We start from the raw sequence: 57,671 nt of genomic DNA, 5'->3' as shown, positions 1-57,671 counted from the left end.
CCCAAAAATCAATATATTCATGGTGCTGCTCATGTTTTATTAAGGCAATTAAATAATGATAAATTGATTAAGCAATGCAAACAAATAACCAATCGTTTTAAAGAGTTAAAAATCGGTAAATCTAACTATTACAACCCTGTTATCGATCAGTTCAATCGATCAAATCCTCATGATAATCTATTAGTTTCGGTGGCTAAATTGGTTCATAGTTTATCTATTCCAACAGAATTATTCGGTAAAGAAACACTTAATACGTTGGAGAAAACTGATCAGTGGTTAAGAGCATTATTTGAGAAAGCGGTAATTGGTTTTTATCGGGTTAATCTCGATCCAAATGAATGGCAAATCGAGTCGGGAAAAAGGTTTAAATGGCAATGTACCCAATCGACGGACAACATTGGACAGTTTATGCCAGAAATGATCACCGATTTAATTATAGAAAATAACAAAACTCATTCTCGCTTAATTGTGGATACTAAATGTACCTCAATTTTTAATCATAACAAATTTTCTTTTAAGACAGATCATTTGTACCAACTTTATGCTTATGTAAGAAGTCAAGAAAGAAGTGATGACCGATTATCCTATTCTGCATCAGGTATGCTGTTATATCCAACAACAAATCAATCGATTAATGAATATACTACCATTCAAAATCATCAGCTATTTTTTTGTACGATTGATTTAAGTCAAGCAAACATGAGAATTAAAGAGTGTTTGCTATCTTTATTGGCTCAAAGTACATAAGCAATCTGCATCAAGATTCGACACCATTAGAATGAATTGATGCATTCAATCGAAAAGTTTATAACCAAGTACCACCTAATATGAAATTCACACATTACCAATGTTGCTCAGTGTTTAAGACAAGTGCATAACATAATATAAATAAATTAATAGGATAATATTCATTAAGCAAAAAATTAAGGCTCATTAGCCTCAACTTTAGAACAAATAAAATAAAAATCATTCGGTTTTGAGTCATTATCCTGACCAATAATTATAGTATCAGGGTAAAGTTTATTGTCCGTAATAGGGGTAATATCTTTTCGGTATATGTCTGTATCATTCAAAGGAATGGGTTCTTCACAGCTACGCAATATAGTGTTAGCACCAATCAATTTAGCGAACTTGTGCATATCCCCTTTGGCTTTAGCATAAAAAGATGTGACAAAATTATCGCTTTCATAACGAATCATATTCACCCATACATTCTTGATTTTGATAGGTTGCTTAAAATGGTATTCGATTCCAGTGATATTATCTTGTTGTTTGTTTTTTATGGTAATTTTTTGTTTTTCAAGTTCAGCAATGATTTTTTTATCTTCGATGGCAAAAGGCTTTGATTGACATAATAGAGCAGTTTTAAATTGTTCTTTAACGGTAGCTATTTTGGTGACATTACTTGATGCGTGTCCGGATAAACTGACAAAAAATAAGATATAACCTAACAGTAAATATAATTTTTTCATGTTTAATCGCTTGTCGTAAAGTGAGATATTGAGTTAAACAGTACTACTAATGACCTGTTAAATTTTAACCTGATTCTACCATTAGACATTAATTTAGGTATACCAATATTTCATGATTTTTAATATCATCCAAACAGCTACCGTATCGCAATTTTGTTGAAACTATATTACTATAATTTTATTGATCTTTATTCAGCAAAATTATTATGAGCAAGTCATCGAGCCACTTAACCATTAAGGATATTGCCAAACTTAGCGGAGTAAGCAAATCAACGGTTTCAAGAGTAATTAACCATGACCCAATGGTGAAAGAAGCAACACGTAATAAAGTCAATGCCATTATTGAACAATATCAATTTACGCCGTCTAAATCTGCAAGAGCAATGCGAGGTTATGGTAATAAAGTGATTGGTATTATTGTTACTCGTCTTGAGTCGATGTCTGAAAATCAAGCTGTCAGTAGTATGCTGCCAATATTTTATCAACATGGCTATGATCCGATTATTATGGAAAGCCAATTTAATGTTGAAAAGGTTGAAGAACATTTAGCCATGTTGAAAGATAAGCAGGCTGACGGTGTCGTGGTTTTTGCCTTTACAGGATTGGATAAGGGAGTATTGTCTTTCTGGCAAAATAAGAGTGTGGTTATTGCTCGTTCATTCCCTAATCATATGTGTGTTTGTTACGATGATATCGGTGCAGTAACTCACTTACTTGAGCATTTATATCATCAACAAAAACAGCGTAATATTGCTTTTATTGGTATTGAACAACAAGACCAAACTACCGGTGCGCTACGTTATCAAGCTTATCTGGATTTTTGTCAGCTTCATCAAATCACCCCTAATGCTTGTTTAGGAAACTTAAGTTACCTGTCAGGCTATCATCTTGCTCAAACAGTCATTAAATCATCACCTTCTGCTATTGTTTGTGCGACTGAAACGCTTGCGTTAGGTTTGCATAAATATCTTCATGAAAAGCAACTTAATAATACCATTGTTGCGAGTATCGGACAGAGTGAATTGCTCCGTTTTCTTTTTCCACAAACGTTATCTGTGGAGTTAGGTTTTGATAAAGCTGGAACTTATACCGCTCATGAATTACTCCGAATGTTAACCGATGAAGTTGAACTCAAAACGGTGACTATCCCTTGCCAACTGGCTGTTAATAAATAGCGATAACAATTTAAAATTATTATAGTTTTTATTATTTATGTGAGATCAATCACAAATAGGGAACGTTCCCATTTATTGTTTGTCTTTTTCAATCTATGCTAAATCCTAATTCAAACATAGCCAATGTATTAATAGCTAATTCAGCTAAATATCTATGATAGGGAGACTTGGAGATGGCTAAAGATCCTAATATCGCCTCAGAATCGATAACCGCATTAATTGATTGTGTGGGTGGAAAAGAAAATATTGCGAGTGTTACTCACTGTTTAACACGATTAAGATTTGCACTGTCTGATCCCAAATTAGCCAATATAAAAGCCATAGAGGGATTACCTTTTGTAAAAGGGTGTTTTAATAATGCTGGGCAGTTTCAAGTTATTATTGGAACGGATGTTGATAGTTATTACAAATTATTGATTGATCGATTAAATATTGATGAAGCGACTAAAGAGCAAACAAAAGCCTCAGCTAAAAAAAATATGTCATGGTTTGAACGCTTAATTTCAAATTTAGCTGAAATTTTTGTGCCATTATTACCCGCACTGATTGCGGGGGGATTATTACTCGGCTTACGTAACGTGATTGGTGACATGCCAACTATAAATGATAAACCACTTACTGACACTTATACTTGGTTGGTACCTATTCATAGTTTTCTTTGGTTACCTTGTGAAGCGATTTTCAACTTTCTACCAGTAGCCATATGCTGGTCTACAGTCAAAAAAATGGGCGGTTCCCCTGTGTTAGGGATTGTTTTAGGGATAACATTGGTTTCCCCACAACTGATGACTGCTTATGATCTAGGGAAAAAGATTCCCGAAGTGTGGGATTTTGGTTGGTTTACGATTCAAAAAGTCGGCTATCAAGCACAAGTGATTCCATCTATTTTTGCCGGTTTAGCGTTAGGATGGATTGAAACTCGATTACGTAGAATTGTCCCTAATTACCTAACTTTAGTGATTGTACCAATTGTATCAATACTATTAGCCGTCGTCCTTGCACATTTTCTTTTAGGACCAATCGGACGAATGTTGGGCAATGGTATTGCTTATGTGGTTAAATACCTAATGACGGGTGATTATGCCTTCATTGGTTCGGCTATTTTTGGATTCTTCTATGCACCTTTGGTTATTACAGGAATTCATCATACTACATTAGCTATCGATATGCAGATGACACATAGTATGGGTGGTACACCGATTTGGCCAATTATTGCCTTATCCAATATTGCTCAAGCTTCAGCCGTTGTTGGCATCATTCTAATCAGTAAAAAACATAATGAGCGTGAAGTTTCCATACCGGCTGCGATATCAGGTTACCTAGGTGTAACTGAGCCAGCTATGTACGGTATCAACTTACGCTATAAATTCCCAATGTTCTGCGCCATGATTGGAGCGGCGAGTGCTGGGTTAATCTGTGGTTTACATGGTGTATTATCTAATGGTATAGGTGTGGGTGGATTACCTGGTATTTTATCCATTAAACCGATTTATTGGGGAATTTATGCATTAGCTATGATTGTGGCAATTGTCGTACCTATTGTTTTAACATCAGTTGTTTATAAAATAAAATTGAAAAAAGGTACGTTAGATATTCGCTAAACACGATTCAATAACCGTTAACCGTTCAATTATGGAACGGTTAATTTATGACAGATGAATAATTAAGAGCAAACAATGAATACGAACGAAATCCCTTGGTGGCAAAATGGTACTATTTATCAAATCTATCCCAAAAGTTTTCAAGCCAGTGGTACTGGTTCAACGGGAGATTTATTAGGCATTATAAGCCGATTGGATTATCTTAAAAATCTGGGCATTAGTGCGATTTGGTTAACGCCAATTTATCCCTCTCCGCAAGTTGATAATGGTTATGATGTATCGGATTATTATGATATTGATCCGGCTTATGGCACGATGGACGACTTTGAATTATTGGTTAAGCAAGCGCATGAACGTGATATCCGTATTATGATGGATATGGTATTTAACCATACTTCAACAGAGCATCCATGGTTTAAATCTGCCTTAGATAAAACCAGTCCTTTTCGATCGTTTTATATTTGGAAAGATGCCAAAGCTGACGGCTCAGAACCCAACAATTGGCGGTCAAAATTTGGCGGTAACGCTTGGCAGTGGCATGAGCAATCAGGACAATACTATTTACACCTGTTCGCAAAACAGCAAGCCGATCTCAATTGGGAAAATCCAACCGTACGCCAAGAGATTAAAAATGTGTGTCAATTTTGGGCGGATAAAGGCGTCGATGCATTAAGGCTGGATGTGATTAATTTGGTCTCTAAACAGCAAGACTTTCCGGATGATGTCCAAGGGGACGGTCGAAAATATTATACAGACGGCCCCAAAATACACGAATTTTTGCAAGAGATAAGCCGAGATGTTTTCCTACCTAATGGTTTAAAAACAGTGGGCGAAATGTCATCCACTACATTAGAAAACTGTCAAAAATATGCCGCATTGGATGGTAAAGAGTTGACAATGACGTTTAATTTTCATCATTTAAAAATTGATTATCCAAATGGGGAAAAATGGACGCTGGCTAAGCCCGATTTACTTGAACTCAAAAAAATACTTGGCTATTGGCAAAAGGGTATGCACGGTAAGGCGTGGAATGCAATTTTCTGGTGTAATCACGATCAACCTCGTATTGTGTCACGTTTAGGTAATGAAGATCAATATCACAGCGAATCAGCTAAAATGCTGGCGATGATTCTTTATGGACTACAAGGCACACCGTACCTTTATCAAGGTGAAGAGATCGGGATGACAAATCCCCATTTTACTCATATTTCGCAATATAAAGATGTGGAAAGTCTTAACATCTACCAAGAAAAAATTGCCGAAGGTATGTCAGAGTCTGACATGTTAGCGATTCTTGCCAGTAAGTCACGCGACAATAGCCGAACGCCAATGCAATGGGATCATACTGCCAATGCCGGATTTAGCCAAGGTAAACCTTGGATTGAGGTGGCAAATAATTATTCAAAAATCAATGTTAAGGCAGCGCTTGACGATCCCAATTCAATCTTCTATTGCTATCAAACCTTAATCAAATTACGCAAAATGTATCCGATCTTTATTTTCGGTGACTATCAAGATCTAACGCCTGATGTTGCTAATTGTTGGTGCTATGCCAGACATTGGAATAATCAAACGTTACTCGTGATAGCCAATCTGACCGAAAATACGGTTAAATGGCAATTACCTAATGGGTTTGAAAATCGTCATTGGCAAAGATTGCTAGGTAATTATGAAAACCAAACTATATTAAAGCCAGAAATGGTGTTACAACCTTATGAGGCTATGTATTGGTTGCATATAAATAGTTAAACGGTTGTATCAGGTTACAAGGATATACACTAAATCATTTTGTTCTATTGAATTAAAAAATTGTTGAGCGAATAAGGTAGTAAGAAAATGCCAACACTTGTGTTGGTTTTTTGATTGAAACGCCATAATAAGTTGTTCATCGAAAGTTGTGGATAGTTCATATGGGTCATCAATTCCTTTATGTTAGTTAATCAATAGACATTCTAAATCACGTTAAATAATTGGTAATATGTGTAAATCTAACTTTCCTGTTATAAAAAACGGGTTATCAGAACGTCAACTATACTCACTTGAACAGTAATTAATTAGCATTAGTGATGAATATCAATATTGGGTTATCTTAAGATAAAGTATTATAGAAATTATGATAAATGACCTAATTAGTAAAGCTGTCTAGAAATAGAGTAATAATACATTCGTTTTATACTAAAAAAATATTTTTCAATCATATTCATTGGGATAATTTTGATTTTTAGAATTTGGTATTTAAAAATAATTATTATAAAATAATAAATTATAATTCCATTGAAAATAATAGATTTATCATCGTTAAAAAACATAGTAAAAATGAATACAAAAAGAAAACAAAATAAACCATTAAAAAAATCTTTTATGGATATTATATCAACAGCACTGACTTTTGGTGTTTTATTTTGGTCTCTTTTGTTATTAGTTTTTATTTTTCTAGCTGTTATAAATTTATTTATAGGTGTTGATGAATTATTATTTTCAATTCACGGTGTGTGGTTTTTTCCTGCTACTATTTTAGCATGGCTATGCATGACTCCAACTTTCCATATCACAAAGAAAAGCATTATTATTTTACGAAAAATTAGACCAAAAATTTATATTCCAATTTGCCAAGATCTTGAAGTTAAAATCATTAAGGTCGAATATTTCAAGTATCCACCTAAAGGGATACTATGGAAAAGGATAAGATGGATAGGGAAATGGCATCCTATATATATATTATTTATAACTTTTAAAAATAAAAAAGTAAAACTAAAAAAAAGCGTGATAAGTGGGGTATACACACATGACCAAATTGATTACTTTTTTAGTAATTTAAATTTGTCAGGTGTTCGCTATGAAGTCAAAAATTTACATATTCCTGTTTAGTAAAAATTTAGGGATTTATTTCTATATAACCTTAATGATTTGGATATTTCATTTTTATAATTTGAAACATTTTGGTAATTGATTTCTCTTTCCTCAATTGTATATATTCCATAATTTTTTATAGTGGTATCTATTATTATTTCTGTATCAAAAAAGAGTGAATGATTCAAAATAAACCTCTCGGATTGAATGGCTTGGGTGATAAATATGCTGTTTGAAAGAGTCGTGTTTGTTAAAAATAAACATCTATAATTTTATTGTTTAGAGATTAAGAAGAATTATCGTAATTTACTCGTTAGCTGATTGTTTTTTTTATTACTTACTATCGATTATATAACCACTCCCGCATTTTAACTAACCGAGCAATAATTTCATCTGAATCGGGCATTTCAGGTAAGGTTGTGGTTAGTGTTGCGGTTTCAATGTCATCAAATAATGATTTGGCCATATTCATAATTTCGTCATAGCTTAATTGACCATTTTTAATTGCGAGCAGTTCGTTTCGATTAGTGCGTTTATTGGTAATGGTGCCTTTGGTCATAATTTCATGAGCAACTTGTAATAAGCGAATGGTATGCATCATATTTTTAGCATCAAAATCATTACCATTTTCAATATTACTGCGATAACGCTGTTCATTACGTTTAGCAACCCATTGCCAGTAAGCCTTATAATCACGACAATGCGATGAAAAACCATCACGATTAAAACTTAAGTAAGCAATTACTGGGGTGTCGACTTTTATTGAAGACAAGCACAGCTCGGTCGAATCATCCTGTTGAATAATACCATGATAACCACAATCCCCTGATGCATCATAAAAAAGGGCATATAAATCTCGACTATGTGGAACATTCACCAAACCACATAAGTGTTGATCAAAACGCTTTTCATTTAACCAATTGGTGAGGGGATAAGCATGCTGACCTTGAATAATATAACAAAAATCAAGGACCGTTTTACGCTTCACCTCGACTGGATTATTAATCTTTTTATTCAATCCCTTGGCTTTTTTAATTTGTGACATGGCATAGTGAGCAAAGGTTTGTTTAGTTTGTTGGGATAAAAATAGATCAAGGGTTAACTGCTGCATAATTGGATGCTGATATAAAATACAGTCGGGTGCAGAAGCCAATACTTCTAAAATATTCGGGTTATTTTTAAGTAAAAGCTCTACAAAACGACCTAATTCATAATAGACGATATCATTGGTTTCATTACTAATTTGCGGAATATACTCGAGTCCATAAAATTTATCTTTAGGTAAATAAAACACCCCTTTGATATCTGTATCCGATGTTTCGGTAGCTAATCCGAACGAACGACTACCACTAATCACTTCAAACAAAATGAGATTTTGTGCTTTTAAATCATCAATTGTCATGTCGTGTTCCTTTCCTTATTTTAAGCTCATTAACGTTTGTATAAAAAAGCGATCTAATTTATCTGCCTTAAAATGCTGTTCAGTGATAGACTCAACTTCTGCACTGATATCAATCATGGATTGTTCAATGAACGATAAGATTTCTGGCGCAATAGTTATCGATGCTGATTCCACCATAGTTGCTTTTAATCTAATAATATCATTTATTTGCTGTCTTAAATTATCCGGTAATAGTGTTAATAATGGCATTATTGCCATAGGAGCGATTTGCCGTTTTTCTAAACACCATTTAGCACACAATAAAGGTCTTAACACATAAAACAATTTTTTAACACCAATCTCTTTGCCATCGATAGTTTGCAGCGAGCTTTTAGCAATACCTAAATAGTGATAGATGTTACCACGTGTATTAAAAAAGTCTGCACACAATTGCCATAATTGCTGAGCAATTGATTGATTTTGCTGATAAATAATTGGAGATTGCAACCACTCAAACGGCGTAGTATTGGATTTTCGGATTAACTGTAGGGTCTTTTTCAAATCCCAACCTTGTAAATCCAGTTCGTCGTCTATGGGAAAAGTAAAATGTGATTCAGGATTATCAATGGCTAAATATCTATCTAATGGATGAACATAAATAAAACGTACATCATAATCGCTATTTGGCGAAGGAAACCCCCACGCTCGACTGCCCGATTCGCAGGCATAAAGAATATGGATACGGTATTGTTGTTCTAATTCGGTAAGTTTTTGTTTTATTCGCTGTTCCATTTTTATTATTCCTTAACTTTTGACACAATTTAAGCATTTTACTCATTATCATTGATAACAAATTATTTAGAAATGAAAATTTATGATTAGAACCTTCAAATCTGAAAAAATTAACAAAAAATAAGCTTTAGCATTTTTTTATTAAATTTGTACATTTAATATAAAATCCCTACTAGCTATCAATGCATGATTTTTGATCCTAATGGCGATTACATGCGACAATATCGAGGACAAGCAGAAGCTTTTTATGATGATGGAGACATCCCTTTTTCAATAGAACAATTTATCAAATACCATGCGAAAGATGGTGATTATGTTTCTCAACGTGAAATCACATTAACACGAGAGCAAGCGCTGAATATTGAAAAAAGAATTATTAATGGTAATTATGCGACTTTTATTGGTTTTTATTGTGCGCGTGCCGTTTCATCTGTTTTAGATGAATATGGTCTACAAGAACTTTATTTGTTACCTGCCTCTTTGGAAAAAGCGGTAAAAAAGATTGAAGATAAAAAAGGACAAGCTAGTGAAAATAATTAATTTAGTCATTATCGTTTTATTTAATTTTATCGGTGCCTATCTAAGTTACCAATGGTGTTATTCAATAATTATAAGAAAACATCATCGTTTACCACCAGAATTATATTATTTGATATGTTATGGTTTGTGTTATTTCTGTTTTATTCTGATTTCAATCTTTCTTTTAAATAAAATAAAACGACCGATGGTTTTAGTGATTTTCGGCGTGCTAATTGGTATTATAATTCCCGCAATGCCGCCTATTGTCCAAATGTTAGTAATGGAAGATACTAATAAATTTGCTTTTAATCTAGATTTTATTATGGGGATGTTAGGTATCACATCAATGATAACCCTCAATTTTATAATATATCCGGCAATATTATTATGCTGTCATTATTTTATTGGTGGGATACAAAAAATATCAAGTAAGCTTGCTTTGAAGCAATAATTAATTGTCCGAACTAGTCAAAAAAACGCCCAACTATTTTAAACTGTTGGACTTATTAGATTGGATTGTTGATATTGAATTATCTGCTGTTATTTTAGGCGTTTTATAATAAAAATTAGTAAAATTAGAATCCAAACTAAAATGCTAAATGATTTTTATTGCAGTTTATGATGAACCTATCAGGCAAGCATAAAATAATCATCACAGGTATGACCAAGATTAATTAACTACTGCTAAGTCTAAGAAAAATATGCTATATTATTTTTTAATTGATTTTACAAGGTGATAAAATGGATACAAAACTAACCAAGCATGACAAACGATATATTGAAGGCACAGACGATGTCTACAGCATTATGCAACGTGTGTTATTGCGTGATAACCAAATCGACCAAGAAAAAGAACATCTTTGGATGATTGGCATGAATCAAGCTGGTTATATCCTGTATATCGAACTGATTGCGCTTGGCAGTTATAAATCGGTCGATGTTGAACCGATGAATGTATTTCGTGTTGCGGTAATGAAAAACGCCTCACGCGTGATATTAGTTCATAATCACCCGTCAGGATCGCTGACGCCGTCGGATGCCGATAAAGATATCACTGATCGCCTAATCCAAGTCGGCCGTATTTTGAATATCGACCTAATCGACCACCTAATTATCACCCCTAAATCCTATATCAGCTTCCGCAGTACTAAACTTATGGACGAGTTAGAACAAAGCCTAAAATACGTCCCGACTTATCAAGTGGTTGAACGCATCCGTAAGGAAGAAAAATTGATTGCTAAAGAGAAGTTGGCGGTAGCAAATGACAAAGTTAAAGTGGCTGAAGAAAAGGCGAAAATAGCAAAATTGGCGGAGAAAAAAGAAAGAGAACAAAAAGAACGATTGGTTCAAGCTTTAGCTCGAAAAGAAGTATCGGTTGAACAAATTGCAATCATCATGGAAATTGATACTAAAGAAGTTCAGAAGATTCTTAGAAAGAAAACGGTAAAAGCTCAAAAGTAATAAGTATCAAAAATGCGAACTTGCTCGTAAAATAATAAACTTATTATTGTTATGTATATAAACACAGTTATAATGTTTGGCACTTTTAGTAGTAAGGAATACATATATCATGAAATATGCTTATGAAGATATGAGTGATGAACAATTTGAAAGATTAGTTGTTATTATTTGCCAGCATATAATGGGTATTTCTACACAAGGATTTGCTAAGGGTCCTGATGGTGGGAGAGACGCTAAATTTATTGGTACTGCCGAATTATTTCCCAGTAGAAGTTCACCTTGGGTTGGAACAACAATTATTCAAGCCAAACATACTAATGGCTATAATCGTAATTGCTCTGAATCTGATTTTTATAATAAAGAAAAGAAAACTAACCCCAATACCGTAATTGGTGCTGAACTGCTTCGTATCAAAAAGTTAAAAGATAAAGGTGAGCTGGATAATTATGTCTTGTTTACTAATCGTCGTTTAACTGGTAATGCAGAGAGTGAAATATGTAAAACGATTTCAGACTATATTGAAGTCGATATAGCATCAGTAAAGATCATAGATATTAATCAGATAGAACTTTATCTTAAACGATATCCTGAAATAATGAGAATCGCTGATCTAGATCCTATCGATAGTCCGTTAATTGTTAGTCCTGACGATTTAGCAGAAGTTATCCAGGCATTTGCAAATCAAGCGCGAACTCTTGATAGAAGTTTGACCAATATCAATATTGAGCGAACCACTTACGCTAGAAAAAATCAGCTAAATAATATGACTGAGGCTTATGCTAATGAGCTTAAGCGGCGTTACTTAAAAGACGTTAATGAAATTGAATCTTTTCTATCTTTAGCTGAAAATACTGCACTACGTGAACGTTATGAGCTTGCAGCAGAAGAGTTTTGTTTAAATATTATTGCAAAAAGAAAAGATTATCAGACTTTTGATCACATAATGAATTACTTATCAAAGTTATTAGTTGATAGAGAGCCAATTTTGAGGCAAGCTAAACATAAACGATTAGTGAATGTCATGTTGTTTTTTATGTATTGGAGTTGTGATATAGGTGAGAATGAAGATGCTAAGACCCAATAAACATACTCACCCGGATAAGACCATTATTAACATGTCTTTTTTATTACTTTATTATATTAAGAAAAAGAGACTAGAAAAATATGATGGTTTATTAGAATATGCTAAAAAGTCGGTTGAAGGTGGTCAATTTTTATTTCTACCTGCACTTAATCTTCTTTTTTTATTAGGGTTAGTTGAGTATCATGCAAAAACTGACTCAATCGAATATGTGGGGATAAATGAAACTATCTAAATTATATTCAAATAAACCAGATTTATTTGAAACTATTATTTTTTCATCAGGTTTGAACGTAATTCAAGCTGAAATTCGCTTGCCTGAAAATAAGAAAAAAGATACCCATAATTTAGGTAAATCGACGTTAGGCAAATTACTTGATTTTTGTTTTTTATCTAAAAAAAAATCAGAATTTTTTTTATTTAAGCATAAACAAATATTTAAGCAATTTGTGTTTTTTTTAGAGTTGGAACTAGAAGATGGTTCTTACCTCACTATTCGTCGCTGTGTTACAGATGCAACACGTATCAGTATAAAGAAACACACCGATTCACACCAAGATTTTACGCAATTAGCACATTGGGATCATGAAAATGTGTCATTTGATAAAGCGAAAGAGATTTTAGACAGTATATTAAATTTTTATTTGATTAAACCATGGCAATATCGCAAAATTTTAGGTTATTTATTACGTTCTCAAGATGATTACCGTGATGTTTTTCAATTAAGAAAGTTTGCCTCTAAACATAAAGATTGGAAACCTTTTCTTGCTCATATTCTTGGTTTTAATTCTGATTTAATTGTAAAGCATTATGAACTGGAAGCTAAACTTAAAGATGCACAAGATAGAGAAACGATAGTAAAACAAGAGTTAGGTGGTTCAATTGAAGATATTAGTCGGATTGATGGGCTTTTATTATTAAAACAGCAGGATGTTAATGAGCGACAAAGACTGTTGGATAAGTTCGATTTTCACTCAGTGGATCAAGCAAAAACCAAAAAACTCATTGATGAATTAGATTTGCAAATAGCTACATTGAATAAAAATCGCTACTCATTGGATTTTAATCGAAAAAAGATAGAATTATCTTTACAAAAACAACAAATATTATTTGATCCTGATGAGGCTGAAAGCTTGTACAAAGAAGCCGGTATTCTTTTCCCAGAACAATTAAAAAAAGATTTTAATCAACTTATTCAGTTTAACCGCGCTATTACAGAAGAACGACATACATATTTAAAAGAAGAACTATCATCAATAAAAAAAGAGCTAACAAATATTAATCAAACTTTATTGCAATTAGGTGAAGAAAGAACACAGACTTTATCTTTTTTAGGTGAAACAGATATTTTTAATAAATATAAACAAATATCTAATGATTTAATTACCTTAAAAACTGATATTGCTTTTTTAGAAAGACAAAAAGAATTTATTCACAAATTGCAGGAGCTTAGGACTGAAATTAGATTATTAGATGAGCAATCTCAAAAAGTCAGAATTGATATGGAAAATGATTTAGAGATACAAAATACACAAGAAACAAGTTTATTTTCAGAAATTAGGTTGTATTTTAGTCGCATTGTTGAAGATGTTATTTCAAGAATGGCATTACTTAATGTCAAAATTAATCGAAAAGGCCATTTTGACTTTAGTGCTGATATTTTAGATGAAGCGGGTCGTTCAACAAGTGCTGATGATGGTCATACTTATAAAAAATTACTATGTGTAGCTTTTGATTTAGCTATATTACGTGCTCATCTTAAAGATAACTTTCCTCGTTTTGTTTATCACGATGGAATATTTGAATCGTTAGACGACAGAAAAAAGATAAATCTTCTTAACGTTATAAGACAATATTCTAATTTAGGTATTCAACAAATTATTACTGTAATTGATTCAGATATTCCTCTTGATACCGATATTTTCTTCGATAAAAATGAAATTGCATTGGTATTACATGATGAAGGGATAAAAGGACGATTATTTAAATTACCATCTTGGTAATTAAATTAATAAAAAAATAAAATCATGGATATGTGACTATCATTTAAAAGATAAAACTATTTTTTACACATAGGGGATACTGCCGATAAATTACAATCATAAATACTGAAAATTAATTATTAATATTTCAGTATTTATGATCAATATATTATTTATGAATGTCTACGTTAGTATAATCTGAGCCATTACAAAGATAAGTTGTCATTCGAATATCACTTTTATCTTTTTCAAAATAAAACGCCCGAAATTCTAGTTCATCAACCTTCAAATAACGAGCAGTATCATTAGGCACGTTTTTTATAATCTTATTATTGCATTTAAAATAATTTATTGTATCTGCTTTATATGTTTCAGAAATTAAGGTATTAGTAATATTATTTATATTGAAAATAATTAATAAGCAGGGTAATACAGCGCTTATTAAAACAACAAAGTAAGTTATACTTGGTAATCTATTTGAAAGCTTTTGGTTCTTTGCTAACTCAAACCCAATTATAGCAAAAATCTGTAATAAACTACTTCCGATTAAAATAAAGTTAAGCCAATATAATCCTTTTGTTATAGTTGATAGTTGTTCTGGATAAACAGATATCATATCAGTGACAAATGTTCTCCCTTGATTTTCCCCCATGAAATCAAGCACTATATAGATAAGAGCTAATAAAGCAGCACCTATAATTTTTTCTAACTCATTAAATTCTCTTTTAATTATATAAGTTATCATTATCGTTATAGCTGAAAGAAATTGTAATATAAAAAGAAGAAAACTAATTAACCAGTAACATTTAAACAAGAATGTAAGAAAAGCTAAACAACCAAATATAGCTCCCCAGCCAGATAAAAATAATATTAGATGTAATACTTTTTCGGAGTGTTTTTTTTGTTTTTTTTTGTTGATTTTCTTTTTTGGTAATGTAAATACAATTTTAAGCCAATCCTTTGTAAATTTCTTCTGCTCTTTACTGGTATAAAATTTATAATAAATTGTATACCCCACCCCCAAAACAACATAAGAAATAATAAAATAGAAAGTAACTGCTTCTCTTTTATTCATAGTAAGAATAATTACGCTCACAATGTAAGTTAGAGCTACTACCCAAAATAGAACGGGATATTTTAAAATATAATTCTTTAATTTATATAATGGTTTTTTCATTACCACTCCTTTTTTGTTATCTTTTATCTATATGCAAAACTGAATAATGAAATTATCTTGATAAACACTAAAAATAATTTTTAATGAAAGTGAAAAGCATAGATTTTTTCCATAATAAATTACACATTTCAATCACCAAAAATTAATCATCTAAACAAAAATATATTAAATAATAGTTATTTTGATAAACCAACAGTAAATCACACCATTGTATCGCATACCACATTGGTGGCATTGTTTCAATTTCATATAGATAACATTTATTTAATTCTAGGTGGGACAATATATCGATAAAACCTGAAACTCCCCTCATTCCGTTTTCTCTATGCAAGGTTGGTGAATAGCTTTGCTTAAAAAACCATTTATTAATTTGCTGTATAAATTCATCAACGGTGATCTGTTTTGGTTTTATATGCCATAACTGAGCATCTAAAAATTTTCCGTGCTCATCGGCAATTGATTGAAAATGATGGGCCAATGTATCCGTAAAATGGCCTTTATGATCAAGTAACTTAACTGTATAATCACAATAGTGATTAGGTTCCGCATTTAAACAAGCCATTGCTTTTAGATAACCATTAATATAATCAAGATTCACCATATTTTATATCTCCGTTAACATCGAAGAGCGCTCCTCGATAATTTTTACCCCTTCACACACACCACTTGCCTTAATTGATGCACTATCTCAACCAATTCATTTTGCGCGGTCATCACTGCATCAATATCTTTGTATGCCATTGGGATTTCATCAATCACGTTGGCATCTTTACGACATTCGACATGGGCCGTGGCCTTGATTTGATCCTCAATGGTAAATTGCTTTTTGGCCGCTGTTCGGCTCATCACGCGGCCGGCACCATGCGAACACGAGCAAAAACTTTCTTTATTTCCCAGTCCTCGCACAATATAGCTTTTAGCCCCCATTGAGCCGGGAATAATGCCTAATTCTCCTTTACGTGCGGATACTGCGCCTTTACGTGTGATAAAAATTTCTTCACCAAAATGTTGTTCTTTTTGAACATAGTTATGGTGACAATTTACTGCCGACATATGGGTAGTAAATGGTTTAGTGATAATTTTCCGCATTGCCAAAATCACATTATGCATCATTGCCTCTCGATTTAGCCTTGCAAACTCTTGCGCCCAATGCACAGCCTCGACATAATCGTGAAAGTGCTCTGTACCTTCTTCCAAATAGGCTAAATCTTTATCCGGTAAGTTTTGGATATGCACTTCCATGTCTTTTTTAGCCATTTCAATAAAAAAACTGCCAATGGCATTACCCACGCCACGTGAACCACTGTGCAACATAATCCAAACACGATCGGCCTCATCTAAACAGATTTCGATAAAGTGGTTGCCGGTACCTAATGTGCCTAAATGACGGTAGTTATTGGTTTTTAAAAAGCGCGGGTATTTTTCCGTCAGCTTATTAAAACCTGGCGCTAGCTGTTGCCAGTACTGTTCGACAATAGCAGGGGCGTCATGCCAGCTACCATAATCCCGTCCTCGGTGTTTTGGGGTAATTCCATGCGGCACCGCTTTTTCAATTTCAGTACGTAATGGTAATAAATTATCTGGCAAATCAGCCGCCATCAACGAGGTTTGTACCGCAATCATACCGCAGCCAATATCTACCCCAACTGCGGCAGGAATAATCGCGCCGAATGTTGGAATTACACTGCCAATGGTTGAGCCTTTGCCTACATGCACATCGGGCATCACGGCGATATGTTTAAAAATAAATGGTAGTTTTGCCGTTTTAGTTAGTTGTTCTTTAGCCTCGGGTTCTACCGGTACCCCTTTAGTCCACATTTTGATTGGCTTGGCGTTTTCTGTCTGTAATAGATTATATTGTGTCATTTTTTTATTCCTTACACCGCCCTGCGATTGTACATGGCGGCTTAATATTTTCTTTTTATCACGCACTTTTAGGTTGGATATTTACCAAGCCATGTAACACTTGGTCAAGTCCGCCTACTACCGAGATTTTATCGATACGTTCAGCAATGCGTTCTAAAGTTTCCATCTCTTTTAACCGCAAGGCTACTGGGTTATTTTCCATTACTTTGGCGGTGTTCAATAATGAACGGGTTGCTGATGTTTCCTCGCGGCGACGAATCACATTGGCTTGCGCCACTTTTTCCGCCTCGACCACTTGTGATAGAATCGCTTTCATATCGCCTGGTAAAATAATGTCTTTTACCCCTAGTGAAACAGTTTGTAAACCATAGCCATCTAAACGCATTTTGATATGTTGGGTTACCACTTCATCAATAATATTTTTGTTCTCAAGTAACTCATCCAACGTACGCATACCAATCGCTTCGCGTAATCCAAATTGTAATTCACGATACAATAAATCAACCGGCTGCGCAGTTTTTTCAAACGCGGTTAATACGTCAGTATAGTGCCAGTTAGCCACTAAGTTTACCCGCAAATTGACTTTATCTTTGGTTAAAATCTCTTGTCCTGCCACTTCTAAGGCTTGCAGGCGAGTATCCACCATATCAACCGAGATTTCCCGGTTAAAAAGCCAATAAGCGGTAATGCTAGCTTTTAATAACTGCTCAATTTTACCGTTCACTTTTAATACCCCGACATGATAAGCCGGCACTTGTGCAATTAATACGCTGTTATCACCGAGTACTTCTTTTTGGCGTAACTTTGGTTGTAGTAATTGCTGTACCATTTCATCACTTAAGGTATACCTTTGGTTTAAATCCACTGTCACCATATGCTGTTTATGGCTATTTTGCCAATATAGGCGTTTAGTACCCGGGGATAAAATTTCAACCAATAGATCGTTTTCATAACGCAAACCAGCCTGATTTGCACCGACTTCCATTGCGATACAGTATTGTGATAGTTGTTGTGGTGTACGTTGTTCTATGGCATCAGCGATACGATCATCAATGCGGTTGTCCCTTAAGTTAAATTTACCCAGTACAATCGTATGTTTAAATTGGCAATAACCGACGATCGATTCTGGCGCAATAATCTGTATTAGCTGGTTATCAACAAATAAAGTCCCAATTTGTTCATGAATAAAGTGATGTAGCACTAGTTTTTCGATATTCACAATGGCGTTATTGCTATTTTTAGCTTCAATCAATTCTTGTGCGATATCGGTTGGCAGTGCATAACCGTCTTGTAATGCCACTTTTTTAATCGCATGTGCTTTGTAGCTTTTCCAATATAATGCTTTGTTTGCTGGTAAAATGACTTCTACCAATTTTTGCTCTTCATAACGTAAGGCAATTTCGTTTTCAGCCACATCCACTAAATAACTGTGTTGGTTAATAATATTTGGATAGAAGTTGATTAACTGTTCTGCTATGTTGGCTGCAATTTTTGTCTCAGCTAAATTAATCAATTGATAACTGGAGATATTAAATGGATCAAAAATTCGGTGTACCCCCGCAGTTAATACTTTTTCAATCTCATTGTTTTTGAATAAAATTGCAATTTCATATTTTTTGACTTTAATAGTTTTTATCATTTTACATTTCCTTTTTAGCACAATCAGCAACCGAGTTTGCACAATTGAAACGGGCTAAGTAACGAAATAGTAGGGTGAAGGTTAAAAGCAATAAGAAAAATAGTGCGCCACTTATTGGTATTTAACATTATGCCTATTATCCAGTTTGTTTACCTTGAAAGTCGTGGTGACCTGACAAGTTAACCGGTTTTTTTTGCGGATAAGCTTGTTACGGTGCTTTGTCACTTAGCTTATCTAACGCCGATCACTGACTGTGTTTGTTTTTCTACTTTTGTTTTACGGTTTTTGAAGTGGGATTCGAACCCACTACATATCGATCCCTAGTCGATTGTTCTACCAGATGAACTATTCAAAATTGACTTTTCTACAGTCACCTAATCACACAATAAGGAATACATGTTGATAATCTTCCGTCCTTTTATCCCGTAGATAAACCCGTAAAGGATTCGCGATGTACCTTGCTGTGATAAAAACAGCATTTGCTTGCTTAGGTATATTTAATATTGCGAAAAGCGTGCCAAAAAATAAAAAGTAATAAAAATATTTTTTAACTATTTGATTTATAAACATAAAAAATAAATATCATATAATATATATGATATTCAAATAGATTTTAATGATTATAAGTCTTATAATTTAATCTAGCTATTTATATAATATTATAAATTTAATCATGAAAAAGAATGTGATATTTGGTTTTTTGGGTAATGTGCTGGATAACCGAGGTAGAGGTAAAAAACGCTGGGCGCGTTGGCGGCCAACGATTGATTTGTGCAGACAAGCTGATTTAGCTATTTCTCGTTTGGAACTGCTTTATTTTGCCAATGATGAGCAGCTACTTTGTGATATTGTTAATGATATAAAAATTCTATCCCCTAATACCGAAATTAAACCTATTGTCATTAATATTGCTGATCCATGGGATTTTGAGCAGGTTTATACTTGTTTATTTGATATTGCTAAACGATATTCTTTTGATCCAGATAAAGAAGATTACTATTTGCATATCACAACCGGAACCCATGTAGCGCAAATTTGTTGGTTCTTATTAGCTGAATCACGTTACTACCCAGCTAAGTTATTGCAAACGTCACCACCAGTAAAATCAAATAAAGTTGAAGAAAGAATTTATAATAATGAGGCGGAACTGATTGCCAATAGTCCTAAAGGAAAAGCTAACACCATTGATTTGAATCTTAATCGTTATGATCAAATTCTTAACCGCTTTCAGCAATATGCCAGTGAAGCTACCGAGCTTTTAAAATCGGGAATCCCCACACGCAATCAACTGTTTAACCAGTTAATTGCTGAAATCGAACAAGTGGCCAGCCGTTCTTATGCCCCTATGTTATTATGTGGGCCAACTGGTGCAGGAAAATCATTTTTAGCGAAACAGATCTATTTACTTAAACAAAGTAACCATCAAATCAGTGGTCAATTTGTTGAGATTAACTGCGCCACCTTACGTGGCGATAGTGCTATATCTACCTTATTTGGTCATGTCAAAGGCGCGTTTACGGGGGCAAATCTGGCGCGGACTGGATTGTTAAAAAGTGCCGATGGAGGATTGCTGTTTTTAGATGAGATCGGGGAGCTTGGGTTAGACGAGCAAGCAATGCTATTAAAAGCGATTGAAGAAAAGCAATTTTATCCATTTGGTAGTGATAAACCAATTAAGAGTGATTTTCAGCTGATTGCCGGCACCAATAAAGACCTTAAACAGGCAATCAGTCAAGGTGAGTTTCGCGAAGATCTGTATGCCCGTATTAATCTGTGGACTTATACATTGCCAAGGCTAGCCGAGCGTAAAGAGGATATCGAACCGAATATTGATTATGAACTGGCGCGTTACGCCAAAGAATATGGCTTGATGCCACGTTTTAATCGTGAGTCGCGCAGTGCCTATTTACAGTTTGCAATTTCGAATGAAGCATTATGGAAAGGAAACTTTCGTGAACTCACCGCATCTATTACGCGTATGGCAACGCTGGCACCACAAGGTAATATTACAATTGAGCAAGTCGAACAAGAGATTAAACGTTTAAAACAAAACTGGCAAGGCGATCAGCCAAATAATTCATTAATTCCACAAGAAATAGATGAATTTGATCGCCACCAATTAGAAAAAGTTATCGAGATATGTCAAAAAAGTGCCAGTCTATCAGAAGCTGGTCGAAAGCTTTTTGCTGTTTCGAGAACCAAAAAACAGAAGAGTAATGATGCCGACAGGCTGAAAAAATATTTGGCGAAGTTTGGGCTGAGTTGGGATGAGATTAAACAGGTATAACTGAATGAATAGCATCAGAGAACTTTTTTTCTATATTATGAATTTTGACTTGTTTTAATACGATTTTATTTGGTGTTGAACAATGATGAACTAAATAGCAATATAAAAAAGTTAACAGTTGGGCTCGATTAAAAAGTTGTTGGAATGAATAAGAAAGCGGCGTATCAAGATATTTGATATGAATGGATAAGGTTTTATCGATTAAATGGTTAGTAATATTTTTCAGTGGTTCACTATTTTTCTGTAATTGAGGTAGTCCGAAATTCGTGGTTAAATGATAGAGAGTTGAATAATCTGATATACGACTAAGTTGATTGCAAAAAGTTCTAAACTGTTTTATTAAATAAGCATCTAAATAACATTCTTTAATTTTGAGATGAAAATGTTTTGAATTATCGATAGGTTGTATAATTCCCGCCACCTCATATACTGCGATGGTCGCATAAATATACAAACCGACTAATGTATCTTGCCCTTGTGATGATAATTCATCAAAGTTAAGGTTAGCTTTTTCGAGATCTTCCGAAATTATTTCTTTGTACAAATTTAATTGCGCTAAGAAATTTGCTTCTTCACCTGTGTTGCTATCATTAAGCACTAAATAAATTCCACAAATATAAGTTTGGTAGTAATTAAATTTAGTTGTATTAAAAACAAAATGTAACACAGACTGTTTATATCGTTTTACTATTTTAGCTAATGATTTACTAACATATTTATCGATTAATTTATTCGAGCATTGCCAAGGTGAATATAATAACCCTTTAAACAATGCGTTGATTTCAGGGTTACTATTTTGCTTATTGGTGATTATTTCTAGCAAATCAATTTGTTCTTGACGCATTGATTATTTTTTCTTTTTGTTTTTATTGTTTTGTTCGCGTTCAACTTGAATTTTTTCAAGTAAGGATGCAGCTGAATTTTCACCCGTAATTAAATCAGGATTTTTAGTGCGCCATTGGGCGGTTAATTCACCACGAAACGCTTTGGCTAAAATTGATTGCGGTAAATGATTCACTTTTTCTAAAGCTATATTAACCTGTTGTTCAATTTTATCAGCATAGGCAAATAATTGTTCTACACGACGGACGATTTCGTTTTGTTCTTCTAGTGAAGGAATTTGAATTGGATATTCGCCAAGTTTTTGAGCATTAATATTAGATTGACTCACTCCATCTGATTTGACTTCATAACAATATTGCTTTGCTTCTGGACTATTCAAATTGTAATTAAGATATTCAGGGATTAAATCATCTAAGCATTGAATTTTAATTAAATAACCTGCATAAATAGCTTTTCTTTCACCTCTATAAATAGAAGTTTTACCTACTAACTCTGGACTATTTGTTCTATTAAATAATACATCTCCGGCTATTAATTCATACTTATCTATCTCTGTTTGATCAGATGTATAAACTAAATCAGTCCAGTCTAAATTCCCATTTTTAAGATTTCCCATTCTCAAAACAGGAACAGAACCAACTTTTTTAGATTTTGTAGATGTTCCATATGAAGGTTTTTTAATAAAATCTTTAAGTTTTCCATTTTTCCAATCATTTAGATTTTTACTTTCTCGCCATTCTCCCGTTAACTTACCACTCACGGCATCCGATAACACTGACTGCCGAAACTGTTTTAGAAGTTCGGGAATTTGTTCAAGGCGTGATTTTGTTTCTTGTACTTGGGCTAGTAATAAGTCAAGTTTTTCAGCTATGATTTTTTGTTCATTGAACGGTGGTAGTAAAAATACAAATGAATTTAGATCATCTTTATTAAATCCATTTTGAGCTGAACGAGATAATAATCTTAAGGATCCTTGAAATAGTTCTGATTCTAAGTATGCTTTCAAAAATCTTCTATCTAAATATTTACCAAATAATACTTTAGCTAAAGCAACATTATAAGCACCTTTCATTCCAGTACAGATACGTCCTAAAGATGCCCCGTAACGTCCTATTAATACATCATCTTTATCACATAATTTTAATTTAGATGTTATTGGTATAAATGTTGGGACAGGTTTGTCGCCAAAATCTCGAATTTGAAGAAGGCGTATATAGCCTTCTTTTACTTGATCTAGAAAATTAGATTTGGGTGGTTGAGTACCACCTTGTATATCCAAGACATCAGTAAATTTAGTAACAATCCAACCTTCAGGTACAAGAAGAATATCGCTCATTATTCAGTTTCTCCCAAAGCACTCAACAAACTCTCCAACTTATCCAAAGCAACTATTAACTCATCTTTAGCTTGCTTGGCAAGTATGGCGGGTTCTGGAAGTTTGGTTGCATCCACACTATTTTTATCTTTTAACCAACTGATATCGAGTGAATCCTGTTTTGTGTCAGCAATCCAATCGCGGCTAAAACAGCGCCATCTTGATTGCGCTAGTTGAACATTAACGTCTAAGTTTTCTTGACTGGCTGACGAGTCTGCTTCGATATCATCTGGATTGAATGACCATTCACCTTCCTGTCTTGGACTGGTGCCGTCCGGATTGATACCATAAACAGTTTCAAATGGTTGCAAATATTGCTCAGTAAATGGTGTACGTTTACCAAAGTTTGGCATATTAGTACGCAAATCATAAACCCAAACATTTTGTGTACAGTTTTCTTGTTGCAGTTTGTCTGTTACTGAGCCCTTAGTGAAAAATAGCACATTGGTTTTTACACCTTGGGCATAAAATATCCCGGTCGGTAAGCGTAGTATTGTATGTAAATTACATTTATTCATTAAATCGCGACGAATATCAGTCCCTTTACCCGCTTCAAACAATACATTATCAGGCAATACCACGGCAGCTCGACCACCGGGTTTTAAATTACGGTAAATATGTTGTAAAAAAGCTAATTGCTTGTTGGTGGTTTCATAAGTTAAGTCTTTACGAGTAATACTGGCATCGCCACCTTTACTGGTACCAAATGGTGGATTAGCGAGAATAATATCCGCAGGTTTTAGGTCTTGCCCAACTTGACCAAGTGAATTACCTAATAAAATTGCACCGTCATTACCGCCCTCTATACCGTGTAATAGACAATTCATTAAGGCAAGTCGACGAGTATTTGGCACTAATTCAACACCAATAAACGCTTCGTTTTTTTGAAAATCAGCTTCTTTAGCATCAAGATCATAATAATCGTTGGTTTGTTGCCGTAAATACTGATCTGCTGCGACAAGAAATCCTGCCGTTCCGGCAGCAGGATCTTGGATGATGTTTTTTATTTGTGGTTTAATACATCGCACCATGCAATTAATTAGTGGTCTTGGCGTAAAATACTGACCGGCACCGGATTTTGTTTCATTGGCATTTTTTTCTAATAATCCTTCATAAAGATCGCCCAACCCATCCTTTTGAATACTAAACCAATCAATTTGATCTAATGTTTTGATCAGTTTTGCTAAGTGGCGCGGTTCTCGTAATCGAGTTTGTGCATCGGCATAAATGGCGCTTATTAATGGGTCATTATGTACTGTCACTTCAATGTATTGTTCTGGATTTTTAGGATCGATTTCTTGACGCTTACCTGTTGATAAGGCTAATAACATGGCTTTATAATCATTTAATAGGGTAATACCTGATTTATCATTGAGATTAGTCCAACGACAACCAACAGGTAAAGGATGTTTTTGCAAAATCCCTGCTTCGGTATTTTCGTGTACCATTTTAATAAATAATAAAAGTACTAATTCAGTTACATAATCTGAATAGTTAATACCATCATCACGCAATACATCACATAAATTCCATAGTTTTTGTACTATATTGTTATTAGTCATTTTTTATCCCAAGTTTATACTCGTATACTTAATAGGCGAGACTAGTATTTTCATCGCCATTATGAATTAGAGTAAATGTATATTTTAGTAACTTCAAGTGACTTTGCTATATTATGCGGTAAGTGCTGGCCAAATAGCCTCGCTTAATTCATCTAATACCGTATCAAGTTGATTGCCCAATATTTTATCAAGCTGCTTAGCGCCACCACTATCAGTAAAGCGATGATTAATAAATTCTTTATCAATAACGATCTCAAAGATAATTTGTTTGGCTAAACGATCTAACCAATTGCGTTGAGCCGGTGTCCAATTATGATTTTGGTAGATTCGTTGCATGGCTTGATTAACGCGTTGTTCAAAAGGAATTAATGGTTCGCCCAAAGCAGCACGTCGGATATAACCAATAATACTCGCTGCAATATCTTGATTAGTTTGATTGCGTAAGGCAGTGCGTAAATTAGCTTCGGAATAACCTGCACCATCCAATAACAGTTTAACTTCTTTCAATTGCGCACGGGTTAAATCACGTGGGCGGTTAACAACCACAGACAACGCAGCACTTTCATTTAATTGATTATGAATGAAATGATTAAAACTGTCTAAATAATCCTCGGGTCTTTGGTGAGAACCATAACTTTGCGAGCGTTCACGAAGATGATCTTCATGTTGAGAAATGAGTGGTAAACGTTCACTACCTAGCAATCGATTGACTTCATTTAATTGATTAATTAACCCATGATGTTGTTTGATAAAATTCGCAGCAGATTCAGGACCAATTTTATGTAAATAATTATGTAGTTTTTTCGGTTCAACATCCCATAAAGTTTGTAATTCATCTAACTTTTGTCTTAATTCAGGCTTATTTTCCGCTTTTTGCTCAGCCTTACGCAAGATTCGCATTAATTTTTGATTTAATTGATTTAAAATTACATCAGCATAAGTTTCACCTGCCATATCACCTGATGTTTGTAATGCTTTAGTTAATAATTTAGGATCACTTAGTTCATCAATTAATTGCTCAAGGGTGATATTAGGATCTTTAACTAACGGTTGCATAGTGTTGACGTCTTTTAATGCGACATAAATATCAACCGGATCATATATTCGAAATACCGTTTTACCTATGTTATCACATCGTCTTGTTGCACGACCAATCATTTGTTCATATAAGATACGGGATTTGACTCGGCGCATAAAGACTAAATTACAAATTTTTGGCACATCAATACCGGTTGTTAATAAATCAACAGTGATAGCTATATTTGGATAGCGTTCATTTTTATATTGTTTGATTAATTGATCAACTTTATCACTCTGCCCGGTAATCTTAGCGACAGCAGCTTGATTATATTCACCATTATAGAGATTCTTAAATGCATCATCTAATAAGCGTTTAACCATATCTGCATGCAGATCGGTAGCACAGAAAATTAATGTTTTTTCTTCACCAAACGGATCGAGTTCATTTACCAATTGTTCGCAAATTACTCGGTTAAAGTTTTCATTTATTACCCGACGATTAAATGCATCTACTTCAAAATTAAGCTCATCTTCTAATTCAGCAGTTTCAATTTCACCGGTTTGCGTATTGATGGAGCTTACTTTTTCACCTTTGGTAAACGTAATACCATTTTGTGTTAATAAAGTTTGATAACGTATTGGCGGTTCATGATCAATTAACCAGTCATCGGCAACAGCTTCTCGATATGAATAAATATAAACAGGCTTACCAAAAATATCGCTAGTATGTTTTGCGGGTGTTGCCGTTAGCGCAATTTTTACCGCATCAAAATAATCTAATACTCGACGATAACTTGATAAATATTGCGTGGCGTCACGTATTGCCATCTCACCTTCTGTCATTTCTTGATCTAATGTATAACCACGATGCGCCTCGTCAATTATGATGCAATCAAACTGATCGATTAAGGGTGGATTATCGCTCTTAAAAATGCGTTTGACCATTGCTTGCACGGTTGCCACTTGTATTCGTGTTTCAGCTTCAGTCACCATAGAACCAAGCTCGGCTAAGTTATAGATTTTAGATAAAGTGAGATTTTGTTCTAACGTGGCTTCATTAAAAGAATCTATTGCCTGTTCTCCTAAAGCGGTACGATCAACTAAAAATAGAATTCGTTTAAATCGTTCAGTTTTTAAAAAGCGGTACATCAAACCTATAATTGTTCGAGTTTTACCTGTTCCTGTTGCCATCGCAATTAAAACTGTTCGTATCCCTTTGGAAAGGGTATTTTCTGTCGCAACAATTGCTTTCTCTTGATAATCCCTTAATTGCAAATAGGCAAATGGTTCTTGTTTTAGTTGTTGTTCAGCGTTTTCTCGACTACGATTAAGTAGATCTAAGAGTCCTTGTGGTGAATGAAAGGATAATAAAGGACGCTTTAAATTGGCGCCATCACGAACATCACGAAACCATGTTCCTGACTGTTCAGCTAATTGCTTAATGTATGGACGACCATTACAAGAATAAACAAAAGGAATTTTGTAGTGGCAATCTGATTCATCAGGCCAAGCAATCGTTCTTTTTTCAAGTTCCCATGCACCAATCAATGGTGGTAATACTTGGAAGCCTTTACTATAACGTTCAGCTTGACCGATTTTTCCGGAAACATTTTTATTCTTTTTCTTAGCTTCAACAACTGCAATTGGTGTTAATCCCGCAAATAAAACATAATCAGCCCATCCTTTTTCGCCTTTATGTTCTGTCGGCCATTCGGCAATGGCTAAATATTTATTTTTTTCTGGGCGAGTACCCTTTTTATAATTTAACTGTTCGGTGTCAGCTTGCCAACCCGCTTCAATAAGCTGCATATCAATTAAAATTCGTGTGAGTTCTTCGCTTAATTCTATTTGTTGACTTGCTTTCTTAGCTTTCTTACTTATTGTATTACGAGATACTTTTTGAGCTTTTACGTCTTGTAGAGCAAGTGCTTGTTGTAAATCCTTAATCTTTATTTCATATTCTTTCTGTTGTTTGAGTAACATTGCCTCATTTTCTTGGGCCTGTTGAGATAGGGATCGCGCCTCTTCATCCATTTTTAAAGCTAAGGTTTCAAATTCAGTCTTTTCTTTAGCGAGTAATTCATTAAATTGTTGACTTGAATTGAGTTCAATATTGGCTTGTTCTAGTTCTATTTTAAGTTTACTGATTTCTGACTGTAAACTGCGCAAATGCTCGCTGGGGTCAACAAGTGGTTTAAAAGGTCCTGGTTTAAATAGCACACCAGCTTGACTAAAAGATTGGTGAAACCATATTGCTAATTTGTAAGCAACTAAAAGTCCATCTTTTGCTTCTTTGTGCTTGGTTTTAAATTGATGAGTAGCTTTATTTCCTTCAATACGTAATGTATGAAAAAGATTTCGGATAATGGGTTCTAATTTGAGTTCATTACTAATCTTATACAACAAATCAGACTGAGAAGTGCGTTCATTAAATTCAATACCAGCCTTGGCAGCAATATGTTGTGCCATTGCTTCAGCTAATTGCCGTAATTTTATTAATGTGGTATTAGGATCACTGCTAAATGCTCGCTCGGCTGTACATGCTAATTCGACAAACAGTGGATCGTGTTCAACTAGAAAACCAAAATTTGATTGCTCTTTAATTATTATCATTAAGCACTATCTCCATTAAAGTTATATCCTTTATCCTTTTTTATTATCTCAAATTTTGTATAATTTTATAGCTATTTTTTTATTTTCAAAGCATTTCTTCGGTAGGCTATTTAAGCGGAGTGCCAATTGGTTTTATCATTACCTTAATGTCACCAATTTTCTTCATATTAATTATGGGAGATGATTATAAATCGATTTTTAATCTAGATTTTATTATGGGGATGTTAGGTATCACATCAATGATAACCCTCAATTTTATAATCTACCCGGCAATATTATTATGCTGTCATTATTTTATTGGTGGGATACAAAAAATATCAAGTAAGCTTGCTTTGAAGCAATAATCATTTGTCCGAACTAGTCAAAAAAACGCCCAACTATTTTAAACTGTTGAACTCATTAGATTGGATTGTTGATATTGAATTATCTGCTGTTATTTTAGGTGTTTCCTAATAAAAATTAGTAAAATTAGAATCCAAACTAAAATGCTAAATGATTTTTATTGCAGTTTACGATGAACCTATCAGGCAAGCATAAAATAATCATCACAGGTATGACCAAGATTAATTAACTACTGCTAAGTCTAAGAAAAATATGCTATATTATTTTTTAATTGATTTTACAAGGTGATAAAATGGATATAAAACTAACCAAGCATGACAAACGCTATATTGAAGGCACAGACGATGTCTACAGCATTATGCAACGTGTGTTATTGCGTGATAACCAAATCGACCAAGAAAAAGAGCATCTTTGGATGATTGGGATGAATCAAGCTGGTTATATCCTGTATATCGAACTGATTGCACTTGGCAGTTATAAATCGGTCGACGTTGAACCGATGAATGTATTTCGTGTTGCGGTAATGAAAAACGCCTCACGCGTGATATTAGTACATAACCACCCGTCAGGATCACTGACGCCGTCCGAAGCAGATAAAGATATCACCGATCGCCTAATCCAAGTCGGACGAATTTTAAATATCGACCTAATCGACCACCTAATCATCACCCCAAAATCCTATATCAGCTTCCGCAGTACTAAACTTATGGACGAGTTAGAACAAAGCCTAAAATACGTCCCAACTTATCAAGTGGTTGAACGTATTCGTAAGGAAGAAAAGTTGATTGCTAAAGAGAAGTTGGCGGTTGAAAGGGATAAAACAAAAATAGAAAAAGCACGTCGAGAAAAAGCAGAGTCTGAAAAGAAAATACTGATTAATGCATTGTTGAAAAAAGGTGTTTCGGTTGAGGATATTGCTAAAATTCTGGGGATAACGGTGAAGGCGGTGGAGAGGGTTGTGAAAAAATAACCCTCTTAGATAGTTTTTCTATGAATAATAACAAACTCTTTACTCATCGAAAAAACAGAATTATTGTTCACTTTCGATGTTAATTTTGGTATTCGTTTATTAGGAATCTCTCGGTTGCATTCATAGATATTTCTGAAATTTTTATGTTCTAAGTATTCTTGAGTGATTGATGTTAGGTTGATATTAACTCCATCAACAGTACGATTTCCCAAAGTCAACACAATATATTTTTTGGTAACTCTGCATAGTTCATCAAGAAATAAGAAATAATCTTTAAAAAAGCTAATTACTTTTTTTTGTTTTGAAAGTGATATATCGTCTAAATACGGTTGTAATAATAAATTCCCTGTCTCGTTTTCAATTGGACCTTTATAAAATCCACCTAAACTCTTTCGATCTATTGCTGAATAATTATCTAATTCCCAACCATCAAAAGCCAAATCTTTTTTATCAATCCAATGGAGTGCTAATGATGAAAACTGTCCATAGGGTACTGTTGTTGCATTATCCCCATAGGGTGGTGATGATATAGATAAATCTATTGAATTTTTTTTGAATTTAGCCAATTGTTTTAAAGAATCGTTTTTATATAACTTCAAATTAGACGATGAAATAGTGAATTTTGAAATATTTTGTTCAACGCTAGTAAGAAAATCATCTATTAAATTATTCTTCATACGTTGAATACATTCAATGTCTTTAACGTGTAATTTATATGTTGAACTACGTGTATTACTATATTTGCGAATAAATGTACTTAAAATTGACCAAAAATAGAGTCTATTCCTTTTACTTTTTATCAAAATAATAGATTGGCGAATTTTTTTTAGACTAATAATAATATCTGAACGAAACCATTTATTCATATTCGGAAATGAAAAATCATCTATTTCAACATTATTTAAATAATTTTTTAATTTTTCTATATCAATTTTTATACTTTTTGTTATTCCTTGTAATTTCACTTTTGTTATTAAATGGGCTAGAGGATTGATATCACAACCAACTAGTTCAATATCAGGACATAATTCCAATGCTTCGTAAAGTGCTGTACCTGAGCCAAAAAAAGGATCAAAAACAGATTCAATATTTTCCGATTTTAAAAGTTCTTGAAGAATAAGATTTTGAACTGGCGCTATCATAGTTGCAGGATAAAGCGCTAAACCATGTATATCATTTTTTTTATAATTACGGAATGATATATCACCTAACATTTTATTTCCCTTTACTGTTTAGTGGTTCTGGTTTTTTACATTCAGAAATAATATTATCAGAAACATTATATAACAAGGCATCAGAAAGAACAGCAAATAACCCAGCTTTTTTTGCTATATCATTTATTTCTGAATCTGATAAATAAAGCATTGATTTATGAGCTCCTAAATGAGCTTTTTTCACCATATTTAAAAATTCTTCTTTATCTAATAACTTATTGAAAGACTTATAATCTATAGCTATAGTTTTACTCAATTCAGTCTTCAGTTTATTATTTAATGCTATGAATTCAATAATATATTTAACTCTAGATTCTAATTCATTTATAGTTAAGGAAATTGGGAAAATATTAGGATCTTTATTTTTTAAATAATCACTACATAACTCAAAGATACTTCTCAATGCGCAAGCAATGGTTTCATTATATTCTCCTTTTTGTTTATAAATTTTTTCAAGTTGAACTATTAATTTCGAAACATATGGAATCTTGATTGAATAGTCTTTAGTTAAAGGAAGATTAAATAAGCTTTTTTTACTGTTAGCTGTGATCATAGCTTCCGGTAATTCAAATATTAGTTTTAAGTTTTCAACTACCTTTCCAGTTATTGAATCATTGTAAATATATTTAATTGATTTTTCACATGGTGAATCCTGACTTTGTAAAATAAATTTGGTAGCTTTTTCTCCATCAATTTCTATTTGTATATCTTGAACAAGATCTATCTGCTCCCCGCTACTATTACAAGCAAACGTAATTTCTTTTAAAAGATTTATTTGTCCTGAAGGGATAGTTATTCTTTTTAGTTTTTGTCGTAAAGTTATTTGAGCAGGTTGAGGTAAAAGATTTCTTTCTTTACCATTTGTTGATGTAGATTTGTTTATATCATAAGGATATGCAGCTCCAGTTTCGACATTTCCAAATTTTTCTTTAATTTTATTCCTAAAAAAAGAGCCATCCTCCTGAATCTTTTGGTTTAATTCCTTTAACTTTTCCTTGATGTTAGATGTTAATTTGTTTTGTACAAAATTAGTTCTATCAGAATTAAACTCCATTAAAGGATGAGAACTTATGATTTTAATATGACCAATTAGTTGTGGTAATACATTCCCAGATCTCTTTTTTCTGAATATACTTGGGTCGAATAAAGTATAATTATGAAATAAATTATTATTGACATAAATTAATGGAATTAGTGCATCATCATGTTCTCGATAATATAATTGTGAAACTTTTTTCGTACCGCCTGATTTGAAAGAATATGCAATTAACTCTATATCTAATTTGTAATCATTAGTATTAATGTCATACTTTATTTCATCATATTTTCCACCTTTATAAAAAAACTCAATTTTTGATTTTTCGGATGAATATGTAATATAAAAAAGCTGATCTTCTTTATCTATATCTACAAAATTAGCATGACTTTCATTTTCATATTGACCATGATTTGTCTTTAAAACTATTTTAAATTGATCATCATAAAAGGCATTAACTAATTTTTTAATATTTTTGTCTTGTGAAAAATATTTCTCTAAATCATCATTATCGTCTTGATAGAGATCAATTGTAATAGTCGTACCTATTTCAGTAGATATTTCTTCCTTTGTTTCTACACGATAGGTAGCTAGATTTTTTAGTGAAATTAATTCATCTTTATTGACTGAAAATGTTATCTTTTTTTTATTTTTATTTGTTACCCATATAACATTAGCGCCAAATTTAAAAACAGATAAAAAACCTAATCCTTTGGAACCCTGTGTATATCTTTTTAATTTGCTTTCCTTATTACGGATAAGTTTTCCAAACTTTTTGTCGCTATTGGAAATATGGAAAAGCTTCTTAATACCTCTATCATCCATTCCTAAGCCATTATCTTTAATAACCAGTTTTTTATTAATTGTATCAAGGGTGATAATAACTTCAGTTGCAAAGGCATCATAGGCATTTTTGATAAGTTCATTTAAAGCAACTATATGGGTAGGTATTTTATCTGAAAGTTCACTAATTATATTACCATCTACTTTCATTCCAATTGGTTTCATACATTTTCCTCATTATTTTATGCGAAAAGATCTAGTAAAGATAATTTAAATGATATATAAAATCTTTCTGAAAATAAAGTAATAGTCTGTATTTAATATGTTTTTTTATCTTTATTTTAAATATAATTTGTTAATGTCAATCAATATATAAATGAGTAAATACGGCACTGATTATGGTTAATCGAAGAATTTGGAGGGAATATATGAATTTTTAAGTAAACTATCAATCTATGTGTTTTTAGGTTAATTGAAAGGATAAAAAGAATATAATTGATTTAAAACCAAGATTTGTTTTAACGTTGCTTAAAAAGCACAATAAAAAAGGCGCACAATGTACGCCTTTCTTACTTGTTTGCATCGGTGATGCGATAGAAGGTTTTAAATTATTTAATAACCTTAGCAACAACACCTGCACCAACAGTACGACCACCTTCACGAATCGCAAAACGTAAACCTTCTGCCATCGCGATTGGGTGAATTAATGATACTGACATTTTGATGTTATCGCCTGGCATTACCATTTCTACGCCTTCCGGTAATTCGATTGTACCAGTCACGTCAGTTGTACGGAAGTAGAACTGTGGACGGTAACCTTTGAAGAATGGAGTGTGACGACCACCTTCATCTTTACTTAAGATATACACTTCTGATTCGAAATCTGTATGTGGCGTGATTGAACCTGGTTTTGCTAATACTTGACCGCGTTCGATTTCTTCACGTTTAGTACCACGAAGTAATACACCTACGTTTTCACCAGCACGACCTTCGTCTAGTAATTTACGGAACATTTCAACACCAGTACAAGTTGTTTTTGCTGTTGGTTTGATACCAACGATTTCAACATCTTCACCAACTTTGATAATACCGCTTTCTACACGACCTGTTACCACTGTACCACGACCTGAAATTGAGAACACGTCTTCAATTGGTAATAGGAATGGTTTGTCGATGTCACGTTGTGGCTCTGGGATATAAGTGTCTAACGCTTCCGCTAATTCAACAATTTTGTCTTCCCATGCTGCATCGCCTTCTAACGCTTTTAACGCTGAACCACGAATAACTGGTGTATCATCACCCGGGAAGTCGTATTGAGATAGAAGTTCACGTACTTCCATTTCAACTAATTCTAATAACTCTTCATCATCAACCATATCACATTTGTTTAAGAATACGATGATGTAAGGAACACCTACTTGACGACCTAAAAGGATGTGCTCACGAGTTTGTGGCATAGGACCATCAGTTGCTGCTACTACTAGAATGGCACCGTCCATTTGCGCTGCACCAGTGATCATGTTTTTAACATAGTCAGCATGGCCTGGGCAGTCTACGTGTGCGTAGTGACGAGTTGGTGTATCGTATTCAACGTGTGAAGTATTGATGGTAATACCACGTGCTTTTTCTTCTGGTGCGTTATCGATTTGATCGAATGCACGAGCTTGTCCGCCGTATTTTTTAGCAAGAACAGACGTAATTGCAGCAGTTAAAGTTGTTTTACCATGGTCAACGTGGCCGATTGTACCAACGTTAACGTGGGGTTTTGTACGTTCAAATTTTTCTTTAGACATTTATTGTCCCTCAAATGTAATACAAATCGGTGGTGAATCACCACATTAACCAAGTATTATATTTTATATCAACATAATACTAACTTAAAATTAGCTCTGAATAATAACAGATAAAGCCGTCAAGTGACAAGCTTTTAAGCAGTCAAATTTGATATTTTTAGAAGTTTAGGAAAGTAACAAGAATGGTGCTGATAGGCAGATTTGAACTGCCGACCTCACCCTTACCAAGGGTGCGCTCTACCAACTGAGCTATATCAGCAATTGGAGCGGGCAGCGGGAATCGAACCCGCATCATCAGCTTGGAAGGCTGAGGTAATAGCCATTATACGATGCCCGCATGTTCAAACTCGGCTACCTAAATGCTTCAATTAGCTATTGCTAATATTAGATATATGGTGGTGGGGGAAGGATTCGAACCTTCGAAGTGTGACACGGCAGATTTACAGTCTGCTCCCTTTGGCCGCTCGGGAACCCCACCCCGAATCTTTTTAAATTTGTCTACTTAGGAAAATGGTGCCGGCTGCCGGAATCGAACTGGCGACCTACTGATTACAAGTCAGTTGCTCTACCTACTGAGCTAAGCCGGCCTAAGTGCTGCGCATTATGGACTAGAACATTTAACCTTGCAAGCAAAAAAAAACAAATTTTATTTTGTTTGCTTAAAAAAAAATCAAAAACATAAAAAAACCCTGAAATATAGACAATTTCAGGGTTTAATTTAATCAAAAATAATTTTTTAGATTATTTCTTTTTTACCGCTTTTTTCTTAGTAGTAGAAGCTACACCTTTAGCCGCTGTATGCACAGCAACATCCTCACTGATATCACCTTTATCTTGATATGGACGACCATAATAGGTATCAAGCAAGATTTGTTTTAGTTCAGCAATTAAAGGATAACGAGGATTTGCGCCAGTACATTGGTCATCAAATGCATCTACAGCAAGTTGGTCAACTTGTGCTAAGAATGTTTTTTCATCCACACCAAACTCTTTTATAGAGAATGGTATTTCAAGATCTTTTCTAAGTTGATCTAACCAACCAATTAATTTCTCAACTTTCTTCTCATCTTTATCCGCAGCAGCCGTTAAACCTAAATGATCAGCAATTTCAGCATATCGACGAATGGCTTGAGGATAACCATATTGACTAAATGTACCTTGTTTAGTTGGCTTATCTGTTGCATTAAAACGGACAACATTGCTGATGAGCATTGCATTAGCCACACCATGTGGAATATGGAAAGCTGCACCAATTTTATGCGCCATTGAGTGACAAATACCTAAAAATGCTTGAGCAAAGGCAACACCCGCTAATGTCGCTGCACTGTGTACTTTTTCGCGAGCGATAGGATTTTTAGCCCCTTCTTTATAACTTGTCGGTAAATAGGACTTAAGCATACTTAAAGCTTGTAACGCTTGACCGTCAGAAAACTCTGTTGCCATTACTGACACATAAGCTTCTAATGCATGGGTCACCGCATCATAACCGCCAGCGGCACAAAGTGAACGTGGCATATTCATCACTAAGTTAGCATCTACAATTGCCATATGAGGCGTAACAGCATAATCGGCTAACGGATATTTTTGTCCGGTTGCATCATCCGTCACAACCGCAAATGGTGTCACTTCAGAACCAGTACCTGATGTTGTGGTAACACAGATCAATTTTGCTTTTTTGCCCATATTCGGGAAATGACAAGCACGTTTACGAATATCCATAAAACGTAATGCTAATTCGTCGAATTTAGTTTCTGGGTGTTCATAAAGAACCCACATGATTTTTGCAGCATCCATTGGTGAACCACCACCTAAAGCAATAACAGTATCGGGCTGGAATGCTCTCATTGATTCAGTCCCTTTACGAACAACACTTAAGGTTGGATCAGCTTCAACATCAAAGAATGTTTCACAAAGAACGCCTTGTGACTCTAATTGATCGGTGATTTGTTTTGAATAACCATTGTTAAATAGGAATTTATCAGTGACTAAAAAGACTCGTTTTGCGCCTTGCTCAACAACTTCATTTAAAGCAATAGGAAGTGAGCCACGTTTAAAATAGATAGAACTTGGTAATTTGTGCCATAACATGTTTTCTGCTCTCTTAGCGATTGTTTTCTTGTTAAGTAAGTGTTTCGGTCCAACATTTTCAGATACCGAGTTTCCACCCCAAGAACCACAACCTAATGTTAATGATGGCGCTAAATCAAAATTATACAAATCACCAATACCACCATGCGCAGCAGGCTGATTAATCAAGATACGACAGGTTTTCATTTTTTTGCCAAAATAATCGATACGTTCACGATTGCTATCTTGATCGGTGTAAAGAACAGAAGTATGCCCCATACCGCCCATTTCAACTAATTTTTCAGCCTTGTCTACGGCTTCAGTAAAATCTTTAGCTTTAAACATAGCTAACGTCGGTGAAAGTTTTTCATGCGCAAACGGTTCAGATAAATCAACTTTGCTTACTTCACCAACAAGTACTTTTGAACCCGCTGGTACTTTAAAACCTGCTAATTCAGCAATTTTGGTCGCTGGTTGACCAACGATATTAGCATTCAAAGCACCCTTATCATTTAAAATGATACCTTGAACGGCTTTTGTCTCTTTAGCATTTAAAACATATGCACCGTATTGTGTTAACAAGCGACGTACTTCGTCATAAACAGAATCAACTACAACGATAGCCTGTTCAGAGGCACAAATCATACCATTATCAAACGTTTTAGACATCAGAACGGAAGCCACTGCTCGTTTTAAATCCGCTGTTTCGTCAATGATGACAGGCGTATTACCTGCGCCAACGCCTAGTGCAGGTTTACCTGAACTATAAGCTGCTTTTACCATACCCGGACCGCCGGTTGCTAAAATTGCTGCAACATCATCATGATGCATTAAAGCATTTGATAATTCGATAGAAGGCTCATCAATCCAACCAATAATATCTTTTGGCGCACCAGCTTTGATTGCTGCATTTAGAACAATTCTGGCTGCTTCAATAGTTGATTTTTTGGCTCGAGGATGAGGAGAGAAGACAATAGCGTTACGGGTTTTAAGACTGATAAGGGATTTGAAAATAGCGGTAGAAGTTGGATTGGTCGTCGGTACTATTCCACATATGATCCCTAATGGTTCGGCTAGTGTGATAGTTCCAAAGGGTTCATTTTCTGCCACTACGCCACAAGTTTTGTCATGACGATATTTGTTTAGAATATATTCTGCAGCAAATAAGTTTTTAATCACTTTATCTTCTACAATTCCCATACCCGATTCAGCAACAGCTTGTTGGGCTAGTGGAATTCTCGCAGCTGCAGCAGCTTTTGCAGCCTCCGTGAAAATTTTATCCACTTGTTCTTGAGTATAAGTTGAATAAGTTTCCTGTGCTTTTTTAACACGGGTCATTAACTCATTTAACTCATTCATATTAGTTACTGCCATAGATTACTCCTTGAAATTAAAAAATAAATCTGAATCGTTTGGCGTCTTCCTTGAATCTTTTTAATGCCTATGCATAATAACAAAACGAAATTGCCGTTATCGTAAATCAGTTTTTTACTTTATACAATAAGATCTTGCAGAAAAATAAATGTTATTGAAATGGGTGAGCGATATTCATAATTTTAGATAAAAGAAATTAATTTTTGAGATTTTTAGTTAAAAAAAAGCTATTTTACTTGGGTAAAATAGCTTTTTTTAAATATGCAAAATTTTTCGAAGAAATAAAAAGTTCACTTAAATTTTAGATAATTTGTCCAGTACATAACTGACAGCAACAAATCCAAAACTTGCCGTAACAGTCGTCACTGCGCCAAAACCTGACTCACAATCCATTTTTTTAGTGCCATGCGCTTCACTTTTCGTAAAACAGATTTGTCCATTCTCCGCCGGATATGTCAGTTGTTCTGTTGAGTAAACACAAGGTATCGAAAATTTACCTTTACTATCTTTATTAAGTTTATAATCGTTCTTTAGTCTTTCTCGTAATTTAGCTGCCAAAGGATCTTGAATGGTTTTAGCCAAATCAGCAATTTTAATCTGAGTTGGATCTTTTTGCCCACCTGCGCCACCAATAGTAATGACTTTCAATTTTTGTCGTCTGCAATAATTAAGCACAGCCGCTTTATCACGCACACTATCAATAGCATCAATAATATAATCATAACGAGGCAAGTTTTGAGCACCCAAATAATCAGAAACATTATCAATATTAATAAAATCATCAATTTGATTAACAATGCATTCTGGATTAATTTGTAATATTCGCTCAGCCATGACGGCGGTTTTAGCTTTACCTATATTTGAGGTTAAAGCATGAATTTGGCGATTAGTATTGGTTACACAGACATCATCCATATCAATCAAAGTAATTTGCCCGATACCACTGCGAGCAAGGGATTCTGCTACCCAAGAACCAACACCACCAATCCCTACTACACAAATATGCGCACGAGCAAAACACGACAATGCGGATTGACCATACAACCGAGCAATGCCACTAAAACGTTGAAAATAACTATCAGAAAATGTGTTATGCATAATTACCACTGTTTTATCGAAATGTTAAAATACTAGCAGTGCATAATGATTAACGCAACTAACGCTGCTATTCTTGTGATTAAAGTTATCGGTATTAGATTGGTAAATTAACTATTTATGTCCTAATTTCAATATCTCTTGTACCATTTGCTTAGTATGGGTTTGCATATATTTTACTAAATGGTCATTTTTTTCATTGAGTAGAATGAGATAAAAACGATTACGAGCCAAATGGGTTGATTCCTCATAAGTACTGACAATTAAATAACCTATACCATTTTTTTCATCAGTTCCTACGGCATAAGAAACGTTACCTTCTTGAGTGACTTTTGGATCAGATGAACGCATTGCGATTTGCAATTGAAAGAGTTTTTGAGCATCTTGAGCATTGGCAACGATATCATCCATAATGATGAAATAATCTTCATAATAGGTTGCTGCTTTAGGATCTTGCATGTACATAATTGCACGCTTATCATTAGGATTACCTGAACCACTATCACGACTTTGATTATATAGATAATAGGTTTTATTGTGGAAATCTATTTTTTTTGGTAAATCATAATTTGGTAATTTTTGATTAATTACCGTTAACATCGGACCATAGTTGCCAGGTTGATAATCACTTTCTAAAACCCCACAACCAAACAATAATATTGAAATAAAACTGATTATAACTTTTTTCATTTTTGTTTCCTTTATGAGCTAACTAAAAACTCGATAAAATAATAAAATTCTACTCCGACTTTACTTACTTGCTGATTTGCTACCCTTTGTTGTGGTTTAGAAAATTGATTAATTCATTTATTAATTTTGGTGTGGAAATTGTATTTATGGTTTGGTAAAAACCTCTATTTTTATCATCAATGTGATACATTAAAGCCTTTATAGCAACAAAGCCATTTGCTTGGTCAAATTGTTGAGTATAGATATAGCGCCCATTTATTCTGGCATCAAAACCTTCAACATATTTCACATTTTTGTAAGTTTTAATTTCCGGATTTTCATTACCTCGTAGTTTTAATTGCGTTAAAAAAACTGTCATCGCATCTTGTTCATTAGTGACAGCTTCATACATAATAAAAATCCGAGCATTATCTACATCATTACTATAAAGCACGATCTGTCTTTCATTGGATTGCTGTGTTTTTTCTGTTTTATCTGTTTTTACTTTCTTAAAATTCACATTGAAAAATTTTTTTTGCTCAAATATTTGAATGGATGGCAATGCTTTATCGGAGCGAAGAATAAAAGTTTTATCTGATAGAGGTGCACATAATACTTGATTAAATGATATGTTTAGTACAAAGCATGCTGTAATAATAATTAAAAATCTTTTCATGCTCACCATCCCATTTGTTTATTTAACAACCATAACTTTATGCTGATTATAAACTTTTTGAGTCTGTAAACAATTGATTATTCATTATCACTAAACAAAAGCATCTAACGTAAAATTAGCCGTTTTATTAGTTAAATTTTTTTTTTTACTAAAACCTCCCATTTTATTAAACTTTTTTTACAAACCTACTATGCTGTTTTCAATTTAAGATTTACCCCTTCCTCCCTACGATTAGCAAGCGAACAGATATTATTTGCCATTTCACACGATTCAATCGGCGTTTTAACTCGAACAAAAAAATCGTGTTTTGGATTATCAGATAGAAATGAATAGACAGAAAGTCATGTGATACCTTGTCTTTTTTGATATACAAGGCATCACAAAATAATCACTTAGTTTTTGAAGGAGTGAATCGGAGCAGGAATACGACCACCACGATTAATGAAATCACATGAGCCAAATGGATTAACCGGCATCACAGGGGCATGCCCTAATAAGCCACCAAACTCAATATTATCACCAACCTTCAATCCAACTGCCGGAATAATTCTTACCGCAGTGGTTTTGTGGTTAATGACGCCAATTGCAGCTTCATCGGCGATAATTGCCGAGATAGTTTCAGCCGGTGTATCACCTGGGATAGCAATCATATCTAGTCCGACAGAACAGACGCAGGTCATTGCTTCAAGCTTTTCAAGGTTGAGAGAACCTTTATTCACGGCATCGATCATGCCTGCGTCTTCTGAAACAGGAATAAATGCCCCACTTAAACCACCCACATGACCACATGCCATGACCCCACCTTTTTTGACAGCGTCATTAAGCATCGCCAACGCAGCCGTTGTGCCATGTGTTCCAACCACTTCCAGTCCCATTTCTTCCAAAATATGGGCGACAGAATCACCTATTGCAGGCGTTGGCGCTAAAGATAAATCAACAATACCAAATTTAACGCCTAAACGCTCCGAAGCCTCTTTACCAACAAGTTGTCCCATACGCGTAATTTTAAAAGCCGTTTTTTTGATGGTTTCCGCAACCACATCAAAAGGTTGACCTTTTACTTTTTCGAGTGCTCGCTTAACCACACCAGGCCCACTGACACCTACATTAATGACACAATCAGCTTCGCCCACACCATGAAAAGCCCCTGCCATAAACGGATTGTCCTCAACAGCATTAGCAAACACAACTAATTTTGCACAAGCCATACTGCTATTATCCGCCGTTAATACGGCTGCTTCTTTAATAATATGCCCCATCTGTTTTACAGCATCCATGTTGATACCGGTTTGCGTAGAACCTACATTAACCGATGAACAAACGCGTTCTGTTTGGGCAAGCGCTTGTGGAATGGATTTAATCAAAATTTCATCACCTTTATGGTAACCTTTCTGCACTAACGCCGAAAATCCACCAATAAAGTTTACACCCACCGCTTTAGCGGCTTGATCAAGTGTTTTTGCGAACGCGACATAATCACTATCATTACTTGCTCCTGCAATTAAGGATATTGGTGTCACAGAGATACGTTTATTAATAATTGGAATACCAAATTCAGACGTAATTTGATCACCAACTTTTACTAAATTTTTGGCTAATTTAGTAATTTTGTCATAGATTTTTTGACGGGCTTTTTCACCATCGCTATCAATACAATCAAGCAGAGAAATACCCATGGTTATTGTGCGAATATCAAGCTTTTCTTCCTCAATCATTTTAATCGTTTCGAGGATCTGTTTGGTTTCCATTAGTACTATCCTTCAGTAAAAATTATTGAATAAAATCTAAAGACGATGCATTGCATCAAATATCTCTTCGCGTTGAATATTAACTTTAACTTTAAGATTTTCGCCTGTTTGCGTTAATGTATTTTTAACATCATCAAATGAAACATCGATTTTTGATAAATCGAGTAACATTATCATCGTGAAATATTCACCCATAATAGTTTGAGATACATCTAAAATATTAATATTCAATTCATATAATTTTTGACTTATACCAGCAATAATTCCGGTTTGGTCTTTTCCTATGACAGTTAAAATGGTTTTCATCACATACTCCGCACAAATTTTGGACAATCAAAAGCGATTTACTTGGTTGATTATAATAACATCTTCAAAAATTATCGAAATAGGAGTAGATTGTTTTTTTGTTAAAAATAAAAAAACACTAAAATAAATAAGAAGGGCAATATTATGAAAAATTTCCAAAAATCAAATAAATTGGATCATGTCTGTTATGACATCCGAGGACCAATTCTTGAACACGCAAAGCGTCTTGAAGAAGAAGGTCAAACTATACTAAAACTTAATATTGGAAATCCTGCCCCTTTTGGTTTTGCTGCACCTGATGAATTATTAGTTGATGTCATCCGTAATTTGCCTTCTTCACAAGGATATTCTGATTCAAAAGGACTTTACTCTGCACGTAAAGCTATTATGCAACACTATCAAGCCAGAGGAATAACCAGTTTAGATGTCGAAGATATTTTTATTGGCAATGGTGTTTCTGAACTTATCGTACAATCGATGCAAGCATTGCTCAATAGCGGTGATGAAATCTTAGTTCCTATGCCAGATTATCCATTATGGACAGCAGCAATTAGTTTATCTGGTGGTAGTGCCGTTCATTACCTGTGTGATGAAGAAGCCAATTGGTCGCCCGATATAGACGATATTAAACGAAAGATCACCCCTAAAACCAAAGGAATTGTGATCATTAATCCTAATAATCCAACCGGTGCCGTTTATAGTAAACAACTTTTACTTGATATTGCAGAAATTGCGCGTCAAAACAACCTTATTATTTTTGCTGACGAAATTTACGACAAAATTTTATATGATGATGCTGTTCATCATTCAATAGCCGCTTTAGCGCCCGACTTATTTGTCGTAACCATGAGCGGACTATCTAAAACTTATCGTGTTGCAGGTTTTAGGCAAGGATGGATGGCACTTTGTGGCCCTAAACAACATGTAAAAGGATACATCGAGGGACTAAATATGTTGGCGTCAATGCGATTATGCGCCAATGTACCATTGCAACATGCCATTCAAGGTGCACTTGGCGGTTATCAAAGTATTAATGAATTTATTGTTCCTGGTGGTCGTTTATATGATCAATGTATGCTTGCATGGCGCATGTTAAATGATATCCCAGGCGTAAGTTGTACTAAACCACAAGGCGCATTGTACTTATTTCCTAAACTTGATCAGCAAAAATTTAATATTCACAATGATCAGAAATTGGTTTTAGATTTTCTATTGCAAGAAAAAGTTCTTTTAGTACAAGGCAGTGGTTTCAATTGGCATAAACCCGATCATGTCAGAATTGTTGCGCTTCCACATACAGGTGAATTACAAGACGCTATCGAACGCTTTGCTAAATTTTTATCAAATTATCAACAATAAAACGAATCAACTCCCAATTTTAGTTGGGAGTTTTCAATCTGTAACCCTACACAAAATTGTTTGATTTCATTTAATGAATGATAATAAATACTTTCAGTATTATGCTTAAACTCATTAATACTGCTCTATTTATGCTAACTAATTAATATGACAATGTTAATTTATTAACAGGCATTCAATTTAATTTCTATCTCTACAACTCTAGTCATTTTCAGTGTTCTAACACTGAAATCTATTTATATGAAATAATAATTTAGGATGCTTCATATAAAAAACCCCCGATAAACGGGGGAAAGAGCTGAAAGGATAGGGATAAACAGACTTACTTTTCTGTCTTTATGTTTAATGGGAATTACTGATTTACCTCCGTAACACCAAAATCAACTTTACTTGGTAACCCTGGCGATACTCTCACTACTTTTGGATTACGTCCGTTTACACGGTATGCTTTCGGTAAGCTTCGTGGGTCTAGTTTGATGACGAAGTTTGCTCCTCGCTCCCAACGACCTCCCGATACACTGACTATATGGTAACGACCATGCGTATCAGTTGTGATGATTTCGCCACGGGTGGTCACTAACTTCACGCCGCCCAAACCTTCTTCACCTTCATCTTGTACACCATTGCCATTTCGGTCTACATACACTTTTCCGAAAATTAATGCATTGTCAAACAGTGGATCCGCTGTCACCGTTACCGTCGCTTCGGCTATATTCGACGACACTTTACCTGTTAAGGCATTCAGTACCATCGCTGTATTGGTATACTCGCCTTGGGTAACACCCGAGCCCACGACCAACATATAGCTGATCACCACTTCACTGTTCGCCGTTAAATCCAGTGAATCATACGTCACCGCTTTACTCCCTTTCGGATCCGTCACTTTTTTGCTATTTAAACGCGATGAACCTTTCACAAACTTAAACCCTGACGGTAAAATATCTTTTACCTTAATGCGTGATTTGTGTGACGAATTATTAATCACTTTGATGGTGTAAGGGACGATATCACCCACCACAACATTATCCTTCAGTGCCGTTTTTATTACGGTTACATCCGCATTATGTACCCGGTAACCCAGTATAATATCGTTACTTGTTGCACTAAAGGTGGTGCTACCATCATTTAGCTTAATTGGCAATGTTTGCATACCACCTGAGCCATTATAAACAATCGAAGCTGGCGGTGTGGCAATATCAATTAAGTCATGTTTAACCTCTTTACCATTACTATCGATGTATTGTTCAAAATACGGCACTTTTTCGTATAACGGATTGGTTTTATCTGAACCTACCACACCATCGTGATATTCACCAAACAGTAAACGGATACTGTATTTTGAATCATCAACCGCATTCGGATCTATCACCAGATTGCGGAATATAAATTTACCATCACTGCTTGTCATAAACGACAGTGGTTTACCCTCTTTGTTCATCAGGTGTTTTTGGGTATTGTCTAACAGATAGACATCTGCTCCCGACAATCCGGTTAATTCTGACAGACCGGCCAGACCTTTACCTTCATGATCTTCTACCAGTTTTCCTTCAATAATACCACCATGGATATAACCAAAATCCTGATCGGTTAGGTTACCCGTGATATCAATGATTGCCTGATTGACTGTCTTCGGTAAGGTTAAGTAACCTTTGCTGTCATGGTGCGCATCATCCGGGTCAAAGCTTGCTCGTAACGTGCTCGGTACCCCTTCCACTTCAATTTGCCATTTGCCCGGAATAATACCGTTTAGTTCATAAACTGTCTCACCGGCTGCAATTGTTTGTGTTAACTGTAATGCCGGATTGTTGATATTACTTAATTTCACCGTCAAGTCCGCATTAACACTGCTGTCCGTGGAGGCGTTGTACACTCCATTATCATCACTGTCTAAGTAAATTTTACCTTTAATACTGGTGCTACCTTTCCACGCAAAGTTTACCCCTGTCGCTTTATCCGTTGCCCCTGCAAATTGATAAGTTTCACTCATTTCGCTGTCTGTCTGATTAATCGTTACTTTGTGTGTGTTGTCGATTAACATAAAGCTACTAACATAATCTGTTACCGGACGACTTACTTTTACCTGATAATCAACACCCGAGACTAAGTTGTCAAATCGGTAGTTACCTAACTCCGTTTCTGTACTTCCGTTACTGACCGCTTTGACCTCTTTCACCAGATTATTATCTACATATAACTCTACCTTATAGTTAGCAAATAACGTATCAATTCCGATATCCTGTGTATTGATCACCTCTCCATCATCCGCATTCACGTCTATTACAACTTGACCGTCTATACTTGCCTGACCTTTCAGACCAAAATCAACATTTTTGATTTTATTTGCCGAGGATGCTGGAGGGATGTTGACAACGACACTATCTTTATTGATTGTGGTGATTTCTCCCCCAACTTTTTGTACTACATAACTGAAGTCATAACCTGAATTTGCCGGTGCTTCTACGGTGATTGTCCAGCTGCCTTCACCTATATTCGCAATTTCATATTCACCCTTACTGTCACTGTCGACCGTTAAGGTTAAGCCATGGCTGTTTGTCGCCACAACTTTCACCCCTGATAAGGTGGCGGTGTGATAAGTCTGATGCGTTCCTTGTCCTGAGTAGTCTTTATAAATAGTCCCTTTTAACACATTCTCACTTTTAAAGCCGAATGCTTGTTGCTCAGCAACGTTACCGGCTGAAAATTGGTCATCTTTCGGACTATTGACACTAAACGTCACCTGATTGCTCGCTGCATTTGAGTTCGGACTGAACACCAGTCTGTAACCGGAATGCTCAATCGCTTTATCATCAATTTTCAGCACATAATCATGTCGGCTTAAACCTGACACTTCAAACAGACCGGTTCGAGCATCAACCTTAATCTCCTGTTCCACAAATCCCGATTTCGCCGATGTTAACACCAGTTTCGGCGTAATTGGCGTACTTAAGGCTCCAAAGGCAATATCATTTGCGCTATATTTTCCGTCGTTATCGGCATCGATCACCACATAACCTTTAATAACAGCACTCCCGTGATAACCTATTTCAACGCCACTCACCGCTGGATTTTGCTTCGAAAGATTAACCGTTAATGATAAGTCTTTTGCCGTTGCTGCCACTGCTTTATTACCCGTTTGGGTATAACTCAACTGGTAACTACTCCAGTCAGCCACACTTTGCGAACTGTCTGCCGTAATAACCCAATCATCAAACGATAAGTTATCTACTTCAAAATTACCATTGTTGTCAGTAGTCACTTGTTTCGTAGTTGCACCATTTGTTTTAGTCAATTTTAGCGTCAGTCCCGATAAATTTTCATCTATAGCCGTTCTCGTTTGACTGTTATCGACATCAATACTCACATGACCTTTTATCGTACCATTGTATTTATACGCTGTACTATTAGTTAACTCATCTTTTGTTAACGGAGTAAACGCATAGCTATCGCTATTTCCGGCCATGACACTTTCTGCAATTAATTGCGTTCCTTCCTGTGTGCTAACCTTAATTTGGTAGTTACCCCCTTTCGGTAATTTTTCAAACTGATAGTGACCTGAATTATCGGTATTAACCTTTTTAAGCTCGACATAATCCGTTGCACCCGGTGCCTGATAATTAAGGGTCACATTGATGCCATTAAGCCCTTCGTCATCCTGTCTGTCTTTACTTTCATTTTCATCAACCCAGACATAACCACCGATTTTTTGTTTTCCTACCAGCAGATAATAGTTATCCGGTGAACCTTGTTTTGGTAAACTCGCAACCGGAATAACAATATTTTTCGGATCGTTACCGGCTGAACTTTGTTTAAACGCATGGTCAGCATTAGCGTCTAATTTCAGTACCACAGAATAGTTAGCATTATCACCAAACACCAGATTAGAGAAATGATACTCACCATCTACGGTTTGTTGGGTCATTAATAGCTTACCAGTTCCATCTAAACCGTCACGTAACTCAACGGTATACGAAGTTTTATTATCAAGTAAATAGGCAAACACATTTAACTGATTAAAATCGGTATTATTATCGGCATAATCAACATAGATTTTACCACCAATACCTTCATCACTCGCTTGTTTAAAATAGAAATTATTGTCTTTTATACCCACATTAGTTAAATCTAGACCAGATAAAGTATCAATTGGTTGAGTGGTACCTTTACTGTTTTTAACTAATGTGTAACCATCCGGTGACGTTACAACATTAATACTGTACTTACCGGAAGGTAAGTTATAAAAATGATATTCACCTTTACTATTGGTATATTGACGAGCGATTTCTGTTCCGTTTGAATCAATTAGGCCGATCAATACATTATCAATTGGCAATTCAGATGATGTTCCATCACCGTCAATAATAGTTTTACCCGCAATACCACTATTAAGTGCTTTATTACTACCTATACCAGCTGACGGTTCACTATTTGAACTTCCTGCCAATAAGAAATATTGGTTTTGTACTGTCTTTCCAACATCTTCAAAGTGAATCGGTTTTAAATTGATATTTGTGTTACCCTCTGCATTAGCAATAACACCAAAACCTTTTGTGGGTTCAATTTCTACAATATAATCAGTATTTAAATCAATACCACTAAAACTATAGTAACCTTTTGCATTCGTTTTTACTTCACGATAAAACGTACGATTGGTACCATCAAATTTATATAATTTGACGTTTATATCCGGTATCGCCATGTCCCCAGTCTTATCAACATTATTTTCTAGTGTGCCATTATTGTTAATATCAACCATTACATGACCGGTGATCGCCGCATCGCCGTTTTTCTTGTAAATAAAATCTAAATTATCACCCGTTACTTTTGGTGTTTTTTCATTAATAGCAATATCCGCTACCGTATTTAAAACACTCTTTAATTCATAACGTTGTTTATCTAAACCCTGTTCAGTAACTTTAACGGTATAAGTATCATTAAATAAATTTTTAAAGTTATATAGACCGGATTTATCAGTTTTAGTTTTTGCATAGAATTTACCATTACGATATAACTCAACGGTGACACCCGAAATCACAACATCATTTGTGCCTGGAGTAAAAAAACCATCATCGTCATAATCGTAATAAAGTCGACCACTGATCTCTGTATCATTTTTCAGTTTTACTAACCAGTACTGATCTGGTGCTCCCAATAAACCTGAAGGCGCAACTTGCATATATTCCAGATTTGTTTGTACTTTTGTTGGCAGATAATCGCCTTTTAACTGACCACTGTTACCGACCAATTCAAATTGCGAGGTATCCAGACCTGTTAAACGTAATAACATATTGGTTAGATATAATTTTCCTCGCGTTGAATTCGCGGCAGTATAAGCAAATTCGCCCGTGTATTGTACACTTTTATCGATAAAGTCAACTTGATCCAAAATATCGTCAACATTACCGTTAAAATATCCCGGGTAGATACGAGGCGTAAAAATACCACTTACAGTTAGCATACTTTTATTATATTGAATGAGTTCTTCTTTAGTCAGCTCAACTGCTTCGTCTTTGTTTTTAGAACCTGTTACATCCAAATAAAGCTTGCCCGAAATTGCCTCTGTCGTATTTGATGATGCAACTTGAGCTTGCATTAAAAATAGATTATTTTTACCTAAATTATTGGCAAGTGAACCGTCAGCTAATACTTCAAAATCTACTATTCCAGGTGGTGTTACCGGGTCCATATCCGCAATATCGATAAAGTTCTCTCCCTGATTGTGAACGATACGATATTTGCCTTCAGGCAATGATTTTAGCTTGATCGTTCGATAGTAATCACCAATATCACCCCATTTTTCATAATTAATTCCATTCCAGAAGTAAATTTGAAAATATCCATTTCCATTCTCAATGGTTTGCTCACCTGCATACTTCATATCACCATTGAGATCATTAACCGGCGCAGCCGAAAATTGTCCTTTTCCTTGCATTAGGAAGCGCTTAGTTAATGGCATATCAAGTTGTTTAAACTGTACTTTATAACTTGGTGCTAACTCTTTATCAGGATTATTGACAGCCGTTGTACCTGAATAGATAGCTTTAACGATGTAAGTCACATCTCGATTAATACCATCTTGTTGCCCTTGAAAACTATATTCACCCTTAGCATTGGTTAATTTTTTTCCAATAAAATTACTTCCGTTTTCAATACAATCACTGGTACCATCATCTTCGCAAAGTAAAACGACAGCATTTTTTAATGGTAGGTCATTAGCATTGTACATTTGCTCGGTTTGTATCTCACCATCACCTAACCATGTATCTAAAAATACTGAGCCACGAAGAATGTGTTGATTAATTTTTAATTTATACCAGATGTTAGTGTCCGTGTTGTATTTGTTACCACCATTCGCATTAACAACAATACTTGATATCGTTTTTTTGTTATCATTAGGATCGATACTTGAACCGCTATTCTGATCATTATTTTCGAAATCAATATCGCCATTCCTTATATCACTGCCACCACCATACTCCTGTTTAGCAGTAACACGATATTTACCATTAGGCAAATTGGTGAAATTATAATGACCCTTGTTATCTGTTGCGAATTCGGTGATAACCGTCCATTCTCCAAATACTTCTCGCTCCAAGATAAGCCGATTTTGTTTAATTGGTATATCTTGATTTGGATTGTAAGATCCCAAAGCATCTCGATGACTATTATTTAAATATACATATCCGGAAATCGTATTAGGTCTTGTTGGTGTAAAATAGATGGTATCTCCCCAAGTTTTTGCTGGTGCAACATTAACCGAATATTCGCCATTATATGATTCGGGATAATCCAAATTTTCCGTATCATATTCAACAACAGAATAATAAAACAAACCAGCATGATCGATAGGATAATCTTGTGAGCCTCTTACGCCATAAAAACCCGGTTTTTGATAGCTAACTTCTAATTTATTGCCTTGTAAATCGGTTGCTTGAGTCACACCATCTTCTTCAAAAAAGGCTATTTTAGTATAAGTACTGGCGGTAATCGCTTCAAGCCCATTAATCGTTGAACTCCAGCTCCAGTTCCCATTAGCTGTTTTCAAATAATTAACGACTAATAAATTACCTAAATCTTTACGTATTGGTGAATACCAAAAGTTTTGGTTGGTTTTTTGTTCATTAAGTTTAGGTAAAATAATCTCTTTAGCCGCTATGTTAGCTTGTGTACCATTACTTAATGTGACTTTACCTTTATGCGTACTTCTTGATTTAGATGAGGTACTGGTTGATTTACCGTCCGTATCATTAACAAAAATATTTTCATTTAAATTTATATTTGATTCAGTGACAACAACTTTATAATCTTTGTTTTTTATTAATCCGACAAATTGATAGGCGCCCAAATTACCGGTGGTAAATTGAGAAGCAATTTTATTCCAATTGGTTCCATTATGTTGGTAAAGCTCAACTGTGGTATTAAGTCCTGTACTGCCTTGAGCCACAAGCGGAATATTATTGCCCGTTTTACCTGAATCCGGACCTGCTTGAATATATTGCTGAGGTCCTAGTACAAACACATTTCCAGATATACCAACTAACGTTGTATCGTTTGGGTCCATTCTTAATAAAAATGTCGGACCATTTGTTTGATTATTTACGTCTGTTATTTTGACGTTTTGTTCAATTTTACTAATTGGAATATAAGGTGCTTTAACATTGGTTACCCTAATGTCATAACTCGCCACCGCTAAGTCTTTAAAACGATATCGACCATCATCAGTTGTAGTCATCGTTTTTGTACCCAGTACTTTCGTTGTCGTGCCAGGATAATAAAGCTCGACATTCATATCAATTGCACCGGTATCAAAATCTACTGTGTAGATCCCATCACCATTTTGATCGATAGCCACAATACCATCAATCCCCCATTCGTTACGAGGTTTGACATTAAACACACCTTTTTGATTTTTACCCGCCATATTAAAACTAATTTTGTCAACATAGGCGTTTTTGCTATCCGGTAACGTTGCATCCCATAATGCATATTTGATTTTATTACTTGAGTCTGTAATAAAATCTTCTGCATCAACTACCATATCATACTGATGACCTTTTAAGGTATTTTTAAGCTCGACTGTACCACCATTACTTGTTACAAAAATAGGAGTTTTGGAAGAAGCGCTATAAATTAATCTAACAGGAATATTCTTTGCTCCGGCGCCTTTGTCATCTTTTATCGCTAAATTGATATCACCGCCTTGCCCTTTGATAAATAAGTTCTGAGCAGACGCACCGGTATCAACGATAAGTTGTACGGAGCGATCAATGGTTTCACCTTCAGTCGTTTTTGCCACAACCTTATATGTCCCTAGGAATGGCGCATCTAATTTATAGCTGCCGTCTTGGTTGGTTATCGCATCAGATAATAGTTTTTGATTACTATCATATAATTCAACTTTTAAACCCGTTAGAGGCATTTCTGTTTTGCTTGCCGTATTATCATAATCTAAATAGACTTTTCCATTTATATCAAAGGCATACGCAGTTGATAGTGTCACCATCGATATAAACACTGAGGCTAATAGTTGTTTTATACCCCTTAGCATTCTTTTTTTCACTGTTGCATTATGCGCAGTCCGCATTATCTTTTCTCCTGATATGCGCAAATTCTCTTCTTTTCGATTTTCTACATTTCGGTTTGATTTGATTTGCACGGGTGAATACATCTGACCTCTATTAACTTTTTGCCAACTGTTCATTAGAAACTCCCTACTACATTGACAAACCAACCATGTGAACGGTAGTTCAGGTGCGTTAAGTTGTCGTTGTAATCTGTAAAGTTATAACCTATTCCCATCTTGATATTGTCACCGATATTCCGGTATATACTGGTCACGACCCCCTCTTTATGGTCATCTGCCAGATCGGTACGTAATGTTCGACCTTCTATCTGGTATTCCCAGTCACCTGTCTTATAATTGAGGCGGAGTGCATATAAGCTTGCTCCTGATGAGTACCAAGTGCTTTCACCTTTATAACGTAAATGCCCTTGTCGGTGTGCTGCTTTAAACGTCGTTTCCCAGTTCGCATTCCACTCATACACGCCTTCTAATGACCACACCCAGCTCTTTTGGTCATACAGACTTGAGGTATAGCTTTTGCTATTTGACGATGTCGAGTTGGCTATCAGCTGATCATCCGGATCTAAACCATACACATACGTCAGCTTGCCGAATAAATTCAGGTTATTGAAAGATAACGGGCGATAAGCAAAGCCTAATGTCGACTCCGTGTAGTTACTCAGCACTTCACTGTTGTTATCGTGCTCACCTAACGTTTTCGCAAAATCAAACTGTGCCATCCAGCTGAGGTTTTCGCTTACGGTCGTTTTTGCCCGGTTGGTGGTTACCCATTGGCGGATCCGATGGCTACCTTCATCTATCCGGTATTCCACTCGGTTACGTACCTGAACGGTATCATTTTTATAACCGTATCCTACTACATACACATCCCGACGAGTTTCATCATTTCCGGTTAAACTAGTACGGTTTCGGTTACGGTTATTCACCCGTCCTATCGAGTAAGACCCTTCAACAAACTGAGATTCAGTCGGTTTATAAGTCACTCCATAAACATCAGAAGTGGTTCGGTCAATTTTGGTGGTCTTAAATTGTCGCTCTGAGTAAAGCTCCATCTGGCTGGTCGCTTTGCTGCGTCCCCCGACAACCGTGGTAATGCCCCGACCCGAGGTTGAGTCCACATCATTTAATACTTTGGTATATAAACTGGTGCGGTCATTCACATCCCAGCTGCCCTGAACGCCACCACCAGCACCCCGATTTGATGCAAAGACTTCTGCACCCAGATTGATGCTCTCGGTAATTTGTGAGCTGTATCCTAAGGTGGTACGGTTATCATTCGCCACAGCACCCGATTTACCCAACGTCAGCTGCTGAATGATGTAACCTTTGTCTCGTCCGTCAAAAAACGAGCGTTCCAATTTCGCCGCCACCAGCATTTCATGCGTGCTGTCCTCACCATAATTGTGATTATTACGGTGCTCCAGCTCTAATGTGGTCTTATATAAATCACCCAGCGTGGTGTAATATTGTGCACGGGCTATCCGTTCTACATAATTACCCTTGTCTTTTTCACTGCTATAAGAAACTAATACCCCTTGCTTATCCGGCTCAAAGTCATAACGTAACTCTCCGCCCCATTCTTCTAAATCACTGCTACGGGCTTTAGCAAAGGACGAAAAGCCTTCCTGCTGCATTGAGTAATAACCCGTAAAACTTAACGGGATATCCTCACCAGTCAAATCACTGAATTCGATTTTTTGGTTAATCTTCCATGCTGCTCCCCGTGTATCACCCGATAACACTGTCTGATTAAATGATAAGCCACCATTGCTCGACACATAGATATCACTCATCCCAGCCTTACTTTTGGCATATTCAAAATGGGTATGCGTGCCCTGCGTCGGTCTAACAATGACATCTAGCCCTTTTAACTCATACGTTTCACCGCCTGACTGGTCTTCACTGATATATGTACCGCCAATTCGAACATGGTCGTTTAACCAGTGATAAGCCCGACCACCAAACACTTTTTGACCGTCAAAGTCAAAACCGTCCGAGTAATATTCATATTCCGCTATAATCCAGACCGGATTACCCCCAACCAGATTACCGCTTTCAATAATTGAACTGCCCGTGCCACCGTTTGCCGTCATTGGCAGGGCTTTGGTTAACATCACCCGACCCTGAAACTGGTTCACTTCATAATCGACCCCTTCGGTCAAGGTACTGATGCTCAGTACCCTACCGGTATTGCGATCTCTCACTTCAACCGACAACTTTAAACTCCCTGCGGTAATACGCTGATGTTTTAAAAAGTATAAACTACCACCGGTCGAGGCTAACTCAACATGACTGCCACGCGTTTCACCGTTCGATAAAAATACCGTCGCGAATGTGCGGGTATCACCATACCGAGTTGAATGCTCACTTTCGTGATATAACTTTGCCCCGTATAAACTGCGGTTAAAGTTGGCAAACTCATTACCGGTAATTTGGGTGTTATAGTTACCCCATAACCCGTAACTTTTGCCCTTCTCTAATTTGATATAAAACTTACCTTCCGTATCCACATCACTTTCCGTGGTCGAATCATCCCCATATATCGGGTAGTAAGCTTGCGGGTCTATTTCACGGGCAAAACGAGTCGGGTCTTTTTCACCTAAATGTCCAAATGCATTTTTTAATTTCGTTTCAGTGGTGTCTAAATGCGCCGTTAACCGGTAATCACCCTTATTCGCTTTGACATAAAAGGCAACCCGACCATCCCAGCTCCCTTTGCCACTGTAGTGATGACTGTCGGCCTCTTCCAGTATCGAACGCCCTTCTCCGCTGACATTGTTTTGTGCATACGTCACATCAACTATACCCACATAAAAAATGTCATCTTTCTTTTCAACCACCAACTTTTCCTGTTGCGATTGTTTCTGACCCGATCCATCCTGCCAGCTTAAATCAAACTGATACTCACCCGGTGATAAAATTATCTCGCGCATGGCTCGACCATTGTCGTCCACCACTAAGCGCTCACCATTGAGCTTCACTGCTTTTTTATCTTCCAGCCCCGCCATTTGAATGACCACTTTACGGTCTTGGGCACTGGTGACAATGCCCTGATGGTTTATTCGGCTTTCACCAAAGCCCGGTATCGTGCTGTCTGATTTTAATTGACCAAATAATAAATTCGACGAGAGGGTCGATTTGCGGTAGGCGATGAACGGATTGTCGATTTGTGCACTGCCGTAACCCAAGGTTTTAAATGGCACTGCATATACGGTATCTTTTTGGTCTGCATAACCGGTTGTGGTTAAAATCGCTTTATACTCGCTGTCTGTCGATAACGGCTCGCCATTATCGGTATCACCACGCCATAACACCGCCTCATACGGACTGATTTCTTTAAATCGTAAGATCTTTAATGGTTGCCGGTTATCTAAATCCGATTGACGGTAAATGGTGATTTGATATTCTGCGATTTTGGTTGGATAGTTAGTGTAAATATAAAGTCCCATTGGTGTCGTAAACAATCCTTGCGACGTCAACTTCACTTTTGGATTATAAATACTTAAATTAAGCTTTTCTTCTGCATTAAACTCATCCCGAATAATATTTAATTTAGGTATATCTAAACTACCTGCATAAACACTATTGGAGCCAAGAAAAAAAGCAAAACTAATACACAGGCAAAGTGGATGCCGGGTCCAGTTATGTTTTTTCATTTAGTTTATTTCCTTTCTCTTCTTCTAAGATCGATTATATTTTTTATTTCCGTAATTCAACTCAACATCAAAATTTATCCATAAACCTTAAAAAATGATTGATAACCAACCTCAATTAATCTTTGTTGATAAATAATAAATTAGCTAATCAATCAGTTAAAAAAATTACAAAATGAAATATTTTTATTAAAACATTTTCATAATATTTACATAATACTATATATTGATCACAATAAACGATCAATACATATTATTCTGATCGCTAATTTCTATATAAATTGTTACTTTAATTAATTGTTTATAGTTATTAAAAGTAAGATTAAGAGGATAGATTAATTAGAAATAAAAAACCCCCGATAGACGGGGGAAAGACCTGAAAGGATAGGGATAGACAGACTTCCTTGTCCGTCTTTGATGGTAATTACTGATTAACCTCGGTAACACCAAAATCAATTTTACTTGGTAATCCCGGCGATACTCTCACCACTTTTGGATTACGTCCGCTTACTTTGTACTCTTTCGGTAAGCTTCGTGGGTCTAGTTTGATAACGAAGTTTGCTCCTCGTTCCCAACGTCCTCCCGATACACCGACTATATGGTAACGACCATGCGTATCAGTTGTGATGATTTCTCCCCGAGCCGTCACTAATTTCACGCCGCCCAGACCTTCTTCACCTTCATCTTGTACGCCATTACCGTTGCGGTCGACAAACACTTTTCCGAAGATTAATGCATTGTCAAATAATGGGTCCGCTGTCACTGTCACTGTCGCCTGCGCAGTATTCGATACCACTCGACCCAGTTTACTCAGTGCCATCGCCGTATTGGTGTACTCGCCCTGAGTCACACCTGAGCCCACAACTAACATATAGTTAATAACGAGTTCACCATTTCCTTTTAATTCCAACGAATCATAAGTCATCGCTTTTCCACCTTTCGGGTCGGCTATCTTCTTACCATCTAAACGTGATGAGCCTTTTACATACTTAAACCCTGCCGGTAAGATGTCTTTCACTTTGATATTCGCTGTTTGTACCGTGTTATTAATCACTTTTATGCTGTAAGGAACGATATCGCCTGTCACAACATTATCTTTTAACGCTGTTTTAATAACCGTTATATCCGCATCCGCTGCTCGATAACCCAACACTAAATCGTTAATCGAGGCCGAATAGGTTGTTAACGTGTTATCTTTCAAACCTATCGGTAAGGTTTGGGCTCCACCTACTCCGTTATACACGATCGATGACGGTGGTGAGGACAAGTCTATTAACGGATGCTCAACCACTTTTCCGTCGATGTCTGT

General features: G+C 35.4%; 37 protein-coding genes and 5 tRNA genes (1 of these 42 running past the window's edge). 14 read left to right on the top strand and 28 right to left on the bottom strand.

Going from position 1 to position 57,671, the window contains the following annotated elements; translation table 11 throughout:
• A protein-coding gene (locus tag A9G10_RS06205; protein ID WP_081298967.1) for a 5-methylcytosine restriction system specificity protein McrC crosses the window boundary here: on the top strand, positions 1-747 show its 3' portion. It extends 345 nt beyond the left edge of the window; 747 of the gene's 1,092 nt are visible here — the last part of the coding sequence; its start codon lies off the left edge, out of view; its stop codon occupies positions 745-747.
• Between the two features lie 176 nt (positions 748-923).
• On the opposite strand, the gene A9G10_RS06200 is transcribed toward A9G10_RS06205, so the two are convergent.
• Complete coding sequence (locus A9G10_RS06200; RefSeq protein WP_065558027.1) at positions 924-1,472, bottom strand: hypothetical protein; 549 nt, start codon at positions 1,470-1,472, stop codon at positions 924-926.
• A 206-nt stretch (positions 1,473-1,678) separates the two neighbouring features.
• Here A9G10_RS06200 and treR point away from each other — a divergent pair, with 206 nt between their 5' ends.
• From treR to A9G10_RS06180, 4 genes are all read left to right on the top strand, one after another.
• Positions 1,679-2,647 carry a trehalose operon repressor TreR gene (gene treR, locus A9G10_RS06195; RefSeq protein WP_065558026.1) on the top strand — a complete coding sequence of 323 codons (969 nt, stop codon included), beginning with the start codon at positions 1,679-1,681 and terminating at the stop codon, positions 2,645-2,647.
• Positions 2,648-2,820: 173 nt separating this feature from the next.
• The gene (gene treB / locus A9G10_RS06190; protein ID WP_065558025.1) at positions 2,821-4,248 is read left to right on the top strand and encodes a PTS trehalose transporter subunit IIBC; all 1,428 of its coding nucleotides are present in this window, start codon (positions 2,821-2,823) and stop codon (positions 4,246-4,248) included.
• Positions 4,249-4,323: 75 nt separating this feature from the next.
• A complete protein-coding gene (gene treC / locus A9G10_RS06185) occupies positions 4,324-5,997 on the top strand; it encodes an alpha,alpha-phosphotrehalase (protein WP_065558024.1) in 1,674 nt (557 codons plus the stop codon).
• A 567-nt stretch (positions 5,998-6,564) separates the two neighbouring features.
• Entirely contained in the window at positions 6,565-7,116 is a 552-nt protein-coding gene (locus A9G10_RS06180) for a hypothetical protein (RefSeq protein ID WP_065558023.1), read from the top strand.
• 322 nt (positions 7,117-7,438) lie between these two features.
• Here A9G10_RS06180 and A9G10_RS06175 read toward each other — a convergent pair whose 3' ends face one another.
• Entirely contained in the window at positions 7,439-8,500 is a 1,062-nt protein-coding gene (locus A9G10_RS06175) for a nucleotidyltransferase domain-containing protein (RefSeq protein WP_065558022.1), read from the bottom strand.
• 15 nt (positions 8,501-8,515) lie between these two features.
• Positions 8,516-9,271: a nucleotidyltransferase domain-containing protein gene (locus A9G10_RS06170; protein ID WP_065558021.1), complete on the bottom strand. Its 756-nt coding sequence runs from the start codon at positions 9,269-9,271 to the stop codon at positions 8,516-8,518.
• A gap of 186 nt (positions 9,272-9,457) precedes the next feature.
• On the opposite strand from A9G10_RS06170, the gene A9G10_RS06165 reads away from it, so the two are divergent.
• From A9G10_RS06165 to A9G10_RS06140, 6 genes are all read left to right on the top strand, one after another.
• Positions 9,458-9,811: a hypothetical protein gene (locus A9G10_RS06165; protein ID WP_065558020.1), complete on the top strand. Its 354-nt coding sequence runs from the start codon at positions 9,458-9,460 to the stop codon at positions 9,809-9,811.
• Positions 9,798-10,241 (top strand): hypothetical protein, encoded by a 444-nt coding sequence (locus tag A9G10_RS06160; protein ID WP_065558019.1) that lies wholly within the window; start codon positions 9,798-9,800, stop codon positions 10,239-10,241. Before A9G10_RS06165 ends, A9G10_RS06160 begins: the two co-directional genes overlap by 14 nt.
• Positions 10,242-10,531: 290 nt before the next feature.
• On the top strand, positions 10,532-11,251 hold the full coding sequence (locus A9G10_RS06155; protein ID WP_065558018.1) for a JAB domain-containing protein: 720 nt from the start codon (positions 10,532-10,534) through the stop codon (positions 11,249-11,251).
• 109 nt (positions 11,252-11,360) lie between these two features.
• Positions 11,361-12,335: an ABC-three component system protein gene (locus A9G10_RS06150; protein WP_065558017.1), complete on the top strand. Its 975-nt coding sequence runs from the start codon at positions 11,361-11,363 to the stop codon at positions 12,333-12,335.
• Entirely contained in the window at positions 12,319-12,567 is a 249-nt protein-coding gene (locus tag A9G10_RS06145) for an ABC-three component system middle component 8 (RefSeq protein WP_065558016.1), read from the top strand. The genes A9G10_RS06150 and A9G10_RS06145 overlap by 17 nt, the downstream gene beginning before the upstream one ends.
• On the top strand, positions 12,554-14,335 hold the full coding sequence (locus A9G10_RS06140; RefSeq protein ID WP_065558015.1) for a DUF2326 domain-containing protein: 1,782 nt from the start codon (positions 12,554-12,556) through the stop codon (positions 14,333-14,335). Before A9G10_RS06145 ends, A9G10_RS06140 begins: the two co-directional genes overlap by 14 nt.
• A gap of 148 nt (positions 14,336-14,483) precedes the next feature.
• On the opposite strand, the gene A9G10_RS06135 is transcribed toward A9G10_RS06140, so the two are convergent.
• The 5 genes from A9G10_RS06135 to A9G10_RS06115 all read right to left on the bottom strand — a co-directional run bounded on the left by A9G10_RS06135 (position 14,484) and on the right by A9G10_RS06115 (position 19,351).
• Complete coding sequence (locus A9G10_RS06135; protein WP_065558014.1) at positions 14,484-15,491, bottom strand: hypothetical protein; 1,008 nt, start codon at positions 15,489-15,491, stop codon at positions 14,484-14,486.
• A gap of 142 nt (positions 15,492-15,633) precedes the next feature.
• The gene (locus tag A9G10_RS06130; RefSeq protein WP_065558013.1) at positions 15,634-16,092 is read right to left on the bottom strand and encodes a hypothetical protein; all 459 of its coding nucleotides are present in this window, start codon (positions 16,090-16,092) and stop codon (positions 15,634-15,636) included.
• 44 nt (positions 16,093-16,136) lie between these two features.
• Positions 16,137-17,357, bottom strand: a complete 1,221-nt coding sequence (locus tag A9G10_RS06125; protein WP_065558012.1) for an RtcB family protein — start codon at positions 17,355-17,357, stop codon at positions 16,137-16,139.
• Between the two features lie 58 nt (positions 17,358-17,415).
• Positions 17,416-18,558: a slipin family protein gene (locus tag A9G10_RS06120; protein ID WP_442903214.1), complete on the bottom strand. Its 1,143-nt coding sequence runs from the start codon at positions 18,556-18,558 to the stop codon at positions 17,416-17,418.
• 720 nt (positions 18,559-19,278) lie between these two features.
• Positions 19,279-19,351 (bottom strand) — tRNA-Pro (locus A9G10_RS06115).
• A gap of 318 nt (positions 19,352-19,669) precedes the next feature.
• On the opposite strand from A9G10_RS06115, the gene rtcR reads away from it, so the two are divergent.
• Positions 19,670-21,283 carry an RNA repair transcriptional activator RtcR gene (rtcR, locus tag A9G10_RS06110; protein ID WP_065558011.1) on the top strand — a complete coding sequence of 538 codons (1,614 nt, stop codon included), beginning with the start codon at positions 19,670-19,672 and terminating at the stop codon, positions 21,281-21,283.
• Here rtcR and A9G10_RS06105 read toward each other — a convergent pair.
• From A9G10_RS06105 to hsdR, 4 genes are all read right to left on the bottom strand, one after another.
• Positions 21,270-22,127, bottom strand: coding sequence for a hypothetical protein (locus A9G10_RS06105; RefSeq protein ID WP_065558010.1), 858 nt, complete (start codon positions 22,125-22,127; stop codon positions 21,270-21,272). The genes rtcR and A9G10_RS06105 overlap by 14 nt on opposite strands.
• Positions 22,128-22,130: 3 nt before the next feature.
• The gene (locus tag A9G10_RS06100) at positions 22,131-23,462 is read right to left on the bottom strand and encodes a restriction endonuclease subunit S (protein WP_065558009.1); all 1,332 of its coding nucleotides are present in this window, start codon (positions 23,460-23,462) and stop codon (positions 22,131-22,133) included.
• Positions 23,462-25,063, bottom strand: a complete 1,602-nt coding sequence (locus tag A9G10_RS06095; protein WP_065558008.1) for a class I SAM-dependent DNA methyltransferase — start codon at positions 25,061-25,063, stop codon at positions 23,462-23,464. The genes A9G10_RS06100 and A9G10_RS06095 overlap by 1 nt, the downstream gene beginning before the upstream one ends.
• A gap of 111 nt (positions 25,064-25,174) precedes the next feature.
• Positions 25,175-28,696: a type I restriction-modification system endonuclease gene (hsdR, locus tag A9G10_RS06090; protein WP_065558007.1), complete on the bottom strand. Its 3,522-nt coding sequence runs from the start codon at positions 28,694-28,696 to the stop codon at positions 25,175-25,177.
• Between the two features lie 634 nt (positions 28,697-29,330).
• Here hsdR and A9G10_RS06085 point away from each other — a divergent pair.
• A complete protein-coding gene (locus tag A9G10_RS06085) occupies positions 29,331-30,008 on the top strand; it encodes a JAB domain-containing protein (RefSeq protein ID WP_065558006.1) in 678 nt (225 codons plus the stop codon).
• A 5-nt stretch (positions 30,009-30,013) separates the two neighbouring features.
• Here the strand turns inward: A9G10_RS06085 and A9G10_RS06080 are convergent, their stop codons facing one another.
• From A9G10_RS06080 to A9G10_RS06020, 13 genes are all read right to left on the bottom strand, one after another.
• Positions 30,014-31,222, bottom strand: coding sequence for a modification methylase (locus A9G10_RS06080; protein ID WP_065558005.1), 1,209 nt, complete (start codon positions 31,220-31,222; stop codon positions 30,014-30,016).
• A gap of 1 nt (position 31,223) precedes the next feature.
• Positions 31,224-33,266, bottom strand: a complete 2,043-nt coding sequence (locus A9G10_RS06075; protein ID WP_065558004.1) for an ATP-binding protein — start codon at positions 33,264-33,266, stop codon at positions 31,224-31,226.
• Positions 33,267-33,649: 383 nt separating this feature from the next.
• Positions 33,650-34,834 (bottom strand): elongation factor Tu, encoded by a 1,185-nt coding sequence (tuf, locus tag A9G10_RS06070; RefSeq protein ID WP_065558713.1) that lies wholly within the window; start codon positions 34,832-34,834, stop codon positions 33,650-33,652.
• A 183-nt stretch (positions 34,835-35,017) separates the two neighbouring features.
• Positions 35,018-35,093: transfer RNA gene (locus A9G10_RS06065), tRNA-Thr, on the bottom strand.
• A gap of 3 nt (positions 35,094-35,096) precedes the next feature.
• Positions 35,097-35,171, bottom strand: a tRNA-Gly gene (locus tag A9G10_RS06060).
• Positions 35,172-35,227: 56 nt separating this feature from the next.
• Positions 35,228-35,312 (bottom strand) — tRNA-Tyr (locus A9G10_RS06055).
• Between the two features lie 33 nt (positions 35,313-35,345).
• A tRNA-Thr gene (locus tag A9G10_RS06050) sits at positions 35,346-35,421 on the bottom strand.
• A gap of 154 nt (positions 35,422-35,575) precedes the next feature.
• Positions 35,576-38,275 (bottom strand): bifunctional acetaldehyde-CoA/alcohol dehydrogenase, encoded by a 2,700-nt coding sequence (adhE, locus tag A9G10_RS06045; protein WP_065558712.1) that lies wholly within the window; start codon positions 38,273-38,275, stop codon positions 35,576-35,578.
• A gap of 294 nt (positions 38,276-38,569) precedes the next feature.
• Complete coding sequence (gene tcdA, locus A9G10_RS06040; protein WP_065558711.1) at positions 38,570-39,373, bottom strand: tRNA cyclic N6-threonylcarbamoyladenosine(37) synthase TcdA; 804 nt, start codon at positions 39,371-39,373, stop codon at positions 38,570-38,572.
• Between the two features lie 111 nt (positions 39,374-39,484).
• On the bottom strand, positions 39,485-40,060 hold the full coding sequence (locus A9G10_RS06035) for a hypothetical protein (protein WP_065558710.1): 576 nt from the start codon (positions 40,058-40,060) through the stop codon (positions 39,485-39,487).
• Positions 40,061-40,139: 79 nt separating this feature from the next.
• Complete coding sequence (locus tag A9G10_RS06030; protein WP_065558709.1) at positions 40,140-40,715, bottom strand: hypothetical protein; 576 nt, start codon at positions 40,713-40,715, stop codon at positions 40,140-40,142.
• Positions 40,716-41,107: 392 nt separating this feature from the next.
• The gene (locus A9G10_RS06025; protein ID WP_065558708.1) at positions 41,108-42,463 is read right to left on the bottom strand and encodes a PFL family protein; all 1,356 of its coding nucleotides are present in this window, start codon (positions 42,461-42,463) and stop codon (positions 41,108-41,110) included.
• A gap of 36 nt (positions 42,464-42,499) precedes the next feature.
• Positions 42,500-42,769, bottom strand: coding sequence for an ACT domain-containing protein (locus tag A9G10_RS06020; protein ID WP_065558707.1), 270 nt, complete (start codon positions 42,767-42,769; stop codon positions 42,500-42,502).
• A gap of 144 nt (positions 42,770-42,913) precedes the next feature.
• On the opposite strand from A9G10_RS06020, the gene A9G10_RS06015 reads away from it, so the two are divergent.
• Entirely contained in the window at positions 42,914-44,128 is a 1,215-nt protein-coding gene (locus tag A9G10_RS06015; RefSeq protein ID WP_065558706.1) for a pyridoxal phosphate-dependent aminotransferase, read from the top strand.
• A gap of 352 nt (positions 44,129-44,480) precedes the next feature.
• Here A9G10_RS06015 and A9G10_RS06010 read toward each other — a convergent pair whose 3' ends face one another.
• From A9G10_RS06010 to A9G10_RS06000, 3 genes are all read right to left on the bottom strand, one after another.
• Entirely contained in the window at positions 44,481-52,826 is an 8,346-nt protein-coding gene (locus A9G10_RS06010; protein ID WP_065558705.1) for an SdrD B-like domain-containing protein, read from the bottom strand.
• Positions 52,826-56,365 carry a hypothetical protein gene (locus A9G10_RS06005; RefSeq protein ID WP_065558704.1) on the bottom strand — a complete coding sequence of 1,180 codons (3,540 nt, stop codon included), beginning with the start codon at positions 56,363-56,365 and terminating at the stop codon, positions 52,826-52,828. The genes A9G10_RS06010 and A9G10_RS06005 overlap by 1 nt, the downstream gene beginning before the upstream one ends.
• 421 nt (positions 56,366-56,786) lie before the next feature.
• Positions 56,787-57,671, bottom strand: an 885-nt coding sequence (locus A9G10_RS06000; protein ID WP_143425964.1) for an SdrD B-like domain-containing protein, incomplete at its 5' end; no start/stop codon positions are given.

It is taken from the genome of Gilliamella sp. wkB308, assembly GCF_001690185.1.
GTDB classification, from domain to species: Bacteria; Pseudomonadota; Gammaproteobacteria; order Enterobacterales; family Orbaceae; genus Gilliamella; species Gilliamella apicola_I.
The sequence above is the reverse complement of the archived record's forward strand: the minus strand, read 5'-3'. Positions and strand labels throughout refer to the sequence as shown.

Coding starts and splice junctions, on each gene's coding strand:
- A9G10_RS06200 (WP_065558027.1), bottom strand. CDS start 1,472: ATGAAAAAATTATATTTACTGTTAGGTTATATCTTATTTTTTGTCAGT.
- treR (WP_065558026.1), top strand. CDS start 1,679: ATGAGCAAGTCATCGAGCCACTTAACCATTAAGGATATTGCCAAACTT.
- treB (WP_065558025.1), top strand. CDS start 2,821: ATGGCTAAAGATCCTAATATCGCCTCAGAATCGATAACCGCATTAATT.
- treC (WP_065558024.1), top strand. CDS start 4,324: ATGAATACGAACGAAATCCCTTGGTGGCAAAATGGTACTATTTATCAA.
- A9G10_RS06180 (WP_065558023.1), top strand. CDS start 6,565: ATGAATACAAAAAGAAAACAAAATAAACCATTAAAAAAATCTTTTATG.
- A9G10_RS06175 (WP_065558022.1), bottom strand. CDS start 8,500: ATGACAATTGATGATTTAAAAGCACAAAATCTCATTTTGTTTGAAGTG.
- A9G10_RS06170 (WP_065558021.1), bottom strand. CDS start 9,271: ATGGAACAGCGAATAAAACAAAAACTTACCGAATTAGAACAACAATAC.
- A9G10_RS06165 (WP_065558020.1), top strand. CDS start 9,458: ATGATTTTTGATCCTAATGGCGATTACATGCGACAATATCGAGGACAA.
- A9G10_RS06155 (WP_065558018.1), top strand. CDS start 10,532: ATGGATACAAAACTAACCAAGCATGACAAACGATATATTGAAGGCACA.
- A9G10_RS06150 (WP_065558017.1), top strand. CDS start 11,361: ATGAAATATGCTTATGAAGATATGAGTGATGAACAATTTGAAAGATTA.
- A9G10_RS06145 (WP_065558016.1), top strand. CDS start 12,319: ATGCTAAGACCCAATAAACATACTCACCCGGATAAGACCATTATTAAC.
- A9G10_RS06140 (WP_065558015.1), top strand. CDS start 12,554: ATGAAACTATCTAAATTATATTCAAATAAACCAGATTTATTTGAAACT.
- A9G10_RS06135 (WP_065558014.1), bottom strand. CDS start 15,491: ATGAAAAAACCATTATATAAATTAAAGAATTATATTTTAAAATATCCC.
- A9G10_RS06130 (WP_065558013.1), bottom strand. CDS start 16,092: ATGGTGAATCTTGATTATATTAATGGTTATCTAAAAGCAATGGCTTGT.
- A9G10_RS06125 (WP_065558012.1), bottom strand. CDS start 17,357: ATGACACAATATAATCTATTACAGACAGAAAACGCCAAGCCAATCAAA.
- rtcR (WP_065558011.1), top strand. CDS start 19,670: ATGAAAAAGAATGTGATATTTGGTTTTTTGGGTAATGTGCTGGATAAC.
- A9G10_RS06105 (WP_065558010.1), bottom strand. CDS start 22,127: ATGCGTCAAGAACAAATTGATTTGCTAGAAATAATCACCAATAAGCAA.
- A9G10_RS06100 (WP_065558009.1), bottom strand. CDS start 23,462: ATGAGCGATATTCTTCTTGTACCTGAAGGTTGGATTGTTACTAAATTT.
- A9G10_RS06095 (WP_065558008.1), bottom strand. CDS start 25,063: ATGACTAATAACAATATAGTACAAAAACTATGGAATTTATGTGATGTA.
- hsdR (WP_065558007.1), bottom strand. CDS start 28,696: ATGATAATAATTAAAGAGCAATCAAATTTTGGTTTTCTAGTTGAACAC.
- A9G10_RS06085 (WP_065558006.1), top strand. CDS start 29,331: ATGGATATAAAACTAACCAAGCATGACAAACGCTATATTGAAGGCACA.
- A9G10_RS06080 (WP_065558005.1), bottom strand. CDS start 31,222: ATGTTAGGTGATATATCATTCCGTAATTATAAAAAAAATGATATACAT.
- A9G10_RS06075 (WP_065558004.1), bottom strand. CDS start 33,266: ATGAAACCAATTGGAATGAAAGTAGATGGTAATATAATTAGTGAACTT.
- tuf (WP_065558713.1), bottom strand. CDS start 34,834: ATGTCTAAAGAAAAATTTGAACGTACAAAACCCCACGTTAACGTTGGT.
- adhE (WP_065558712.1), bottom strand. CDS start 38,275: ATGGCAGTAACTAATATGAATGAGTTAAATGAGTTAATGACCCGTGTT.
- tcdA (WP_065558711.1), bottom strand. CDS start 39,373: ATGCATAACACATTTTCTGATAGTTATTTTCAACGTTTTAGTGGCATT.
- A9G10_RS06035 (WP_065558710.1), bottom strand. CDS start 40,060: ATGAAAAAAGTTATAATCAGTTTTATTTCAATATTATTGTTTGGTTGT.
- A9G10_RS06030 (WP_065558709.1), bottom strand. CDS start 40,715: ATGAAAAGATTTTTAATTATTATTACAGCATGCTTTGTACTAAACATA.
- A9G10_RS06025 (WP_065558708.1), bottom strand. CDS start 42,463: ATGGAAACCAAACAGATCCTCGAAACGATTAAAATGATTGAGGAAGAA.
- A9G10_RS06020 (WP_065558707.1), bottom strand. CDS start 42,769: ATGAAAACCATTTTAACTGTCATAGGAAAAGACCAAACCGGAATTATT.
- A9G10_RS06015 (WP_065558706.1), top strand. CDS start 42,914: ATGAAAAATTTCCAAAAATCAAATAAATTGGATCATGTCTGTTATGAC.
- A9G10_RS06010 (WP_065558705.1), bottom strand. CDS start 52,826: ATGAACAGTTGGCAAAAAGTTAATAGAGGTCAGATGTATTCACCCGTG.
- A9G10_RS06005 (WP_065558704.1), bottom strand. CDS start 56,365: ATGAAAAAACATAACTGGACCCGGCATCCACTTTGCCTGTGTATTAGT.